This window comes from Actinoallomurus sp. CA-150999, from assembly GCF_050942425.1.
Classification (GTDB): domain Bacteria; phylum Actinomycetota; class Actinomycetes; order Streptosporangiales; family Streptosporangiaceae; genus Actinoallomurus.
Window position 1 is genome coordinate 9,202,114 of the sequence record NZ_CP192063.1, and the last position, 57,671, is coordinate 9,259,784.

At 67.3% G+C, this 57,671-nt stretch carries 26 protein-coding genes (2 of these 26 only partly in view); 4 read left to right on the top strand and 22 right to left on the bottom strand.

Annotation, left to right across the window (positions count from 1 at the left end; all coding sequences use genetic code 11):
- Positions 1–20,668: the 5' portion of a phospholipase D-like domain-containing protein gene (locus tag ACQP2O_RS42495; RefSeq protein WP_433174878.1), read on the bottom strand. Its footprint begins 11,786 nt before the window's first position; the window shows 20,668 of its 32,454 coding nt (coding positions 1–20,668); its start codon is at positions 20,666–20,668; the stop codon falls past the left edge of the window.
- Positions 20,669–25,561: 4,893 nt separating this feature from the next.
- Between ACQP2O_RS42495 and ACQP2O_RS42500 the strand changes: the two genes are divergently transcribed.
- Entirely contained in the window at positions 25,562–25,966 is a 405-nt protein-coding gene (locus ACQP2O_RS42500) for a hypothetical protein (protein WP_433174879.1), read from the top strand.
- A 555-nt stretch (positions 25,967–26,521) separates the two neighbouring features.
- Here the strand turns inward: ACQP2O_RS42500 and ACQP2O_RS42505 are convergent.
- The 6 genes from ACQP2O_RS42505 to ACQP2O_RS42530 form a co-directional block, all read right to left on the bottom strand.
- Positions 26,522–26,818 (bottom strand): LysR family transcriptional regulator, encoded by a 297-nt coding sequence (locus tag ACQP2O_RS42505; protein ID WP_433174880.1) that lies wholly within the window; start codon positions 26,816–26,818, stop codon positions 26,522–26,524.
- Positions 26,819–26,942: 124 nt separating this feature from the next.
- Positions 26,943–27,656, bottom strand: coding sequence for a hemerythrin domain-containing protein (locus ACQP2O_RS42510; RefSeq protein ID WP_433174881.1), 714 nt, complete (start codon positions 27,654–27,656; stop codon positions 26,943–26,945).
- A gap of 113 nt (positions 27,657–27,769) precedes the next feature.
- Positions 27,770–28,537, bottom strand: coding sequence for a hypothetical protein (locus tag ACQP2O_RS42515; RefSeq protein WP_433174882.1), 768 nt, complete (start codon positions 28,535–28,537; stop codon positions 27,770–27,772).
- A 57-nt stretch (positions 28,538–28,594) separates the two neighbouring features.
- Positions 28,595–32,710, bottom strand: a complete 4,116-nt coding sequence (eccCa, locus tag ACQP2O_RS42520; protein ID WP_433174883.1) for a type VII secretion protein EccCa — start codon at positions 32,708–32,710, stop codon at positions 28,595–28,597.
- Between the two features lie 108 nt (positions 32,711–32,818).
- Positions 32,819–33,265, bottom strand: a complete 447-nt coding sequence (locus ACQP2O_RS42525) for a WXG100 family type VII secretion target (RefSeq protein ID WP_433174884.1) — start codon at positions 33,263–33,265, stop codon at positions 32,819–32,821.
- A gap of 63 nt (positions 33,266–33,328) precedes the next feature.
- Complete coding sequence (locus tag ACQP2O_RS42530) at positions 33,329–34,069, bottom strand: WXG100 family type VII secretion target (RefSeq protein ID WP_433174885.1); 741 nt, start codon at positions 34,067–34,069, stop codon at positions 33,329–33,331.
- 88 nt (positions 34,070–34,157) lie between these two features.
- On the opposite strand from ACQP2O_RS42530, the gene ACQP2O_RS42535 reads away from it, so the two are divergent.
- A complete protein-coding gene (locus ACQP2O_RS42535) occupies positions 34,158–34,814 on the top strand; it encodes a hypothetical protein (RefSeq protein ID WP_433174886.1) in 657 nt (218 codons plus the stop codon).
- A 3-nt stretch (positions 34,815–34,817) separates the two neighbouring features.
- Here the strand turns inward: ACQP2O_RS42535 and ACQP2O_RS42540 are convergent, their stop codons facing one another.
- From ACQP2O_RS42540 to ACQP2O_RS42610, 15 genes are all read right to left on the bottom strand, one after another.
- Positions 34,818–37,523, bottom strand: a complete 2,706-nt coding sequence (locus ACQP2O_RS42540) for a right-handed parallel beta-helix repeat-containing protein (protein WP_433174887.1) — start codon at positions 37,521–37,523, stop codon at positions 34,818–34,820.
- Between the two features lie 4 nt (positions 37,524–37,527).
- A complete protein-coding gene (gene eccD, locus ACQP2O_RS42545) occupies positions 37,528–38,880 on the bottom strand; it encodes a type VII secretion integral membrane protein EccD (RefSeq protein WP_433174888.1) in 1,353 nt (450 codons plus the stop codon).
- Positions 38,881–38,916: 36 nt separating this feature from the next.
- On the bottom strand, positions 38,917–39,231 hold the full coding sequence (locus ACQP2O_RS42550; RefSeq protein WP_433174889.1) for a WXG100 family type VII secretion target: 315 nt from the start codon (positions 39,229–39,231) through the stop codon (positions 38,917–38,919).
- Positions 39,232–39,263: 32 nt separating this feature from the next.
- The gene (locus tag ACQP2O_RS42555) at positions 39,264–39,632 is read right to left on the bottom strand and encodes a WXG100 family type VII secretion target (RefSeq protein WP_433174890.1); all 369 of its coding nucleotides are present in this window, start codon (positions 39,630–39,632) and stop codon (positions 39,264–39,266) included.
- Positions 39,633–39,768: 136 nt separating this feature from the next.
- Positions 39,769–41,358, bottom strand: coding sequence for an amino acid adenylation domain-containing protein (locus ACQP2O_RS42560; protein ID WP_433174891.1), 1,590 nt, complete (start codon positions 41,356–41,358; stop codon positions 39,769–39,771).
- 9 nt (positions 41,359–41,367) lie between these two features.
- The gene (locus ACQP2O_RS42565; protein WP_433174892.1) at positions 41,368–41,616 is read right to left on the bottom strand and encodes an acyl carrier protein; all 249 of its coding nucleotides are present in this window, start codon (positions 41,614–41,616) and stop codon (positions 41,368–41,370) included.
- A gap of 9 nt (positions 41,617–41,625) precedes the next feature.
- Entirely contained in the window at positions 41,626–42,573 is a 948-nt protein-coding gene (locus tag ACQP2O_RS42570) for a chlorinating enzyme (RefSeq protein ID WP_433174893.1), read from the bottom strand.
- A gap of 43 nt (positions 42,574–42,616) precedes the next feature.
- The gene (locus tag ACQP2O_RS42575; RefSeq protein WP_433191342.1) at positions 42,617–43,747 is read right to left on the bottom strand and encodes a PLP-dependent aminotransferase family protein; all 1,131 of its coding nucleotides are present in this window, start codon (positions 43,745–43,747) and stop codon (positions 42,617–42,619) included.
- Positions 43,748–43,894: 147 nt separating this feature from the next.
- Complete coding sequence (locus ACQP2O_RS42580; protein ID WP_433174894.1) at positions 43,895–46,681, bottom strand: ATP-binding protein; 2,787 nt, start codon at positions 46,679–46,681, stop codon at positions 43,895–43,897.
- A 173-nt stretch (positions 46,682–46,854) separates the two neighbouring features.
- Positions 46,855–48,342, bottom strand: a complete 1,488-nt coding sequence (locus ACQP2O_RS42585; protein ID WP_433174895.1) for an ATP-binding protein — start codon at positions 48,340–48,342, stop codon at positions 46,855–46,857.
- The gene (locus tag ACQP2O_RS42590; protein ID WP_433174897.1) at positions 48,339–49,040 is read right to left on the bottom strand and encodes a response regulator transcription factor; all 702 of its coding nucleotides are present in this window, start codon (positions 49,038–49,040) and stop codon (positions 48,339–48,341) included. The genes ACQP2O_RS42585 and ACQP2O_RS42590 overlap by 4 nt, the downstream gene beginning before the upstream one ends.
- A 131-nt stretch (positions 49,041–49,171) precedes the next feature.
- Positions 49,172–50,089 carry an ABC transporter ATP-binding protein gene (locus ACQP2O_RS42595; RefSeq protein ID WP_433174898.1) on the bottom strand — a complete coding sequence of 306 codons (918 nt, stop codon included), beginning with the start codon at positions 50,087–50,089 and terminating at the stop codon, positions 49,172–49,174.
- Between the two features lie 317 nt (positions 50,090–50,406).
- Entirely contained in the window at positions 50,407–51,429 is a 1,023-nt protein-coding gene (locus tag ACQP2O_RS42600; protein ID WP_433174899.1) for a methyltransferase, read from the bottom strand.
- A 214-nt stretch (positions 51,430–51,643) separates the two neighbouring features.
- On the bottom strand, positions 51,644–52,393 hold the full coding sequence (locus tag ACQP2O_RS42605; protein ID WP_433174900.1) for a GNAT family N-acetyltransferase: 750 nt from the start codon (positions 52,391–52,393) through the stop codon (positions 51,644–51,646).
- 135 nt (positions 52,394–52,528) lie between these two features.
- Positions 52,529–53,695: a serine hydrolase domain-containing protein gene (locus tag ACQP2O_RS42610; protein WP_433174901.1), complete on the bottom strand. Its 1,167-nt coding sequence runs from the start codon at positions 53,693–53,695 to the stop codon at positions 52,529–52,531.
- 253 nt (positions 53,696–53,948) lie between these two features.
- On the opposite strand from ACQP2O_RS42610, the gene ACQP2O_RS42615 reads away from it, so the two are divergent.
- Both ACQP2O_RS42615 and ACQP2O_RS42620 read left to right on the top strand, forming a co-directional pair.
- A complete protein-coding gene (locus ACQP2O_RS42615) occupies positions 53,949–55,841 on the top strand; it encodes a sialidase family protein (RefSeq protein ID WP_433174903.1) in 1,893 nt (630 codons plus the stop codon).
- Positions 55,842–56,123: 282 nt separating this feature from the next.
- Positions 56,124–57,671: the 5' portion of an FAD-binding oxidoreductase gene (locus tag ACQP2O_RS42620; RefSeq protein ID WP_433174904.1), read on the top strand. Its footprint extends 69 nt past the window's final position; 1,548 of the gene's 1,617 nt are visible here — the first part of the coding sequence; its start codon is at positions 56,124–56,126; its stop codon lies off the right edge, out of view.

The window sequence follows — 57,671 nt, forward strand, 5'->3', positions numbered from 1 at the left end:
GTGCGCTCGGTGGCGCGGCGGTGGCCGGGTCATCGCCCTCCATCGGCGGCCCATTCATCGCCGATTCAGAAACATCGACCATGAACACGGTCACGTCGTGGGACCCGCCATCCCCACTACCTGGGGCCGGCAGGCGTACGGTGGCGTCCCACTGATGTTCAGCGGGCCGGTACAACGTGAGGACGGGACGGCCAGGACTGGGATTACCGAACTCCTCATGCCGCCCGTCGGGGTGAAGCACACGGATCCCGACATCGAACAGTCGCGTGTTCAGATGGAGGATCAAAGGCCAACCTTCAGCGGCCAGCGAACCAGCACGGAGCTGGGCAGCGATCGCCGACCATTCCGCACCGACACCCAGCATCTGCGGATCGATCCCCCCACCACCGGCAACCGCAGCCCAAGTCGAGGACACATCGGCCAGCACCGCACCAGGAAGCGCGTCCCGCAACTCCGCGTTCTCCACCGCACGGGCGAGCAAATCCCGCAGTTGCTCGTCCCGGACGCCCGAACCAGGAACACCCGCGGCCCTGGCCGTATTCAAGAAAGCGCCGAGAAGACCACCGAAACCGACCGACCCCACCGGCACCCGCCGCAGCCCATACATGGCCAGCACCGGCCCCACCGGGTCGGGAACCACGACAGCCTGCGTGCCATCCCAATGATCCTCAGTCGGACGAACCAACGCGATCTCGGGCTGCCCACCATCATCATTCCCAACCGAATAAACCCCGCCAAGGCCATAAACATTGATACGCAAACCGAACACCAGCGCAACCAGCCCCGGAGCGATGTCACCACCAATGTTGTTCCAGCTCTCAGGATCTGCGATCTGCCCGGCAACCACCCCCCACTCCTCATCAGTAACCGGGTGAACAGCCGCAGCAACCTGGGCCTCGTGATCTTCGTGCTCCCCGGTAACCCCGTCGCGCCCATCACGGACCCCACCCACGATCTGCTCGGCGAAGAACCGCTGCACCGTGACTTCCACCGCAGCACGCAAATCCGGCCTGTTCAGCAACTGATCGGCAAGATACTCCCGCAGCTGCACCGGATCCGAAATACCCACCAACAGACCCGGGCCAGCCGTATAAATCAACGCCGAATAAAAACAATTCCCATCACCAGGAACACTAACCTGCCGCAACCCCGAAGCACCCAACCGCACGAACAACGCCCGACGAGCCGGGATCGCGCGTTTCGCGAGACCGATGAGCTGTTGCCGCTTGTGGCGCGCCACAGCTCCCGGATCGCGCTTGATGCCAGTATTACGGTTACCAACCGTCTTATTGTTGTGCTCCTCGCAATATTCCGGCCTGCTGCCGCTTCCGCGACGGGTCACGACCTCCTTGCCGCAGACCCTGAACAGCTCCTTCTCCTCCGCCGCCTCGACCGGGTTCAGCCCAGCGACATCCACACCATCACGCAAAGCCACCGGCCACTTACAGCCTGGCTTCCGGGCCGCGGTTACCGCGGCGCGCATGAGCGTTCTCCGCTCCTCCGCGGCCGCCGCCGACGCCGGCTTGCCGCCCGGAGTCTTCTTGTCATGCTTCTCGCAATAGGTCGACTTTCCAGACGTGACCCTCTTTCCGCAAACCGCGAACTGCTCCTTCTTCGTCGCCGCCTTCGCCGCCGCCTTCGGGTCCAGCCCAGCGACATCCACACCATCAAGCACGGCCGTGGGCCACTGACAGCCCGCCGCCATTTTTTGTGCGGCGTGCATAAGGGCTATCCGCTGGGCGCGCGCGGCATTGCCCGGATCGACCTGGCGGTCCACTGCCTTCTTCGCATGTTCCTGGCAAAAGTTCCGCCTATAGCCCCTTCCATCGGCGGACTCGACTGCCTTGCCGCAAACTGTGAACCGCCCCTTCTCTCCCTCCCTCGCCATCGCCTTCGCGTCCAGCCCAGCGACATCCACACCCTCACGCACGCCCGTGGGCCACTGACAGCCCGACGTCGCAGCAGGCGGCTGAGCCATCCCGCCATGATCCTGATGGGTGGTGGCGGAACCCTCACCCATAGCAGCGGGGCGGCCCCACGTCCCCAGTTGCCCGTACAGGTCCCGAAGCTGCGGATCACTCTCATAAGCCGAAGTCAACGAAGCCTCATCCAACGGCAGCCCCCCAACCAGCCGATCAATATAGATCTGGGCTTCCCGCTCACGGATCGAGTCCCGTAGCCCATTCACCGCCGAATCAGAAACATCGGCCATGAACGTATTCACGTCATAGGACCCACGACCACCACCAGCGGAACCCACCGCATCGCCGTCCTCCGGATCGGCGTAGGTGTGGGAGCCGGCCTCTTCCGTCCGCGGCGGCGCGGAAGCGGCAGCCCCGGACGCGGTGGGAGCGTCCGCGTGCGATGCCGCCGATGATCCCGGCACCGCGACCGCGCCCTGCCCGGCCGACTCGTCCGGCACCGCCACCGCCAGATCCGGCAGATTCTCGATCGGCCGGGGCCGCGGAGCGGTCGCATGCCTGATCCCATCCGCACCGCGCCCGGCCTGCGACCGCGTCGAGGGGCCGGCGTCGGCCTCGTGCCCGGACCGCGCCACCCCATCCAGCGGGCCGCTGGTGGCCAGCGCGGCAGGCGGCGACTGTTCCTTCGCATCGCCGGGCCCGGCACCGGGCCCCCTCGCAGGCCCATGGCCGAACAGGCTCTCCACGATATTGTCGGCGATGTCACGCAGCGGCTCCGAATTCACCATCTCGGACGGCTGCCGACCGTACTCCTCCACCACACTCCGCACATCGAACGGCGCGCCATGCCGGTTATGCCGATCCAGCGAAAGATCCACTTCCTGCAGCAAATCCTGCAGACGACGATCGTCCAACCCCACCGCCGCCAGAATCTGCGCATCGGCCCAGTCGTCACCCGACCCGTACCGATACGGTTCACCGCCCACCTCAGCCGGCCGAATCAGGCCCTCATCGCCTCGTGCCTCGGCTCCTTCGGCCGGACCGCGCCAATCGGTTATCTGCTGTTCGAGGATCTGGATGGCCTTGGCGGACAGGTTGTCCAGGCGTTCGAGGTAGGCGTCGCTCGCGTCGCGTGCCTTGGCGCGCTTGATCAATTGCGCTGTAAGGGGCGATTGCGTCGGGTGCGATTGCGTCGCGGCTTGGAGCGATTGGGCCGCGGTTTCTACCTGACTCGCCGACGGCGTCGAATGAGATGGCGTGCCGAGTGCTTGCGCGCCAGGCCGGCCGGCGCCGATCGTCTGGTAATGCGCGCGGCCATCATAGTGGACATAAAGGGTGCCACCCGTCGCATGCTCATTCGTATGCTGAACGATGGCGCTGTCGGGAACTTCCCTGACAGTGACGATATCGACGTTGAGCGCGCGTGCCGCGGCCAACGGCACGAAATCGTAGAACACGGTCTGCCACGACGACTCCGGCGTACGCGCGACATGTGCGATCAGTGCCCGGGTGCCGAGTTCACGGGCCTTGGCCGGGGTCGAAGCGACCTTCAGCAGCCCCCTACCACCACTCTGATCCAGGAGACGCTTCCATGTGCCGATGGCCTGATCATCGGTGCCGCTCAGGCGCTCACGCAGCATGTCCACAAGGAGACTGCGGTGTTGCACGCGCGCAGCACTCTCCTCCACTCGCCGGTCCGCAGACGTCGGAGCGGGTACGTGACCGGGGAACAGTTCTCCGACCACAGCGATCGGCAGTTCACCGATGGTTGCGGCGTCTGGCGGCGGCAGAAGCGAGGCGAGGTCACGGCGGAATCCTCGCCACCGTGCATCCTGCACCTGCTGTTCGACATATTGGTTCTGTTCGGGCGTGAGGGCAGGCAGGGAGTCCACGCCGAGCAGGTCCATGAGTTGCTCATCGCTCATGTCCTCGACGACGTTGTCGGCGACCATACGGACCGGGTCGTCCAGCAAAAACGGATCCAGGACGTCGTCGCCCTGCTCGATATAGGTTGCGACCTGCTCGCTCAGCGCTCCGAGGTCATTGCCGATATCGGTGTTGCCCAAGCGCTGCAGCGCCGCGCCTTCGGCGACGGCCGTGTAGAAGCACCAGCCGTTCCCGTGCACGGAATGCACGGGGTAGGTCACACCATCGCTAGTGACCGTCGCGACCTGGGCACCCAGAGATGGCGCCGAAGCGGTCGGCTGTTCCGGCCAACCTCGGATCTCGGTATGGGAATCGACCTCCGCCGGTCGTTCGGGGTTCTTCCCGGACTGCGCTTGCGCAGTCGCATCCGACGGGGCGGGGGCCTGGCCCGCCAAGGCCGGTTGCTTCCCCCTGTTGGAGCCGGTCAGTTCCTGTTGCCGGGCGGTTACGGCATCGAGTTCGCGTTGGATGCTGACTTGAAGACGGTCGACGGCTTCGGACCTCGCGCTGGCGCGGCCATGTTTGATGTCCTGCCACCGCTGGATCGCCTTCAGAATGCCCTGAAGCTGCCGTTGGTTCTTGTCGAGGTCGTGTGGATCGAAGCGCGCGCCTTGCCGCCAGCGCTGGACCGCCTCATCGATCATTCCCAAGGCTGCCGAGCGTGGATGCGATAGCCCAAGGGCTGATTCCGCTTCCCAGTCCTCGATTACATCTCGGTAAATATCCGTGGCGTGCGGCTCGGAGTATTGCCACAACTTATCCCAGTAGTTGGTTACGACGTCTTGGACGGAGTCACCTTCGACAAGGTAACCGAACTCCGCGAGTTTATGCGGATACAGGTTATCCGATCCGACATAATAGACGGCGTCATCCGCAATATAGACCTTGGCATGATTCGCTGGCTCCGGATTCGTCTTCTTCGATGTCTCGATCCAGGAACCCGGCTTGTATCGTCGTGCGATCGACTCCTTGGGCGGGTCCGGCCAGGCGTATCCGCGCTTGCTTCCATCGACGTCTGTGAAGACAAAGGGCGCGACCTTCAGTCTCTCCAGGGCACTCTTGGCAAGGTCGTGGCCACGTCCGCTCTCGTCGAGGTCGGCCGCCTTCTGGACGAATCGCTTGATCATGGCGTAGGTGCCGGCCGCGCCGAACCCCCAACTGTAGGCCCCGCTCACCGCACCGGCGTCGGCCGATGACACGACGATGTCGACGGTGAGTTCCGGCTTATCGATCAGCGCTTCTGCGATCCATCGAGCGACGTCATGGTCCTTTTCCGCGGTGAACCCGGTGAAGGACAGATCCTGCTGGCTTATCTTCAGGCTGCGGCGCGCACCCTTGATGACCGCTTCTTTGGCGACGTCGCTGGCGTCGTCGCCGAGGAACCCCGCCCTGCCAAGCGACAGAGCCCGGCCCTGGTGCCACCGCTCCGCACCGCCCCGCAGTTGCATCGACTCGGGGCGGGGCAGATCATCACCCAGTTCGACAACGGCGATCTTGTTCCGGGCTGCGCCAGAAGGCAGGGTCTTCACTCCGTAGTCCGCGGTGATCTGCCGGACTGTCAGATTCTTGCCGCCGGTCGCCCACAAATAATCCGCGAAGGCATGTGCATGCCTAACACCATCACCGATCATCTCGATCGATACGTCATGCACCGGAGGATATCCACCGTAAGTCTCCGCCCAAAGATTGTGGCCGCCCACCAGGGCCACTGCACCATCGGCAGCAACGATCTTCGAATGATTCCAAAAACCCTTGAGCACGTTGGACATCTGCCCCACAAGAACGGTGACCCGCCCCATCGCAGCATTCTTCTCTTTAAGGAACGACCTCAGGTCCTTAATGAATTCGGAGAAAGTGTCGCGCATCGGAACATTGCCGAACAGGAAGCGCACGAGAACAGGCTCAGCGCCTTCCTGCGATGCCACTTCGAGGAGAGCTTCCTTCGTCGCTTCACGGATTCGCCCGGTCGGCGGCAAGAGACTGACAACGTCTACCAGGCGGGTGCCCTGCCGGATGATGTCGCGCACCGTTCCAGCGAGTTCGTCAACGGCCCGATCGCCGAACCCCGAAGCCTTTTCCTTCGTCATCGGAACGCCCCACATGGCAGGCGTTTGAACAAGCCGGATCAGATTGCCGGTACTCAGCGCGTGCACACGCTGATCGACACCCCTCTCCGTGAGCTCCTCCTCGAGCAGGTCGGGCATCTCCGTCATCGAGAGATCAGAATCGCGCGCCGTCACGACACCGGATTCAGCCTGGTTCCCCGTCCGGCCCGCCCCGCTGATGAGCCTGCTCACCAGACCGCGGCCCCGCACTTCCTCCAGCGCACCGTCCGGACTCTCGGACGTAGTCCCGCTACCCCACGTGTGACGGAAATAGCCGAGACCGACGGCCAGATCACGAAGATCGGCATTTGTCGACTCCGTCTCCGGCATGCGCAGGTGCTCTCGCCACAACTGCACCCGCAGATCAGCGACGAGCGAGTCCGAGCCGCCGGGGTGCACTATCGCCGCCGTTACTTCGGACTCATCACCGACCATCGAACGATCCCAGAAGTTGGCCGAACCGATGGAGGCGAACTGGTCATCGACCAAAACGACCTTCGAGTGCACCTTGACATCTTTCAAGGTGAACAAGGCGAAGTTCTCACGCTGCTCGGGTGTCAGCTTGTCCAAAACCGACGCGGTAATCTCGGCGGACACATCCGGCGTAGCATCGGCCGACGACTTCGCGCCCCGGCCGGGGAACCCCTGCGTTACAAAGATTACCTTGACACCCCTGGCCAGCGCCCTTGCAATCGCCGGGAACAGGACCGAATGCTTATTATAAATATTTCCGGCGAGGGACGGGTTCAGAGTCTGGTCCTCGACGTAAATGTACTTCTCAGCGGCATCGATCGCCGCAACCAGACCGGTCGAGACCTCAGCCACTCCCACAGACGGCAGAGTATGCCAATCGAGCTGTAGGGAATCACCGAGCGCGGTAACCCGCCGAGGAGCGTAGCTCCGCCATATCCGCACACCGGCATCGACACGCGACCGCTCCGAGGGGCGAGCCAGGTTCGGTGAGTAGGCTGGCATCAACTGGTCAGGCTTTGAGACGACTCCAGGATTGAATGGCTTTTCCTCGCCGCTCGACCAATAACTCCGTGCCGGCAGCGTCGCGGTCTCGTCCCAACGAGTCCAGAAATTCTGCAGCGCGTCCTCTGCGGCACCGCCTTGCAGTTGAACGCCCATATCATGCCAGTAGTTGTGTTGCGTTCCTCCCTCATGCCGTTCATCGGCGAGCCGATTCGGCGCGTAATCGATACCCCCGACGAACGCATGCAACTCACCTGTGGCCGCACTGTAGGCGACCGTCGTCTTCTCATGCCGCGAGTCGAACCCGCCGCCCCAATCGATAAGGACACGATCGGCAAGCGGGAACCCATCCTCGTTCCGTGCACCTCGTAGCGCTTGCACCGAAGCAAGATTGGTCTTCGCGTAATTCCCAATCATGGTCGCGTACGGCAGGCGCCAAAGGTCCTGCGCCAACAGCGGCTTGCCGAACGGCCCCAGAGCGTGCCGCGGAATCGCCACGACCACCCGCACGTCGACCCCGGCTGCGGCCAACGCCACCAGCCGCTCACCCAAATTCAACTCTCCTGGCCCGGTACGCAACCGGGTAGCGAGATGGAGGTACCACGAGCTGATGTACAGACGATCGCCCGGACCATGCAACGTATCGAGAACCTTGGCGATCGCCCCGAAATACGCAGCGCCGTCCACGTGGGCCGTGACCACCGTATCCGCCCGGTGCTCGGCACCCAGCTGCAGATGCGCGGGGAAGAACTTGTTCTCCAGATCGCTGACTGCGGCCTTCGCCTCTTCAAGATCACGACCGGTGAGAGGATCACGGACGGCCACCGCAGACGACTCTGGCCTGCGCGCGCCGCCAGGTTCAACGGCCCCCTGAAGACGTACCAGATCGGCCTCGACCACGGCCTGCAGCCGGTCAACGGCCTCGTCCCGGCCGCTGGGTCCGCTCTTAAACGTCCTCCACTCATCGATGGCGTAAAGCACGGCACGCAAAGCCCCGACATTCCCGCGATCGCTCCGCAAGTTCCCCACCGCAGCGTCGATATCACGCAGCGCCGAAGAACGAGATTTACCGGGAACCGAGGACAGCTGCAGCCAATTCCTGATCGGGTCGGCGGTGTCCTGAGGCATCCCACCATGTGACGCAGCGGTTGGCTGGGCCGCTGTATTCGCAGCGCCGCCTGCGCTCCTGCCCGGGGTGGTGGTGCTCGCCGCATCCAAGGGGCGCGGACCGGCGGATCCGGTGTGGTCGCCCACCGCTTCGGACGTTTCTGCCCCGGAATCTGCCGTGGTCGCCGGCCCGTAGGGACTCAGTGGGTGATCGCGTAGTACGGCGGTGGTGTCGACGACCGACTCGATACGCTGCAGATAACGCTTCGGCATCGGCTGCGACAGATCATTCAGCGTCACCGCCATGATCCCGTCGCTCTTCACCGCCCGAGAATCCGGCGACTTACGGAAGATGAAAGCAGCATCCGGGTACTCATCCTCCAGCCCCTGGTGCTGCAACGCCTCGTGCACCAGGTGACTGAGCAGATCCTCGGTGCCCCAATGCCGGGCATCCGGACGATCCAGCCCCACACCCGCATCCGCGATCCACCCCGGATAAATATCCACCGCACGGTCGTAATCCGGCTGGACCTCCAGCTTCAACTCCATATGAACCAGATCACCCGACTCCGGGAGCGTGTACCGGTTCACATGCAGGTCAAGCCCGCCCTGGATCTTCGATTCCAGCGACTCCACCTGCTCCGGCGTCAACCCGCCCATCGGCCTCACCGGAAGCGTGACAACCTGACGACGAACCCATCCACCGTTCGGCGCCTGAATCCGCTGAACATCAGTCCAGATCGGATTCTCCGCCCCAGCACCCCACTCATCGGAAGGAACCAAAGAGAAACGGACACCCGGATCGAAACGCCGGGTGTGGACCTTCACCACCGGCGCGTCGAAACGCCGCTCCCGCCACCCCTCATACTCCGCCAACTCCGCATCACTCAACCGCGTCGCCGGATCCACCACCTTCGGATCAGGCAGACCCACCGGACGCGGCGGCGGCGCACTGGGGGCACGGACCGCGACATCCACCGGGGAACCGGCCTGCTGACCGCCACCCGCGACCGGATTGTAAGGCACGCCAATCGAGCCCGGCGCACCGAAAACCCGCGCCAAGATCTGATACAGCGCCGGAACATAAGTCGCGATCATAGAAGGATCGTTGTAACGCTGAAATCCGGTAAACGGATCCGTTCCGCCATTAGCCCCGAAAAAGAGCGTAACCAGCTGAGCAAAATACTCCCGAACATCCTGGGAAGAGTAGTTGCGAACTCCCGGCCTCTGCGGATTACTCAGCGGACCATCCGGCCACCATATCTGATGACCAGACCGGATGAGATCCCAGTTCCGATAATACTCCTCGCCAATGAACCGCCGATCGTCATCGGTCAATCCATGATTGTAAAGCGCATGCCCGAACTCATGGATCCACACAGAATATCCGCGCGGATAGGAGTCATGGAACCCTACGGACGGATCCCAAACGAACGTCTCCAAACCAAGCAGATTTTCCTCCGGAACGACAACCATATTGCCGCTCGTAAAGGCCCGCACATAATCCCAGCGCCGATTGTCGCCAGGCGCGATCGGCTGCCCCGCCCGATCCTGCCATCCAGGCAGCGACGTCAACCGCACCGACCGCGGCAAAACCGTCACCCGCACACCGGCCAGCAACATCCGCTCCGCCACCGCCGGAGAATGAAGCATCCGGGTAAACATCTGCTGCTGCCGATCCGGCGTAATCCCCGGGTTCTCCACCGCCGGCGGCACCTGAGACATCATCATCGCGGCCAAATCCGCGAACTCCGAAGCCGGCAAAGCGTTCTTCAGCAAAGCGACAGCAACCGGATCCCGAGACAGAAGATCCTGCTCCTCCGGCAGCATCGACCCGAGCTCATCCACCCGATCATCCGGCGCCAGCCAAACCAGCCTCTGCGCCACCTCCCGCATAGACCCCACACCGCCACCCGGAACCGCCTGCACCGCAGGCTGCATCGCGGGCTGCATCCCGGGCTGCGACGCGGGCTGCATCATGGGCTGCGACGCCCCGGCCGCAGGATGATGCACAAACCAGCCACCACCCGACTCCGCCGGCCGCCGCGTCAGCACCTCACCACCAAGGTAAGAAGCCACAGCATCGGCAAACGACCGCTGACCACCAGGCCCCGGATCACCCGCACCCGCCGCCTCCAGCACCGGCCGACCACCCTGCCGATACGTGGGCTCCTGAGCAATCCACGCCGCCAACGGCTGCGGACCCCACGCATACCCATTCGACATGAGAAGCGTGAACGACGCCGGCTGGAACCTCCCAGAGATACTCATCAGCGGACGCCCCCGCTCAGCAGCCTCACCAGACTGCCCAGCCCCACCCGAACCAGACCCCCCCAACCGCTGCCGCAACCGATCCCACCGACTACCCGGAGGCGCCGACGGACCAGGGAAAAGCGGCACCTCATCCGGCCCAAGCGAATACGCCGGATCAACCGAAGGCCGCGGACCGGCGGATCCGGTGTGGTCGCCCGCCGCTCCGGAGGCTCGCAAGGGCGGCGCACCGGGCTCTGGAAGGATCCCGGCTTCCGCCAGCGGGAGTAGGCTGACCGGCCGAGCGCCGGCCGGGAGAGGGTTGACGGGCACATCGATCCGGCCTGGTGCGCCGAAGACCCGCACCAAGATCTCATGCATCCGCGGAGCATAAGTCTCGATCATGGCAGAATCGTTGAAGCGCTGATATCCGGTAAACGGATCCGTTCCAGCATTAGCCTCGAAGTGAAGCGTGACCAGCTGAGCCCAGTACTCGCGCACATGCTGGGACGAATAATTGGTGACTTCCGGCCTCGACGGATCATTAAGCGGACCATCCGGAAACCAGACCTGATAACCGGAGCGGATGGACTGCCAGCGCTGATTGAAATCTTCAGAAATGCTCCGCCAGTCACCCTCGGTCAATCCGTAATCGCCAACCGCATGCGCGATCTCGTGAATCGCCACAGAATATCCGCGCGGATGGGAATCATGGAATCCTGTTGATGGATCCCAGACGACAGCCCTCTTACCAAGCAGATTTTCTTCCGGAACGACAACGATATTGCCGCTCGTAATGGCCCGTACATAATCCCAACGTCGATTGTCGCCAGGCGCGATCGGCTGCCCCGCCCGATCCTGCCATCCAGGCAGCGACGTCAACCTCATCGACCGCGGCAAAGCCGTTACCCGGACGCCCGCCAGCAACATCCGTTCCGCCACATCCGGAGAATGAAGCATCCGAGTGAAAATCTCCTGCTGCCGATCCGAGGTGACCCCCGGGTCCTCCGCCGCCGGCGGCACCTGAGACATCATCATCGCGGCCATATATGCGAACTCCGACGGCGGCAAGCCGTTCCTGAGCATGGCGACGGCATCGGGATCCCTCGACAAGCGATCCCGATCCTGCGGCAGCATCGACGCGAGTTCATCCACCCGATCATCAGGCGCCATCGAAAGCACCTGCTGCGCCAGATTTCGCGCGGACGCAGGCTCCTGTCCGGTCGGCTGCCCCTCCACCTGGACGGTGACCGACGCCGCCCCGGACGGTGGCTGATGCACATCCCAGCCACCGTCCGGACGCGGCGCCAGCACCGCACCACCAAGGTGACCGGCGAGTACATCGGCATACGACGGCAGACCACCGACCCGCGGCACCCCGACACCGTCCACCGCCAACACCAGCGGGTCGCCCCGGTCATATGAGGGATTGCGAACAGCCCAATCCGCAAGCTGGACCGGCCCCCACGCCTGCCCATCCCTGACAACCGTGAACGACGCCGGCTGGAACTGCCCGGATACCACCAGCCCTTCCTGCTCCTCCGGCTCCTCGATCGTGCCGCCGGCCCCAGCAAGCCCGACGCCCCCACTGCCACCGGAGACGGTGCCCTCACCGGCCGGCCGCGCCACCCTGTCCACAGGCTGATGCACCACCCAGCCGCCGCCAGGGTCCGTCGACCACGACAGCACCGCAGCACCAAGCTGATCAGCGAGAGCATCGGCGTACGACGGCAGACCACCAGGCCGCGCCGCCCCGACACCGGCCGCCGCCAGCTCCACCCGATCCCCACGCCGATACGAGGTGTTCTGGGTGATCCAGCTCGCGAGCTGAGCTGGGCCCCGCGCCTGCCCATCTGGCATAACAACCGTGAACGATGCCCGCTGGAACGCCCCGTCCACGCGTACCGAAGGGGCTTCCGGATGCAGCAGCTCGTTGACCGCATTCTCCAACTGGACCACCGACGCCCAGCGGCCGCTCGCCGACGGCTTACCGGCCTTCCACACCGACACCGCGGCCAGCACCCGCTGCAGACCGTCCCGCCTCGGCTCCGGCCCCAGCCGCGATACCGCAGTATCAATGGCACGCAACTCCGACGACCGCGACTTACCAGGAAGCCGAGAAAACTCCAGCCAGTCACCAATGGGATGCAACACCCGACGCCCGGACGGCGGCGCAGACGGAGCAGGAAAACGCGGTGTCTCATCCGACCCAATGGAATACGCCGGATCAACCAACGGCCGCGGAGCGCCGTCCAGCAACGGAGTGGAGGTGCCGGGATCGGATGTGCCATGGACCACGACAGCACCATCAGAGGCGCTCGGTTCTGCCACCGGGTCCACCGCCCCGGCCGGCTCGGCTCCCAAAGCCGCCTGCGGCTGTCGAACCGGGCCGCCGTCCGCAGGCGTATTGGCGGCCTGCCCGCCAGGCACCTGGAGCAGGCCGTCGCTCGACGTCGGCGTCGCGGGCGGCTCGGTGGGCTTGTCTCCATCCGCACGGGTCGCGGGCTTGTCTGACGCCTTGCCCGAGGCCGCATTCTCGGTCTGCGCGATGGCGGCGTCGGCGTGTGTCACCTGGTCTTTCTGCCGAGCGGGGTGAGTCTGGCCGTCCGCGGGTCCGATACCGTCCTGGCGCTTCGGCGATTCCCCAGTGGCGAGGGCAACCGGCTCAGAGGTGTTCAGTGGGTGATCGCGTAGTACGGCGGTGGTGTCGACGACCGACTCGATACGCTGCAGATAACGCTTCGGCATCGGCTGCGACAGATCATTCAGCGTCACCGCCATGATCCCGTCGCTCTTCACCGCCCGAGAATCCGGCGACTTACGGAAGATGAAAGCAGCATCCGGGTACTCATCCTCCAGCCCCTGGTGCTGCAACGCCTCGTGCACCAGGTGACTGAGCAGATCCTCGGTGCCCCAATGCCGGGCATCCGGACGATCCAGCCCCACACCCGCATCCGCGATCCACCCCGGATAAATATCCACCGCACGGTCGTAATCCGGCTGGACCTCCAGCTTCAACTCCATATGAACCAGATCACCCGACTCCGGGAGCGTGTACCGGTTCACATGCAGGTCAAGCCCGCCCTGGATCTTCGATTCCAGCGACTCCACCTGCTCCGGCGTCAACCCGCCCATCGGCCTCACCGGAAGCGTGACAACCTGACGACGAACCCATCCACCGTTCGGCGCCTGAATCCGCTGAACATCAGTCCAGATCGGATTCTCCGCCCCAGCACCCCACTCATCGGAAGGAACCAAAGAGAAACGGACACCCGGATCGAAACGCCGGGTGTGGACCTTCACCACCGGCGCGTCGAAACGCCGCTCCCGCCACCCCTCATACTCCGCCAACTCCGCATCACTCAACCGCGTCGCCGGATCCACCACCTTCGGATCAGGCAGACCCACCGGACGCGGCGGCGGCGCACTGGGGGCACGGACCGCGACATCCACCGGGGAACCGGCCTGCTGACCGCCACCCGCGACCGGATTGTAAGGCACGCCAATCGAGCCCGGCGCACCGAAAACCCGCGCCAAGATCTGATACAGCGCCGGAACATAAGTCGCGATCATAGAAGGATCGTTGTAACGCTGAAATCCGGTAAACGGATCCGTTCCGCCATTAGCCCCGAAAAAGAGCGTAACCAGCTGAGCAAAATACTCCCGAACATCCTGGGAAGAGTAGTTGCGAACTCCCGGCCTCTGCGGATTACTCAGCGGACCATCCGGCCACCATATCTGATGACCAGACCGGATGAGATCCCAGTTCCGATAATACTCCTCGCCAATGAACCGCCGATCGTCATCGGTCAATCCATGATTGTAAAGCGCATGCCCGAACTCATGGATCCACACAGAATATCCGCGCGGATAGGAGTCATGGAACCCTACGGACGGATCCCAAACGAACGTCTCCAAACCAAGCAGATTTTCCTCCGGAACGACAACCATATTGCCGCTCGTAAAGGCCCGCACATAATCCCAGCGCCGATTGTCGCCAGGCGCGATCGGCTGCCCCGCCCGATCCTGCCATCCAGGCAGCGACGTCAACCGCACCGACCGCGGCAAAACCGTCACCCGCACACCGGCCAGCAACATCCGCTCCGCCACCGCCGGAGAATGAAGCATCCGGGTAAACATCTGCTGCTGCCGATCCGGCGTAATCCCCGGGTTCTCCACCGCCGGCGGCACCTGAGACATCATCATCGCGGCCAAATCCGCGAACTCCGAAGCCGGCAAAGCGTTCTTCAGCAAAGCGACAGCAACCGGATCCCGAGACAGAAGATCCTGCTCCTCCGGCAGCATCGACCCGAGCTCATCCACCCGATCATCCGGCGCCAGCCAAACCAGCCTCTGCGCCACCTCCCGCATAGACCCCACACCGCCACCCGGAACCGCCTGCACCGCAGGCTGCATCGCGGGCTGCATCCCGGGCTGCGACGCGGGCTGCATCATGGGCTGCGACGCCCCGGCCGCAGGATGATGCACAAACCAGCCACCACCCGACTCCGCCGGCCGCCGCGTCAGCACCTCACCACCAAGGTAAGAAGCCACAGCATCGGCAAACGACCGCTGACCACCAGGCCCCGGATCACCCGCACCCGCCGCCTCCAGCACCGGCCGACCACCCTGCCGATACGTGGGCTCCTGAGCAATCCACGCCGCCAACGGCTGCGGACCCCACGCATACCCATTCGACATGAGAAGCGTGAACGACGCCGGCTGGAACCTCCCAGAGATACTCATCAGCGGACGCCCCCGCTCAGCAGCCTCACCAGACTGCCCAGCCCCACCCGAACCAGACCCCCCCAACCGCTGCCGCAACCGATCCCACCGACTACCCGGAGGCGCCGACGGACCAGGGAAAAGCGGCACCTCATCCGGCCCAAGCGAATACGCCGGATCCGACCGACCGACCGGCTGCCCAGCCGACGGCACAGAGGCGGCGGAGTCCGTTGGAGCGTCGTCGGTGCTCTCCGAACCGGTCATCGGCGTGACCTGATGGTCGGTGTCGGGTGGTGCCACCGCCAAGTCGGCCTCGGGCGTTCGACCGTTCCCCGATTTCTGCCCAGGCGGGGTGGCGGTATCGGCCGTTGCTCTCGGGGTCGCTTCGGTTCCCGGCCTGTCGGGGTGCGTCGTGCCGGATGCGCCGGCCGCCGCTTCGGCCTGTTCGACGGCGGCCTCGGCCTGTGTCACCTGGTCTTTCAGCTGGGCCAGGTAGGTCTCGCCGTCGGAGGGTCCGATACCGTCCTGCCACTGATCGACGGCGGCCTGATGCAACGCCTGGGCATCTTCCAACTGCCGTATCGCGGCCTGCAGATTTTCGGATTCGTCGGCGGCGGGCGAGCTGCTGGTCGAGGCAGGTTCTTGTGTTGTCTTTGACGAGGCGGGGGTCTGGGAGGGCGTGGCGGGGCGTTCGCCGAGGCTCTTGGCGCTGACCGTCGATTTCCAGATGGCGACTGGCTGCTCGTCGTCGGTGGAGGTGGCCGCTCCGTCGCTGAGCAGGGCTTGGGAGTTGGGCAGGACGGCGCCGATTTCGGTGATCTGGCCGTCCGGAGCGTAGGTGTGCCAGCCGTCGTAGTCGTAGGGGGCGGTTGTTGGCTGGATTCCGTCGTTCGGGGTGGATTGGCGGGTTCCAGCGGTCAGCTCACCCGAAGGCCCGGCGAAATAGCCGCCCCACGGTGCGGTGACCGGCACGCCGAGGAGCGGCGCGACCACCGGGGCGAACCGGCGGGCGTCTCCGGCCAGCAGCGCGATGGGCACACCCGGCTGGTATCCCGGCTGCTCCTGGACCCAGGCGACGAACTCGGACGGGGTCATCGGTGCCGACTGGCCGCGAACGACGATCACATTGTCGCTGGGCAGGACCCGGCCCACCACCACCAGCCGATCCCCTTCCGGCGACGCCACACCCTGCATACCAGTGCCGCCCGCAGGCGCAGTACCAGTCGCAGTCGGCGCGGGTGATGTGGACTGCGTCGGCTGGTCGGAACCAGCGGGGCCAGAGTTCACCACGCCAGGCACTTCGTTGTTCAACAGCTGCTCGGCCAGATCCTGCGCCGCAGCCCACCCAGCCGCATCCTTCTCGGCTTCAGCGAGGTCTTTCTTGGCTTTGTCGAGTTTCTGCTCGGCGGCCTTGATCGGGTCGGACGAAGCCGGACGCGGACCGCGTTTCGCCAAATGCTCTTTAGCCGCCTCCTTACCAGCCTTGATCGCCTGATCCCGGATCGCACCGGCCGTCTTATGACCTCCGACACCGGCATTGTCACGGATCGCCCTGGCGACCTCGGCACGGATCGCCGCGTAACCACTGTTGGAAGGCGTCCAATGGCGACCAGTACTCGGATTCGTCAGCCGCTGAATGACCGTATCGGCATGACCGATCGAATTAGCGCGCAAGTCACTGGACTCTTTGACCTTCGCAACCTCGTTACTCGCATCCTTGACCGCAGCCTGCGCCGCCTTATCGCCAGGATTCTCAGCGAGATCCTTCGCAGCATCGTCGAGTTTCTGCTCGGCGGCCTTGATCGGGTCGGACGAAGCCGGACGCGGACCACGTTTCGCCAAATGCTCTTTAGCCGCCTCCTTACCAGCCTTGATCGCCTGATCCCGGATCGCACCGGCCGTCTTATGACCTCCGACACCGGCATTGTCACGGATCGCCCTGGCGACCTCGGCACGGATCGCCGCGTAACCACTGTTGGAAGGCGTCCAATGGCGACCAGTACTCGGATTCGTCAGCCGCTGAATGACCGTATCGGCATGACCGATCGAATTAGCGCGCAAGTCACTGGACTCTTTGACCTTCGCAACCTCGTTACTCGCATCCTTGACCGCAGCCTGCGCCGCCTTATCGCCAGGATTCTCAGCGAGATCCTTCGCAGCATCGTCGAGTTTCTGCTCGGCGGCCTTGATCGGGTCGGACGAAGCCGGACGCGGACCACGTTTCGCCAAATGCTCTTTAGCCGCCTCCTTACCAGCCTTGATCGCCTGATCCCGGATCGCACCGGCCGTCTTATGACCTCCGACACCGGCATTGTCACGGATCGCCCTGGCGACCTCGGCACGGATCGCCGCGTAACCACTGTTAGAAGGCGTCCAATGGCGACCAGTACTCGGATTCGTCAGCCGCTGAATGACCGTATCGGCATGACCGATCGAATTAGCGCGCAAGTCACTGGACTCTTTGACCTTCGCAACCTCGTTACTCGCATCCTTGACCGCAGCCTGCGCCGCCTTATCGCCAGGATTCTCAGCGAGGTCTTTCTTGGCTTTGTCGAGTTTCTGCTCGGCGGCCTTGATCGGGTCGGACGAAGCCGGACGCGGACCACGTTTCGCCAAATGCTCTTTAGCCGCCTCCTTACCAGCCTTGATCGCCTGATCCCGGATCGCACCGGCCGTCTTATGACCTCCGACACCGGCATTGTCACGGATCGCCCTGGCGACCTCGGCACGGATCGCCGCGTAACCACTGTTAGAAGGCGTCCAATGGCGACCAGTACTCGGATTCGTCAGCCGCTGAATGACCGTATCGGCATGACCGATCGAATTAGCGCGCAAGTCAATGGACTCTTTGACCTTCGCAACCTCGTTACTCGCATCCTTGACCGCAGCCTGCGCCGCCTTATCGCCAGGATTCTCAGCGAGGTCTTTCTTGGCTTTGTCGAGTTTCTGCTCGGCGGCCTTGATCGGGTCGGACGAAGCCGGACGCGGACCACGTTTCGCCAAATGCTCTTTAGCCGCCTCCTTACCAGCCTTGATCGCCTGATCCCGGATCGCACCGGCCGTCTTATGACCTCCGACACCGGCATTGTCACGGATCGCCCTGGCGACCTCGGCACGGATCGCCGCGTAACCACTGTTAGAAGGCGTCCAATGGCGACCAGTACTCGGATTCGTCAGCCGCTGAATGACCGTATCGGCATGACCGATCGAATTAGCGCGCAAGTCACTGGACTCTTTGACCTTCGCAACCTCGTTACTCGCATCCTTGACCGCAGCCTGCGCCGCCTTATCGCCAGGATTCTCAGCGAGATCCTTCGCAGCATCGTCGAGTTTCTGCTCGGCGGCCTTGATCGGGTCGGACGAAGCCGGACGCGGACCACGTTTCGCCAAATGCTCTTTAGCCGCCTCCTTACCAGCCTTGATCGCCTGATCCCGGATCGCACCGGCCGTCTTATGACCTCCGACACCGGCATTGTCACGGATCGCCCTGGCGACCTCGGCACGGATCGCCGCGTAACCACTGTTAGAAGGCGTCCAATGGCGACCAGTACTCGGATTCGTCAGCCGCTGAATGACCGTATCGGCATGACCGATCGAATTAGCGCGCAAGTCACTGGACTCTTTGACCTTCGCAACCTCGTTACTCGCATCCTTGACCGCAGCCTGCGCCGCCTTATCGCCAGGATTCTCAGCGAGATCCTTCGCAGCATCGTCGAGTTTCTGCTCGGCGGCCTTGATCGGGTCGGACGAAGCCGGACGCGGACCACGTTTCGCCAAATGCTCTTTAGCCGCCTCCTTACCAGCCTTGATCGCCTGATCCCGGATCGCACCGGCCGTCTTATGACCTCCGACACCGGCATTGTCACGGATCGCCCTGGCGACCTCGGCACGGATCGCCGCGTAACCACTGTTAGAAGGCGTCCAATGGCGACCAGTACTCGGATTCGTCAGCCGCTGAATGACCGTATCGGCATGACCGATCGAATTAGCGCGCAAGTCACTGGACTCTTTGACCTTCGCAACCTCGTTACTCGCATCCTTGACCGCAGCCTGCGCCGCCTTATCGCCAGGATTCTCAGCGAGATCCTTCGCAGCATCGTCGAGTTTCTGCTCGGCGGCCTTGATCGGGTCGGACGAAGCCGGACGCGGACCACGTTTCGCCAAATGCTCTTTAGCCGCCTCCTTACCAGCCTTGATCGCCTGATCCCGGATCGCACCGGCCGTCTTATGACCTCCGACACCGGCATTGTCACGGATCGCCCTGGCGACCTCGGCACGGATCGCCGCGTAACCACTGTTAGAAGGCGTCCAATAGCGACCAGTACTCGGATTCGTCAGCCGCTGAATGACCGTATCGGCATGACCGATCGAATTAGCGCGCAAGTCACTGGACTCTTTGACCTTCGCAACCTCGTTACTCGCATCCTTGACGTCTTGTCGCGCCACCTCCACCGGGTTCCGCGTCGATGACGCCGCACCTGCCGGCCGCGGATTCGAACCCGTTCCCGTATCCGTCTGGATCTGTTGCGCAGCTTCCGGCGCAGACTGACCGTCGGCGGCGGGCGAGCTGCTGGTCGAGGCAGGCTCTTGTGTTGTGTTTGACGACGCGGGAATCCGGGACGGTGTGGCGGGGCGTTTGCCCAGGCTCTTGGCGCTGACCGTCGATTTCCAGACGGAGACCGGCTGCCCGTCGTCGGCGGAGATGGCCGCTCCGTCGCTGAGCAGGGCTTGGGAGTTGGGCAGGACGGCGCCGATTTTGGTGATCTGGCCGTCCGGAGCGTAGGTGTGCCAGCCGTCGTAGTCGTAGGGGGCGGTTGTTGGCTGGATTCCGTCGTTCGGGGTGGATTGGCGGGTTCCAGCCGTCAGCTCACCCGAAGGCCCGGCGAAATAGCCGCCCCACGGTGCGGTGACCGGCACGTCGAGGAGCGGCGCGACCACCGGGGCGAACCGGCGGGCGTCTCCGGCCAGCAGCGCGATGGGCACACCCGGCTGGTATCCCGGCTGCTCCTGGACCCAGGCGACGAACTCGGACGGGGTCATCGGTGCCGACTGGCCGCGAACGACGATCACGTTGTCGCTGGGCAGGACCCGGCCCACCACCACCAGCCGATCCCCTTCCAGCGACGCCGCACCCTGCATACCAGTGCCGCCCGCAGGCGCAGTACCGGTCGCATCCAGCGTGGCCGCTCCGTCGCTGAGCAGGGCTTGGGAGTTGGGCAGGACGGCGCCGATTTCGGTGATCTGGCCGTCCGGAGCGTAGGTGTACCAGCCGTCGTAGTCGTAGGGGGCGGTTGTTGGCTGGATTCCGTCGTTCGGGGTGGATTGGCGGGTTCCAGCCGTCAGCTCACCCGAAGGCCCGGCGAAATAGCCGCCCCACGGTGCGGTGACCGGCACGTCGAGGAGCGGCGCGACCACCGGGGCGAACCGGCGGGCGTCTCCGGCCAGCAGCGCGATGGGCACACCCGGCTGGTATCCCGGCTGCTCCTGGACCCAGGCGACGAACTCGGACGGGGTCATCGGTGCCGACTGGCCGCGAACGACGATCACGTTGTCGCTGGGCAGGACCCGGCCCACCACCACCAGCCGATCCCCTTCCAGCGACGCCGCACCCTGCATACCAGTGCCGCCCGCAGGCGCAGCACCGGTCGCATCCAGCACGTTCCGCGTCGATGACGCCGCACCTGCCGGCCGCTGATTCGAACCCGTTCCCGTATCCGTCTGGATCTGTTGCGCAGCTTCCGGCCCAGACTGACCGTCGTCGGCTGCATGATCTTGCTGCGATTGCGTATCGGGCCTGTTGACATCGGTGGCGGGTCCATCGCCCGTTGGGTGCACACTTGTCGAACCTGACGCCGACGATTGATCGGCTTCGGGAGGGATCTCGTGCGGATTCGGAGCGCCCGAACCGATCTCCTGTGGCTTCGGGGTCTCGGTGCTCGACGAATGCTCAGCATGACTTTCGCCCCCATGCGAAGACGAAGAAGCCCCCTCACCATTACCCTCGCCAGTCCTTACACTGCCGCCATGAGAAGGCTCAGGCTCAACCCCGGAATTCGACTGCTCCGGCTTAGGCTTCGGACTCCCAGAACCCGACGAATCCTCAGCATGACTTTCGCCCCCATGCGAAGACGAAGAAGCCCCCTCACCATTACCCTCGCCAGTCCTTACACTGCCGCCATGAGAAGGCTCAGGCTCAACCCCGGAATTCGACTGCTCCGGCTTAGGCTTCGGACTCCCAGAACCCGACGAATCCTCAGCATGACTTTCACCCCCATGCGAAGACGAAGAAGCCCCCTCACCATTACCCTCGCCAGTCCTTACACTGCCGCCATGAGAAGGCTCAGGCTCAACCCCGGAAATCGACTGCTCCGGCTTAGGCTTCGGACTCCCAGAACCCGACGAATCCTCAGCATGACTTTCACCCCCATGCGAAGACGAAGAAGCCCCCTCACCATTACCCTCGCCAGTCCTTACACTGCCGCCATGAGAAGGCTCAGGCTCAACCCCGGAAATCGACTGCTCCGGCTTAGGCTTCGGACTCCCAGAACCCGACGAATCCTCAGCATGACTTTCACCCCCATGCGAAGACGAAGAAGCCCCCTCACCATTACCCTCGCCAGTCCTTACACTGCCGCCATGAGAAGGCTCAGGCTCAACCCCGGAAATCGACTGCTCCGGCTTAGGCTTCGGACTCCCAGAACCCGACGAATCCTCAGCATGACTTTCACCCCCATGCGAAGACGAAGAAGCCCCCTCACCATTACCCTCGCCAGTCCTTACACTGCCGCCATGAGAAGGCTCAGGCTCAACCCCGGAAATCGACTGCTCCGGCTTAGGCTTCGGACTCCCAGAACCCGACGAATCCTCAGCATGACTTTCACCCCCATGCGAAGACGAAGAAGCCCCCTCACCATTACCCTCGCCAGTCCTTACACTGCCGCCATGAGAAGGCTCAGGCTCAACCCCGGAATTCGACTGCTCCGGCTTAGGCTTCGGTGACTCCGAAATCGTATAGGTACCGTTATTGTTTCGGACGACCGTGCCGCTGCCGGTCCCGGACGGCCCATGGCCGGTGCCCGACTTGCCGGTGCCCGACTTCGACGTCGTCAGATCATTAATCGTAAAGGGCCGATCATAGCCAGGCCCCGTCTTCCCATCCTTCAGCGGAGCCGAAGGAGGCGGAGAACCCGGCTTCTCAGAATCCCGAGGACGCCCTACATCCGTCTCATTCTTCCGCTGCGACTCAATCTGATTAACACGCGTCTCACCAGAACCCACCGGAGAACCCTTATCCCCCGGCTCCCGCGGACCAAGAGAATTACCCTCACCACTAAACGACGAAGACGGCGAAGACGACGAAGCCTTAGGCTTCCCCCCACCCAAAGGACCCGGCGTAGGCGCATCATCAACCGTAAACGGCCGATCATAGCCAGGCCCCGTCTTCCCATCCTTCAGCGGAGCCGAAGGAGGCGGAGAACCCGGCTTCTCAGAATCCCGAGGACGCCCTACATCCGTCTCATTCTTCCGCTGCGACTCAATCTGATTAACACGCGTCTCACCAGAACCCACCGGAGAACCCTTATCCCCCGGCTCCCGCGGACCAAGAGAATTACCCTCACCACTAAACGACGAAGACGGCGAAGACGACGAAGCCTTAGGCTTCCCCCCACCCAAAGGACCCGGCGTAGGCGCATCATCAACCGTAAACGGCCGATCATAGCCAGGCCCCGTCTTCCCATCCTTCAGCGGAGCCGAAGGAGGCGGAGAACCCGGCTTCTCAGAATCCCGAGGACGCCCTACATCCGTCTCATTCTTCCGCTGCGACTCAATCTGATTAACACGCGTCTCACCAGAACCCACCGGAGAACCCTTATCCCCCGGCTCCCGCGGACCAAGAGAATTACCCTCACCACTAAACGACGAAGACGGCGAAGACGACGAAGCCTTAGGCTTCCCCCCACCCAAAGGACCCGGCGTAGGCGCATCATCAACCGTAAACGGCCGATCATAGCCAGGCCCCGTCTTCCCATCCTTCAGCGGAGCCGAAGGAGGCGGAGAACCCGGCTTCTCAGAATCCCGAGGACGCCCTACATCCGTCTCATTCTTCCGCTGCGACTCAATCTGATTAACACGCGTCTCACCAGAACCCACCGGAGAACCCTTATCCCCCGGCTCCCGCGGACCAAGAGAATTACCCTCACCACTAAACGACGAAGACGGCGAAGACGACGAAGCCTTAGGCTTCCCCCCACCCAAAGGACCCGGCGTAGGCGCATCATCAACCGTAAACGGCCGATCATAGCCAGGCCCCGTCTTCCCATCCTTCAGCGGAGCCGAAGGAGGCGGAGAACCCGGCTTCTCAGAATCCCGAGGACGCCCTACATCCGTCTCATTCTTCCGCTGCGACTCAATCTGATTAACACGCGTCTCACCAGAACCCACCGGAGAACCCTTATCCCCCGGCTCCCGCGGACCAAGAGAATTACCCTCACCACTAAACGACGAAGACGGCGAAGACGACGAAGCCTTAGGCTTCCCCCCACCCGGACCCGGCGTAGACGGATCATCAACCGTAGCCGGCCGAGAATAACCAGGCCCAGTCTTCCCAACCTTCGGCGGAGCCGGAGGCGCAGAAGCCAAATCCTCCGTCACAGCCTTCCGAGGATCCCCATCAGGCGTCTTATTATTCCGCTGATTCTCAATCTGCTTAACACGCGTCTCACCAAAACCCGCCCCAGTACCCTTACCCTCCGGCTCCCCCTCACCAAGAGAATGGCCCTCACCCTGTTTCGGCTTCGGCGCCGGCGTGCCGGAACCCTCCGGAGGCCGCGACGGTCCCGACGACGTCCGCTCCCCCCCAGGGGGCACCGCGGGCTCGTGCTGTCCCGACGCCGGCGGCACGCCATCGCCACCGGTCTCGGACTTGACCTCAGAGCCGTCCCCGGGCCGGCTCTTCGGCCCGGCCTCCGGATTTGTCTCGACGGGCGGCCGCTGTGCCAGCGACGCGTCGGCCTTACCGCCACTGGTCGGCGCGGTCGGCCGGTCACCACCCACCGGGGTGACGGATCTGCCGTTGCCGACGTTCGATGCGGGGCCGGACGGCGCGTCGGTCTTCGGCGCACCCTTGGGCGGCACCGGCTGACCCTGCCCCGGACCCTCCTTGACCGGTTCCGGACGCGGTGACCCCCCCGGATGCTGCCCGCCACCGGAATTAACCGACGCCGGCTCAGCATGCGGCCCCCCAGGACCAGACCCCGGCATCGCATTCGGATCGTGATCACCCGGAACCACCTGCGGCGGCCCCTCGGCACCATGCGAACCACCCTGACCATGCGGCCCCGCCTCCACCGGAGCCGGAGCCGGAGCCGGACCGCCCGGCGCCTCAGCCACCGGACCCGAAGAAGTCGCCTCATGCTTCGGCGAACCCGGCAACGGCGGACCATCACCGTTGCCATTCCTCGGAACAGTCGGCTGCTCCCCCGGCGCCTTCACCGGCCCGCCTGTTCCGTCCCCGTGCGCATTCGCGGGCTGTTTCACTCCAGGCGGGGGAACAGCATCACTTCCCGCGGGTGGATGCGAACCCACTGGATCGTTCGGCCGCAGACCATTACCGGGGGGCGGGGGCGCGTTCTCCGGACTACCAGGATGCTCACCACTTGGCGTACCCGGACGCGGCGAAGCAGGCGGAGTCGCGGGCGGCGTCACCTCACTCTTCGGAGGCCCATCCGCACCATTACCCGGCCGCAGACCATTACCGGGCGGCGGGGGCGCGTTCTCCGGACTACCAGGATGCTCACCACTTGGCGTACCCGGACGCGGCGAAGCAGGCGGAGTCGCAGGCGGCGAAACCTCACCCTTCCCAGGCCCACCTGCACCATTACCCGGCCGCAGACCATTACCGGGCGGCGGCGGCGCGTTCTCCGGACTACCAGGATGCTCACCACTTGGCGTACCCGGACGCGGCGAAGCAGGCGGAGTCGCAGGCGGCGAAACCTCACCCTTCCCAGGCCCACCTGCACCATTACCCGGCCGCACACCATCACCGGAAGCCGGCGGCGGGGCGCCCTGCGTACCCTCGTGAGGGGAGCTGCTCGTACCGCCGGGGGGCCGTACCCCATCACCGGTCGCCACCGGCCCCGACGATGTGGTCGTCTTCGTCTCGGGATGCGGCGACGGCGTGGGGGGCGGAGCCTCGCCGTGCGTGCCGCCCTGACCGTTGCCCTCCGCCTTCGGCGTCGGGGTCGGCCCGGCCTGTGTCGCCGGGCCGTTCTTCGGGCCCTCCCCGTTCCGGGGCCCGTTGCCAGGCCCGCCGAACGTCAGGGACTGACCATTGGGCGTGACCGGCCCGGGACCGTTATTCTCCGGATTCTCCTCGGTGGGCTTGAACCCCGGTCCACTGCTGGTACCGGGTGTCCCTTTCGGAGGGGGCGGGGCAACGCCGGGTTCCCCGTTACCATTAAAACCGCCTTTGCCGCCCTTACCAGGATTGTAACCGCCCACCCCCGCCAGACCACCACCCATTGCGGCGGCCAGCCCCATATTAAGGCCTTCTTGCGACCAATCCGGCTCCCACTCGGCACCCGCGATCGCGTACGAAAGCCTCTGAATCCCCAGATCGAACCCCAACGCGGTGGCCGCACCCAGCCCTGCCCCCAACGCGAAATTCGCCAGCGACGCCCCCACCGTCCCCAGCTTCCCAATCACCTGCTCGATCACATTGACCAGACTCGTCAAAATCCGGGTGAGCATCGGCAGCAACGCCGCTATTGCCCGGCCCACGATCGGGAGCGCAAGCGAAACGAAAGACGCAATAATGTTTGTGAGAATAACCGCATCGTCCTGCTTGGCCATCTTCTGCGCGGCGTCCTTGATCTGATCGCCGTACGCGTTGATGGCCTCGCCGGTCTTCCACGCTCGATCCGCCTCGTCGTACAGACGCTGCTCCAGATGGTCTGACCACGCCGAGAATGCCTTGTCGCCGGCCTGACCCTGCCACCCGAAAGAGACGATATTAAGACGCAGCGCACCCGCTTTGTCGTACAGCTCATCGCCGAGATTGATCCAGGCATTACCCAGATCATAAATGGCATTAAGATCTAGAGTGCCGAGTTCCGCATGCCAGTCGACGATACCCATGGTCAGGCCACTCCCCGAAACAAGTCACCGGACATCACGACTGCACCGCCTCTAGCGGATTCACCGCCCACCGACGGCGGGATGAGACGCGGGCCCACCCTGCGGAAATCTTCAACGGCCGAGGTGACCGTCTTAGGCCGTGGGGCCGCTCCGACAGCGCCCCAGAGGACTAGGGCCGGAGCCGACGCCGTCGGAGGTTTCTCACAACGCAGCGGGACATATGGCCACACCGTTCGAGTGTGGCGGGCTCGACGATCTACAGGTATTCGCAAACAGCGCCTAATCGACGTACGTAAAAATCGCCTAGCGCTACCACCTCTGGACCGTCGCCGCTCCGGTGGCGAACCGCTCCAGCCCGTCCTCTGAACTACCCGTTCATGCGCGCGAGCCCGCCAGAGTTTTGGCCTCGTCCGGTGCGGCCCAGCGACGCGAGTCGGCAAGCGCGTCCACCTTGGCGAGAATGGCCCGCGCCTCGGCCACGACCCGCCTGCCCGCGGGGGTCACGGTGACCCGTCGGCTGGTGCGTTCAAAGAGCCGGACACCCAGCTCGCGCTCCAGCTCCTGGATATGTCGACCGAACGCCTGCGCACTGATGTAGTGCCGCTGGGCGGCACGACCGAAGTGCAACTCCTCCGAAAGCGTGATCGCATAACGAAGCAACCGGATGTTCATGCTTTCCCCTCCGCGAATGCGAGTGACGCCCTGATGGGGGCGGCGGCGCCGAATACCGAGAACAACACATATGACGGTCCGTTGCGCCGGAGGGTTCGGACTTTCGGTCAGGGCATTTGTGTCATTATCTTGTCCCACGCAGTACGCGCAGGTCAGCGATGGCTTGGCTGCGCATGGCGGGCAGCAGCGACTTCACCGGCGGCGGCATGTTCATGAGTATCGACTCCACCTCGGCCGGCGTGCCCACCTCATCGAGGAATCCGATCATCAAATGTGCGGCTACCGGAGGTGTCGTGGCGATGACTCGCTGGGAGTATGCCTCCCACTGCGTGGGTGTGATGTGCTTTCGCAGCGCGGGAAACAGAATCGGTTCTTCGTGGGCCAGGTGGTCACGAACGATGTCGCGCACCGCGACCGCCGCCTCGCGCAGCGCGTCCCGGTCGTCGCCGTTCATGCTCTCGCGGCCTTGGCCGCCGCCCTGTGTTGTCGCCTCCGTGGTCCCGCCGGTCGTACTGGCACCCTCCGCACCGGTGAGGTCGATAGCGGCAAGGCGGTCGAGTGCGAGGTCCAGACGTTCGTGTTCCTCACTCAACTCGTCGAGCGCGCGCTTCGTGTCCGGTGCTGCTGCCGCGATGTGCGGCCATATCCATCTGTCTTCGGTGTCGTGGTGGTGACGCAGGTTCGCCACGAGGAAGTCCCGCAACTGCGCCAGCGCCTGGCGAGGTACCGAGGGTCGGCCGCCGGCGTCGACGAGCAGCCCGGTGGCCAGTCTGTGCGTCTCATGGGCGAGCCGTGTTTCCACGATGGCTTGTGAGTCACGCTCGGCATCTGTGTCCATGGTTCGGAACCTTTACGTCGACGGTGTACGACGCGTGGCCGCGCGGTACGGAAGGAGATCTGGTCGTTTCGGCGTGCGAACGCACGCCTGGTGCGGCACCGCCCGGTCCCCGGTCATCGCCAGGTGTCGCTCGCCCATGTCGGACTGCCGTTCCTGTCCTTGATCACCAGGTTGGCGTCGGACTGCAGCACCATCGTCGCGTGATCGTGGCCCTGGCATCCGGCGCCCCAGATCGGCCGGTTGCCCGAGGAGAGGACGACCAGGTTGCCGTCGGTCTGAAGCATGGCGTGGGCCCCGGGCCGGAAGGTGTTGGTGGCCCACATGGGCTTGCCGTTCTTGTCGCTGAGCACGAGGTTTCCGTCGGTCTGCATGGTCAGCACGATGCGGTTCGTCCGCACGCTCCGGCCCGAGCGCAGAACGTACGGGGCGTGCAGCACGCGGGTCGTCCACGGCGGCCCGCCCGCCGACGGGCGCTGGTTCGACTCGCTCTGGATCCCGACCTGGTCGCGGCGTGGGGCAGAGGGGGCTGAGGAGGCGGAGCGCGCAGGGGGCGCCATGGCGCTCAGTTTGCGGCCCTTGCTCGGGGAGACCGTCGCGAGCGGCGTCGGCGAGGTGGAGAGGGACGGGCTCGGCGCGTGCTGTGGCCGGTCACTGGGCCGCATGGTGTTGGCCGCCGCCGTGGTCCGGTTCTTGTGGCTGTGAGAGGCCAGCGCGCCGACGGCCACCACCACTCCGGACACGACGATGAGCGCGGCCGCGCCCGCGAGAATCCGCGGCACGACGCTCTGCCGTTCGCCCGGTTGCCAGGCACGGCGGCTGAACGCCGCGACGAGACCGGCGCGCTGCCGTCGTTGCATTTCGGTCGTCTTAGGATCGCTCATAGTGGTTCTTCCTCGATCAGTCGGAATCGGGCGAGAGTCGTCGCCCGAAAATGATCACTACACAGCGGAAACAGATCCGAGGTCTCTCTGCGGTAGCGGAGAGACCAGTGGCTCGGTCTCCTCGTCCAGCACGGCGTGGATCAGCTCCGGGCTCTGCCGCCGCCGGACCAGCACGCCACGTCCCGGAATGCGTTCCACCGCGCGCTGATCGCCGATCAGCGGACCCTCGCGGTGATCGCCGGACAGGATGAGCCCGTCGGCGCCGAACTCGCGCAACCGCCCGAGCAGGGGATCGGCCATCAGTGACCGCGCCGAGCCACTGACCCGGCGGGCGAGCACGACGTGGAGGCCGAGTTCCTCCGCCTGTGTGACGAACGCGGCCAGCGGCGCCAACGGCCCGCGCTCCGGGCCGTTGGCCACCAGGTCGTAGTCATCGACGACCACGTACAGCTCCGGCCCCTCCCACCAGTCACGGTCACGCAGCCGACCGGAGGTGATCTCCGGTGGCGGCATGCGCTCCCGCAGCTTGTCCGCCACCTGGCCGACGAAGGTGGCCGCCAGGTCAGGATCACCGGCCTGCGCACCGATGTAGGGCTCGGGCACCACGTCGAGAAGGCTGCGCCGGTAGTCGATGACGATGAAGCGCACCTCCCACGGCGAGTGCCGGCGGGCCATACCCCGCATCCAGGCCCGCAGGAACGAGGTCTTGCCCGCCCCCGAGTCGCCGAAGAGGAGAAAGTGCGGCTGCCCGGCGGTCAGGTCCAGGCCCACGGGCCGCAGGTCGTCCTGGGACAGGCCGATCGGGACTTCGGTCTCGGTCGGGACGCGCTCGCCGCCGTCCCAGGGATCCTGCCCGGCCGACGCCGCCGCGACGGCGTCCAGCTCGGTGACGGTGAGCCGCTCCGGCAGCACCTTGAGCGGCGGCGTGGGCGGCCCGTCCCACGCGTCGTCGATCGCGGCGACGAGTTCCCGTTGCGCGTCGCCCATCCCGTCGAGGTCGTCGGTGCCGTCCATGCGGGGCAGGGCGACGTGGAAGGGGATGCCGGGCGGCATCAGCCCACGGCCGACCGGTGTCTTGCCCAGCCTTCGGGTCTCCTGCCGGTTGACCTCCGATTCGGTGGGGTCGTTCAGGCGGAGTTCGAGCCTGCCCGCGATGCTGTCGCGCAGGCTCATCCGGATCTCGGCCCAGCGGTTCGCGGTGATCATCAGGTGCACGCCGACGCCGAGGCCTCGGGTGGCGATGTCGGTGGCCAGGGCGGTGGCGTCGTCCATCTCCGCGTGCAGTGCGCCCCAGTTGTCGACGACGAGAACGACGTCGGCGCCGCGCACGCCCGGCGGCAGGGCTCCGGTCTCCCGCATTCTCCGGAAGTCGGCCGCGGACTGGACGCCCAGCTCCCGGAACATCCGCTCGCGGACGGCGATCAGCCGGGTCACCTCGGCCAGCACCCGCTGCACGCGCTCGGCGTCACGGCGGCCGGCGACCCCGGCCACGTGCGGGGCGCCTTCCAGGCCGTGCAGCGCGCCACCGCCGTGGTCGATGCAGTAGAACTGCAACTCCTCGGGCGTGTGCGTGAGCATCGCGCTGATCAGCGCGGTACGCAGGAACGTGCTCTTGCCGCTCTGCGGAGCACCGACGATGGCGAGGTGCGCGTGCGCGCCCGTCAGGTCCAGCACGACGGGCCGCTGCTCCTGCCGGGCGGGCAGGTCGGCGACGGCCACGGGGAACCTCAACTCCCCGTTCATCGACCAGGCCCGGCTCTGCAGGCCGTGCTCCGGCACCGGCGCCACGGGTGCCAGCAGCAGATCGAGCGGGAAGCGCGGCGGCAGCGGCGCGAGCCACACCTGGTGGGTCGGCGCGCTGCTCTCCGCCAAGCGGTCCACGAGCATCTGCAACTCGGTGGTCGTGCCGCCGGACGCGGTAGGACGGGACGGGACCGGCGCCGTCTCCTCCGGGACGATGGGCGTCCGGAGCGTGTACGGGACCGGCGTGATCGATTCCGTCCCGTCGGCGTCCTCGCTTTCGTTCTCGTACAGCCGGGAGACGTGGGCCACCCGGAACCGCTCGTAGACGGACTCGTCGACCTTGAGGTAGGCCGAGCCGGGAATCGGCGGCAGCTTGTACGCGTCGGGCGTGCCGATCACCGTGCGGCTCTCGGTGGCGCTGAAGGTGCGCAGGCAGATGCGGTAGGACAGGTGCGATTCCAGCCCGCGCAGCCGCCCCTCCTCCAGCCGCTGGGTGGCCAGCAGCAGATGCATGCCCAGCGAGCGGCCCAGCCGGCCGATCTGCACGAACAGGTCGGTGAAGTCCGACCGCTGCGACAGCAGCTCCCCGAACTCGTCCACCACGATCATCAGGTACGGCAGCGGCGGCAGCGGCGCACCGTCGACGTCGGTGCCACCGGCCGCCTGCTTCAGCTGGTAGTCGCGGATCGAGTCGACGTTGCCCGCCTGCCGCAGCAGTCGCTGCCGGCGCTGCTGCTCCCCTATCAGCGCGACCCGGACCCGCTCGACCAGGGACAGGTCATCGGCCAGGTTCGTGATCAGCCCCGCGACATGCGGCAACCCGGTCAGGCCCGCGAACGTCGCGCCGCCCTTGAAGTCGACGAGCACGAAGCCCAGATGCTCCGGCGAATGCGTCATCGACAAGCCCGTGACCAGTGTGCGCAGCAGCTCGCTCTTGCCCGAACCGGTCGCGCCCACGATCAGCCCGTGCGGCCCGACCCCGCCCTGTGACGACTCCTTCAGGTCCAGCACGAGCGCCTCGCCGTTCGCCGCCACGCCGACCGGCACCCGCAGCAGCTCCTCGTCATCCGGGGCACGCCAGTGCGCGCTCGGATCGAGCGAGGCGATGTCGCCGATCCCGAGCATGCCCGGCAACGACACGGACTGGGACAGAACCTGGTCCTTCTCACCGGACAGCCGCAGCGGCGCGAGCGCACGGGCGATCTGCGAGCAGAGTGCGGGCTCCGTACGGTCCACCGTGGCGTCCGTCATCACGCTGTGCAGGCCGCCGCGCCCCTCCAGGGACAGGCCGCCGCGGATGTCCAGCCGGACACGGACGTCGACCCGCTCCGGCTCGCGGACCTCTTCGGTGACGAGACAGACGGCCGTGATACCGAGCTCCGGCCCGGCCTCCGCGATCAGCCGCGTGACCAGTGGCGAGCGGGCCCAGGCGGCCTGCGGGTCATAGTCGTTCAAAACGATGACGAGCCGCCGCTTCGGCCCGTCGGCGGCCGTCAGGGAGACCAGCCGGGACCCGCGCTCGGCGCGTGCCGCCGTGGCCCGATCGAGCTCGGCCTCCAGGTGATCCGCCAGGCCCTCGATGCCCTCCGCGACCAGCGGTACGACCTCGACGCCGCGGTCGCGGGTGTCCGGTTCGTAGGTGTGCGGCAGCCACTTGGTCCACTCCCAGCGCGGGTCACCGGCGGTGACGACCATCAGCTGCACGTCGTCCGGCGCGTGCAGGACCGCGAGCTGGCACAGCAGCGCCGCCGTCGCCTCGCGGATCTCGGCCTCGGGGCCGAGGACGCTGATCACGCCGGCGCGCCCGGCGTCGATCCACGCGGGCTGCCGGTCGACCGAACTGTGGGTCTGGACGAGTTCCTCCGCCGCGTGCAGCGACCGGGGGTCGTACTCCACCGACGGATCGGACCGCTTCGTGGTCGTGAGGGTGATGGCGAGCGGGCCGTTCCCGGTGCCCAGGCGGAGATGGAGGAAGTCCGGGTCGTCGGCGCGCCGCTCCCACACACGGCGCCGTCGGACGGCGATCGCCCACAGCCGCTCCGGACTCGGATGCACCCACGCCGCGGCGAACCGCTGAACCTCTGCCACCTGCCGTGCCTGGCGCCGGAAGCCGCCGAGGTACTCCAGGTAGCGCTCGCGGTGGTGCTCCCGCGTCCGGCGTCCCTTCCCGCCCATCTGCACCCGGACCCCGACGGTCAACCCGACCGACGACAGCACGAAGACGGCCCCGAGGACCATCATCCAGCGCCGACCGCTGGAGACGAGGTACGCGGCCATGCTGACGCTGGTCAACACCGGCAGGAGCAACATCAGCATGTTGGACATGCCGTTCGACGGTGGCAGCTGCGGCGGCGCCGCGAGGGAGATCTTCTCCTCGGGCACCGGTGGTGGCGCCATCCGGGCGGGACGGTGGAAAGCGATCCTGCTCATCGGTTCGGCTGCCTCAGATGTGAGATCCGTACTGCGGTGGCCCCGGGCCGGGCGGGGTTCACAGGGGCGGACCGCCCGGCCCGGTCACCACCGTCTGGGTGGTCGTGATCAGCTCGCGAGCGGGGGATAGTCGGCGGTGATCGCCGTCTTGTTGGTATCCATCTGGTCGGGAGGAGTTTCCGTGGGCTGCTTACCGCTGCTGGTGCCGAGCTTGCCGGCGAACTGGTTCCAGACGTCCACCAAGCCGGCCTCGGCCTTGCCGTAGTTGCTGCCCACCACGCCCAGACCGTGGGTGATGGCGTTGATCACGCCTTCTTCCGGCCTCTCCTTGCTGCCCAGCACCGCCCTGCTGACCCGGTCGAACCGGTTGGAGACGTCTTCGTGCTCCTGCTGCGACGGGCCGGCCCAATCGACTTGCAGGCCGGTCAGCGCGGTGATGATGTTGTCGAGGGCGGTCTTGATGTTCTCGCCGTGCTGAGTGATCTGCTTCGCGTAGTCGTTCAGGCCCGACAGCGACAACGCGATCTTCTGTACGTGGTCGTAATCCGCGTCCATCGGGACACGTCACCCCCTCATAGGGATCGGCTTCGGCCGTCGAGCGGCCTTACCGCCTCATGCCTACGCTCCAGCCGGTGGCACCGTCATCGGCTGAGGCGGACCGGGAACCGACATGTAGAAGTGCTTCCCCGGCGGCACCGTCATCGGCGCGTACGGGCCGTGAACGGACTTGTAGAACACCACATTCGAGGTGACCGGCGTCCCCTGCGCGTACGGGCCGGGAAGCAACTTGTAGAGCACCGCATTCGAGGTGACCCGCATCCCCTGCGCGTACGGGTGAACCGACTTGTAGAACACCACCTTGTGCTGGTCCGAGGTGACCGGCTTCAGCGGCGTCCTGTTCCCGTGCTCGGGACCCGGCGCCAGCTTGTAGCGCATTGGCCCGTTCTGCGCGGTGCCCGCGGTCAGCGGTTGCGGCCCGACGAGCGCCTTGTCCACGTTCTGGTAGTTGTGCGTCTCGGCCTGCGCGTAGTTGTTGCAGGTGGTCTGCAACCGCTTGATGATGTCGTCGAGCGCGTCGGTCAGGTCTCTGGATGCCTGCCCGAACCACTTCGTGATGACATCGAAGGTTTCTTCGGCGGGACTGTTCCAGTCGGCGACCAGGTCGGTGGTGTTCCTATCGATCGCCGCAAGCTCGGTGGAGATCGTGCTCTTCTCTCTGGTCACAGTGCCGATGGCGTCATGCAAACTCTGCAGCAATACCTTGAAGTCCCCTGGGGGTGGCTGCGTCATTCTGTGTCGCCTCCATCCGGCCACCGATGTGATCGGCCGCGGTCCGATACCGCCCGACGCGACCAACATAGTCGCAACTTGCAGGTTGTCAAAGTCGTACCATTATCGTCAGAATAGCCTATGGTGGTGGTTCGCCGCCATCCGGATAGGAGGAGCGATGACCGATACCGATCCGATCAAATCGAAGTACGACATCCATCCCTACGACCCGAATGACAAAACCAACACTCAGACTCCGGATCTCGGAAACACCGACTCACCCGAGTTGAAGGTCTGGGATTCTCGGCCGTCGTTCAACACGGACCCTCAGGACATCAAGGAAGGCGACCCCGGCGACCCCGGCGCCGGCACGACTCAGATCGACGTCGATGACATCCTGGTCACCCCTGAGGCCATGGCCGCCCAGGTCGAGAACATGCTCACCACCTCCCGCGAACTGGTCCAGTCGTACGAGGATCTACGGAAAAAGGTGCTGGGAGGAATGGACACCGTGTTCGGCCAGCAAGCCATGGACACCGCCTTCCAGGACAGCCCGGGAACCACTTATCTGGCACCGGGCACGTACAACCCTGCGCCGAACGAAGGCGAACGGTCCCCCAGCGACTGGCAGGGGCCGGCGAAACAATTCGCAGCGTCGATGAACCCGGTGCAGGAGAAGAACCTTCAGAACATCGGAGATGCGTTGGAGGTCCTGGGTGAATACATCGCCCTCGTAAACCATTCGGGTCAGGTATACGCGCACACCGATAAGCAGTCGAAGTTCCCGCCGCCGCCGAGCTGGAGCGTTTACGGGAGCAACATGTCTCACAAGTAATTCTCATACGGCCTCCAGCGGCGGCAGGTCCACCGGCAGAAGCGTCGTCAGATCGCCGGAACCTGCCGCCGTCAGGTCATCGGCGATCCGCAGTGCGTGCCGCTCGGTCATCAGCTGGAAGACCTGCCGGGCGGTGCGGCCGTTCCCGAACTGCTCTCCCCGGGGCAGCTCGTCGAAGAACCGGTGCAGCGCCTCGACGGTGTCCTCACCGCACTCGTACTCGTGCCGGTCGGCGTGGTAGCGCACGATCCGCACGAGCTCCTCGGACGCGTAGTCGTCGAACGTCAGGGTGCGGCTGAACCGCGAGCCCAGCCCGGCGTTCGAGCTCAGGAAACGCCGCATCTCCCCCGGGTAGCCGGCGACGATCACCACGACGTCGTCACGGTGGTCCTCCATCAGCTTCACCAGGGTGGAGATGACCTCCTGCCCGAAGTCGTTGGACTGCCCGTGCGGAACCAGCGCGTAGGCCTCGTCGATGAACAGCACGCCGCCGAGCGCCCGGCGGAACACCGCCTGCGTCTTGGGCGCGGTGTGACCGACGTACTCGCCGACCAGGTCGCCACGGTCGGCCTCCACCAGGTGGCCGCGTTGGAGCAGGCCGAGCGCGTGCAGGAACCCGCCGTACAGCCGCGCGACCGTGGTCTTGCCCGTGCCGGGGTTCCCGGCGAAGACCAGGTGACGGGACAGCGGCGGCGGCGGAAGCCCCGCCTCCTCGCGGACCTTCACCATCCGCATCAGCTTGGTGAGACCGACGATGTCGCGCTTCACCCCGTCCAGGCCCACCAGCCGGTCCAGCTCGGTGCGCAGCTCGGCGAGCCGCTCCTCGGGCGTCTGCTCCTCGTCCTCGTCCGCGTGCGCCTCGGGCCGGCCACCGGTGACGGCGGTGACCGTCGCGGACGGCGTGGCCACGGTGCCCTGCGGCAGGGTCGCGTCGCGGACGCCGTCCGACCGGCAGTCCTCGATGACGGGCTCGGCGCCGTCGCACACGACGAGATCGTGGTCGCCGCCGGAGACGAAACACCGGCGCAGTACCGGTCCGGCCTCCGCCTCCACGTAGATCGCCGGATAGCCGGCGTCGGAGATCCGGCAGTCTTCGAAGAGGCCCGCCGCCTTCTCGGCGACGAACACGCCGTTCCGGGCCGGGCGCTCCACGACCAGTCCGCGGACGCGCGCCCGGGTGCCGGTCCCGGCGTACAGCCCGCTGCCCTCCACCCCGGTCATCGTGCAGCCGTCGATCCGCACGACGCTGCCGGCGTCGAGGTACACCCCGGTCGAGCCGGTGTGGTCGATCCGGCATTCCTCGACGAGCGCTTCGGTGTCCGGCCCGATCTCCAGGCCGACGCCGCCGATCTCGGAGATCTCGCACCCCGCCAGCAGCGGCCGGTGCGTCGTGCGCACGCTTACACCGGTGGCCGCACGGCCGATCCGGCAGCCGCGCAGTGCCGCGTCGCCGCCCTCCAGGCGGATACCGGTCATCGCGGTGTCGCGCACCTCGACGTCCCGTGCGGTCAGCTCCGCCTGCTCGCAGACACGGACGCCGTACTCCGGCGTGTCCCTGATACGGCAGTCGGCCAGCGTGGCCCGTGCCGCGCCGCCCAGGTGCACGGCCGTGTAGGCGGTGTCGCGGATCTCGCAGTCGGTCAGTGTCAGCCGGGCGTCTCCCGTGGCGTAGACGCCGTTGGCCCCGCTGCGGGCGAGCGTCGCCTCGCGCGCCTGGACGGCGGCGTCGCCCGAGACGGCCAGTCCGGTGTCCCCGGCGTCGACGGCCCGTACGCCGTCCAGCTCGAGCGTGCTGGACCCGGCGGCGACGATCGCCGCCCGGCCGGTGTCGTGTACGTGGCAGCCGTCCAGTACGGCCGCGGCCTCCGATTCGGCCAGCAGGCCCGCGTTCGTCGTGGCGAAGATCTCGCACCGGTCGAGGAGCACCGCGTGGGACCGTGACGTCGCCGGCTCCTCGGCCGACGCCGCGTCGCGGCGGGGCTCGTTCTCCCCGGCCGAGCGCCGCCCGGCCGTGCCGCCGAGCCAGACCCCGATGCCGCTGTCGTGCAGCCGGGACTCCGTCAGCACGAGGGCGGACGCGCCTTCGGCGTGGACCGCGGCGGTCCGGGCGTCGCGGATCTCGCACCGGGTGAACCGCCCACGCGCCGAGCCGGAGAGGTGGACGCCACGGCCGCCCACGCCGCGCACGATCGTCCCGGTGCACTCGGCCCGCGCCTCGTCGTCCGCCGTGATCCCGTCGCCGCCCGCGTCCCGTACCACGCAGTCCTCCAGCGTCGTACGGCTGGTGGCGGTGAGGTGGACGGCGGTCCGGTCGGTGCCGCTGATCGAGCAGTTCCGCAGGACGGCGATGGCATCCCCGGTGACCTCGACCCGGCCGCCGGTGATCTCGCAGTCGCGCAGCGCGGGCGTACCGGCGCGGACGAGGACGGCCGCGTCACCCGCGGATTCGAGCGTCAGCGCCTCGACGGTGGCCTGACCGCCGTGGACGGTCAGGGCCGGACCTCGGGCCGCGACGACCCGTACGGTGCCCGCGCCCTTCTCGGCCACGACGGTCACGTCGCCGTCGAGGACGAGGCTCTCCCGGTAGACGCCCGGCTGGACCGAGACGACGGCACCGGGGGCGGCGGCCCGTACGGCCGCACCGATCGTGGCGTGCGCCCCCCAGCTGCCGGGCGCGACGCGCTCGCGGGCGGCCTTCCTCGTCAGCACGGCGTCACATCCTTCCGCCGGCCCGCATCAGGGCGTCGAAGACGCCGAAGACGCCGACGGCGAGCGGGACGCTGATCACGCCGAGGAAGGTGGCGACGCTGCCCGGCCATCGCCACCGTTCGTCGAAGTCGGCCTGCTGCAGGGAACTGCGGAAGCACATCACCAGGCCGCACCAGACCACGATCACGCCCGACCAGAGCGCGGCCAGCGGGCCCGCCCAGCCGGATGGGCCGGCCGAGCCGAGAAGGTCGAGGACGGCGGCGGGCGCCTGGATCGACAGCCCTACCAGCCCGGTCGCCCCACTGAGCAGGACCGCCGCGACCACCGCCCGCAGTCGCGCCGAGTTCGCCCGGCACAGCAGCGCCAGGCCCAGGCACAACGCCAGCCCGAGCGCGTACCAGTCGCGAGAGCCGGCCAGCACGGTCAGGCAGGCCGCGATGACCACGCAGCACAGGGCGTTGAGGAAGATGAGCAGACTCTGGACCCGGCGCACCGCCCGTTCCACGTCCTCCATCTCGGAGGGGCCCGGTGGCACGGCGGCGATCTGTGCCGCGGCCCTGGGCAGCGCCCCCAGGACCAGGAAGAGCGCGACGGCCACCACGGCCGCCGCCTCGAGCAGGTCGGCGCGCAGCAGGGCCAGCGGGACGGCGAGCACGAGACCCACCGCGCAGATCGCCTGCAGCACCATCGTGGTGATCGCCGGAGCCGCCAGGTACGAGGCGAACGCTCCGATCGACGCGCTCACCACGGCCGCGATCACCGACGTCCGTGGGCTCGACAGCGGCAGCGCCGACGCGGCGGAGGCGAAGATGGGACACGCGGCCACGGCCAGCCCCAGGCGCATCACCGTCGGTACCGGCCAGATCTTCAGGCCGGCGACCCAGGCGACCGCGGCGGATGCCACGCCCACCCCGAAGAGCAGGAGGGTCAGCAGGGGCGTGCGGTCGGCGCCGAAACCGAGTGCGCCGGCCGCCGCCAGCACGATGAGCAGCCCGAGGCCGAGCGTCGTGTGCGCCCGCGCCCGGGCGTTCCACGTCCTGCCGTCGTCCTCGACCTCGGCGACCTGTTCCTCGACGTCGGCGACGACCGGTCCGTCGAACTCGCCCTGGACCACGTCCCGCAGGTACAGCGTCTCGCCGTCGAGCACGCCGACGGACTCCAGGGACACACCCGGCTGGAAGGGTCCCCCACCGGCCGGGGCGAGCGACCAGGCGGCCGGCATCGCGTCGGAGTCCGGCTCGCCGCACATATCGGCCAGCATCGGGACGTACGCGGCGATGGGCGCGCGCGCCGGCACCGCCAGGTCCACCCGGCCGCGCTCACCCACCACCGTGATCCGGCACCGTTCATCGGCCACCGGTGGCTCCTCGCTCCCTCGATCTCACGCGCGTGGTCAGTGCTTCCAGGTCTGGACGTTCGACCACTCGGCGTCGGTGTAGTTGCCCCAGTTGACGTTCATCGCGTGGGCGATCTGGCCGAGGACGCCGTCCGGCCCGAACAGGCCCTCGGCCGCGATGTTCCACTCCTGCTGCAGGTCCTGGTAGTAGGTCGCCGCCTGGCTCTTCTGCCACGTGTCCTGCAGCGGCATGAGCTTGGCCTTCAGCGCCTCGAGCTCGCCGGCGATCTCACCCGCGCGCCCGTTGATCCAGCCGCCGGCGGCGCCCAGGCCCTCTCCCACATAGATCTGCGTGCCATCGATGTCGGGCATGGTCCTGCTCCTTTCACGTTCCGCTGTCGCGATCAGGTCAGGTTGGCCACGGCGGTGTGGCCGCCGGGCATGCCCGCCTCGATGTTGGCCAGGTTGGTGAGGTTCTGCTGCTCGGAGTCTCGGTAGTTGACGTAGTTGCCCTGCAGCCCACTGGCGATGCCGGTCAGCGCGTCATGGAGCATGCCGGACAGGACGTCGTACTCCGCCATCAGAGCCACGAACCGGCCGTGCGCGACGCCTCTCCACGACGCCTCCAGGCTCACGACGTAGGACTTGAGCTGGTCCAACTGGCCTCTGATCTGCTCTGCGGTGTTGCCGGCGTCCGAGGCCGCATTGGCCAGATACTCGGGCGTGACCTGATAGGTCACACCGCCCACGGTCACCGCCGGTTCGTTCGCCATGCCGCCGCCTTTCGCAGAAGTCATGTCTCGGCTGTCGAGCCACCTTGACCGTGCAGTCAAAGCGTGTTCAAGCGTCGTCGAATCGGCGTTCCACAGGTATCCGCAAACAGGGCCTAACCGAGTCCGTAAATATCGCCTAGGTGTCCCCGTGGAGGGCGAGCAGCGCCTCTCGGTCGACCTTCCCGGTGGCCGTGAGCGGGAGCGCGTCGCAGAGCCGGATCACGGACGGGACCAGGTATTTCGGCAGCCGGGTGGTCAGGTGATCACGGATCGACGCCGTGGTGCAGCCCTCGCCGGCCGGTACGACGAACGCGAGCAGGGTCTTGTGGCCGCCGGCGCTCCGCCCGACCAGGACGTGGCTCTGCTTGACGTCCGGATGCAGGTCGATGTGGTGCCGGATCTCGCCCGGCTCGATGCGGTATCCGTTGATTTTTACCTGTTCGTCCAGCCGGCCCAGGAAGACGACGTCGCCGTCGGCCCGGAATCGGCCTCGATCGCCGGTGCGGTACAGCCGTTCCCGCCTTCCGTCGATCTCGCAGTCGACGAACCGGTCGCGGGTGGCCTCGGGCATGCCGAGATAGCCCGGGGACAGGCCCGGTCCGGCCAGGCATACCTCGCCGGTCTCGCCGACCGCGCACAGCCGGTCGCCGTCGACCAGATAGAGGCGGGTGTTCTGGATGGGCCGCCCGATCGGCAGCGCGGACTCCTCCGGCGCCAGCCGGCGCACCGGGTGGTACGTGGCGAACGTGGTGCACTCGGTCGGGCCGTAGACGCTGACGACCCGGTCGGCGCCGTACCGCCGCAGGGCGGTCTCCATGTGCGGCAGGGAGTGCGCCTCGCCGCCGGTCAGGATGGTGCCGACGCCGGCCAGGGTGTCGGGGGCCTCGTCGAGGACGACGTTGAACAGCGCCGTGGTGAGGAACACGACGGTGACCCGATGGTCGTCGATCACCTGCCGCAGCTCGGACAATCGCACGTACGTCGAGGGGTACAGGACGCAGGTGCCGCCGAGTAGCAGCGCACCCCAGATCTCGAACGTCGCCGCGTCGAAGGCGACCGGTGCCAGCTGCAGCAACGTGGTGTGTTCGTCCAGACGTGCGTAGCGGGCGCCGTGCACCAGCCGGGCGATGGCGCGGTGGCGGATCGGCACGCCCTTGGGTCTGCCGGTGGAACCGGACGTGAAGTTGATGTACGCGATGTCGTCGGGGCCGACGCCGGTGACGGGGTCGGCGTCATCGTCCGCCGAGGCCGGACCGTCCGGGCGCACCGGCAGCACGGCGCCGTCCGGCAGACCGGATCCGATCGATTCGGGCCGGTCGGTGACCACGATGCGGCACTCGGCGTCGCGCAGGATTCCGCGCTGCCGTTCGCCGAGCGGGCCGGCGTCGACGGGGAGATAGGCCGCCCCGCACTTCAGCACCGCCAGCAGCGTGACGATGAGCTCGGGAGACCGCGCGAGGCACACCCCCACCACGTCACCCCGACGGACCCCGGCGCCGCTCAACCGCCGGGCCAGCGCGTTGGCCCGCCGGTTGAGCTCGCGGTAGCTGAGCGTACGGTCCCGGTGGACGACCGCGGTCGCGTCGGGGTGGAGCCCGACGCGACGCTCGAAGAGCTCGGCGACGCCGCGGTCGTCCGGGTAGGCCGCCCCGGTCCGGTTGATCCGGTCGTGGATCGACAGCGCCTCCGGGGTGGCCCTCAGCCGGTGGATCCGGGTGGTGTGCACGCCCGTTCCCTACACGGTGTCCCGGGTGGCGCTGCGTGACAGGGTGGCGGCGATCTCCCGGACGGTGCTGCCGCTGTAGAGGTCGTCCGGCGGGAGGGCGTCCGCACCGAACTCCTCTTCGGCTCGCTCGATCAGCCGGACCGCGTCCAGCGAGTCGCCACCACCGTCGAAGAAGTCGTCATCTCCGTTCTGCAGGGACAGCCCGAGCTCCCGGCCCACCCCGATGACCCACTGCTGCAGATCCGCCTGACCGGCCATTACGCCCTCCTACCGAGCCTCGAAGCGAAAACCGTTGACCGTGGCGTCGACGAACCGGTTGTGCCCGAACTCGTCCCGCCCGGAGACCAGGACGTTCCCGAACCTGTCCAGGCTCGCGGAGCCGCCGAACTCCTCCAGTTCGGTCGAGTGCGGATAGACCCGTACGGAGGTCGGCAGGTAGCGGCCCGCGAAACCGAGCCGCATCTTGTCCGTACGGCCGCTGTGCGGGTGCGACGCGTGCATGAGCGTGGACCAGAAGATGACGAACTGCCCTTGCCGCATCACCTGGGAGACCGCCTTGGACTCGTCCGGGCTCCAGTCCGGGTCCTTCTGCAACTGCCGGTAGTCGTAGCCGAAGAAGCCGCGCCGGACGCCGTTCTTCTCCACCTGGTTGATGCTGTCGGCGTCGTAGTCCATGCTCTTCGACTCGTCGTAGTTCATCGTCCGGTGCGACCCGGGGATGAACTGCAGGCAGCCGTTGTCGACGTTGGCCTCGGTGAACGCCGCCCAGACGGTGATGGTGCCGCCGAACTCGGCGTCCTCCGGCCACACGATCTGCGGATGCTTCGAACCGGCGACGTTGGAGAAGTTGTCCGCCTGGTGCCAGTCCGTGCCCTCGTCGCCCGGGTACTTCGGGAAGAACTCGCTGCGCCAGCACAGGACGTCCGGTCCGAGGATGCTGGACACCCGGTCGGCGATCTCGGGCCGGGTGATGTGCTCGGCCAGGAAGTCGATGTCCAGGTGGCGGTCGTAACTGGACAGGTTGGTGTTGCCGGATATCGCCTTGTCCTGGGAGTAGATGGAGGTCTTCGAGTTGATGAGCTTCGGCCGGAGGGCGCGCAGGTTCGCCTCCATCTCGTCGGGCTCGTACAGGTCGAAGGGCCCGATGTAGCCGTCGCGATGGAACTGCGCGAGCTCGTCGGCGCTCAGCGAGAAGGTGGCCGTTTTCTCCGACATGTGCATCCTTTCGTTGCGGGACGAGACGAAGGACATCCGGGTCTCAGAGGAGTTCTCGCAGCCGGTTCAGGCCCGGCTCGATGCGGTCGGACCGAACGGCCCCGTATCCGAACACCAGTCCGTGCACCGAGTCGCGTGGCTCGGTGAAGTCGCCGAGGGAGTACAGCCAGACGCCGGCCCGCCGGGCGGCGCGTACGACCGGCCACATGCCGTCCGGTCCGGACGCGCTGACGTGCAGGCCCGCGACGGAGGGCAGCGGGGTGAGCAGGCCGGTGAAGTCGCGGTGCAGGAGCCGGTTCACGGTGTTCCATCGGTCCAGGTACTCCTGCCGCGCCCTCCGCACGTGCTCGGCGAATCCGCCCTCCGCCATGAAGCGCGCCAGCGTCGCCTGCTCGATGGTCGGCGCGTACAGGTCGGTGAGGTACTTCGCCTTCTCCAGCGCCCTCCGCAACCGCGGCGGCGCGACCAGGTAGCCGAGTCGCAAGGCGGGCAGCAGCACCTTCGAGAAGGAGCCGACGTGGATGACGTGCTCGGAGTCCAGGCCGTACAGGGATCCGAGCGGGTCGTCGGTGAACCGGAACTCGCTGTCGTAGTCGTCCTCGAGGATCGCCGCGCCGTGCCGTCCGGCCCAGGCGACCAGTTCGCTCCTGCGCCGTTGCGACATGGGCACGCCCAGCGGGAACTGGTGGGCGGGTGTCACGTAGACGAGACGGCAGTCGGGTGGGATCTCGTCAACGACGATGCCCTCGGCGTCCACGCGTACCCCGACCGGTCGCGCGCTCAGCGCGGTGAACAGCCGGCGCGGCGGCGGATACCCCGGCTCCTCCATCGCGACCCGGTCCCCGGGCCGGAGCAGGACCCGCGCCGCGACGTCCAGCGCCTGTTGTGACCCGGCGGTGACCAGCACCGCATCGGCCGGCACGCGGATCCCCCGCGACGGCCCGAGTCGGCGGGCGATCTCGGCCCGCAACGCCGGGTGCCCCCGCGGATCGTCGTAGGTGAGCGAGTGCGGCGGCAACGCCTGGAGCCGCTCGGTGAGCAGGTCACGCCAGGTGCCGAAGGGAAACAGTTCGACGTCCGGCACACCCGCCCGGAAGTCGTACTCGGGCTTCGCCGTCAGGCGCAGCGGAGGACTCGGTATTCGCGACCAGACATCGAGGGCGCCCAGTGACATCACGACCAACCCGCTAATGCCGTCGTCAGCGTGCTGAGACCACCGTTAGACACGGTCCGATTTTCACTTTTCGCCACTAATGATCGGATCCGCAAAAATAACGACGCCGTATCCGCAAAGATCGCCTAGTCGCGGCCGTGACCGGCGTCAGTAGGTCATGTCGGTGTCGTGTGGGTCGGCGGGCAGGCGCGTCCGCAGGCCGCGCAGTTGGCTGCGGGAGGTGAGGTTGAGTTTCTTGAAGATGTTGCGCACGTGGGCGTCGATGGTGCGCGGGCTGAGGAAGAGCCGACCGGCCGCCTCCTTGGAAGTGGCGCCCTCGGCGATCAGACGGGCGATCTTCAGTTCCTGCGCGGTCAGGCGGTCGAAGGGCGTGGCGGTGGCCTCGGGCGGGCGGTCGCCGCAGGCGGACAGTTCGCGGGCGGCACGTGCGGCGAACCCGGCGGCGCCGATGGTCGTCAGCTCCTGATGGGCGATGCGGAGTTGCACGCGGGCGTCACCGCGCCTGGATTCGCGGCGCAGCCATTCCCCGTAGACCAGGCGGGCACGGGCCAGTTGCACCGCGGCCCGGCTGCGTCCGAGCCGATCGATCGCCTCCTCGTACAGGTCCTCTGCCGATGAGCCCGCGAGGAGCAGGGCACGGGAGCGGGCCTCGATGCCCAGCGCCCACTCGGTGCCGAACGTGCGGGTGCGCTGCACGAGCCGCTCGAGTGCTCGTTCGGCGAGCGCGACGTCTCCCGTACGGGTGGCGGCCTCGATCAGTTCTGGGAGGACGAACGCGCTGAGGCCCGGCTCGTCGTGTTCATCTGCCGCGCGGGCGGTCTGGGCCGCGACCTGGTACCGGCCGGTGGCGTTGTGCAGCACCGCGGTCGCGTAGTCGACCGCCGAGAGCACCCAGCCCTGACCGCGCTCGCGTGCCAGGATCGCGATCGTCTCCGACATCGCGGCCGTCCGTTCCCGATCGCCCCGCCAGGCCGCGAGCGCCATGTCGGCCCAGGACGGGCCGTGGGTGCCATTCGCCTCCGCGAGGTCGTGAGCCACCGCGATCAGCGACGCCGCGTCACCGAACTCGCCCGTGTGGATGCGGTACAGCGCCAGGCAGCGCAGGGCGACGGGCAGCTCGATGAGCGCCCCGGATTCACGTACCGTCCGTACGTAGCGCTCGGCGAGCGTGCTCCAGGCGTGCTCGTCCCACAGGTCGGGCGCGACCCCGCAGGCGGGCCGAAGCCAGCGGCCGTCGGGGACCTGCGCGGAGTCGGCCGGGACCAGGGCGTCCATCGCCTTTCCCAGCAGCGGGGCCGCGACGGTGTAGCCGTCGATCATCTGGGCTGCCAGCGCGTCGAGGAGCAGCTGGACCGGGCGCCAAGGCGCCGCGACGAACGCGGCGCGTGCCGTACGCACGTCCTGGGCGAGCCGCCTGCTTTCGCCGAGGCGACCGGCGCCGATCGCGGCTGTAAGCGCTTGCAGGTAGGTCATCTCGGCCCAGAGCCCGTCGTGCGACTCCAGCCCCCTGGCCGCGTCGAGCAACCGATCGGCGGCCCCGCCGTGGCCACCCATCTCGAGCTGAACGCGTAGCAGTTCGGCGAGCGCGTGTCGCCGCGCGTCCAGCGGGCCGGCCTGGGCGGTGGTCACGAGCCTGATCGCGGCTTCGGTGGCGCCCGCTTGCTGCTTGAACCGGGCCGCCGCCAGGGCACGGCCCGCCCGCCGGCCCGGATCGGGGCTCAAGGCCGCGGCGCGTTCGAGGAACCCGGCGGCCGCGGCCACGCCGCCGCGCGCGTGGGCGCGGTCCGCCGACCGTTCCAGTTCCCCGGCGATGGACTCATCGGGGAGCAGGACCGACTGCGCACGGTGCCAGGCACGGCGGTCCGCGTCCCGACGTGGATCGGTCACCTGCGCGAGCGCCTGATGTACGGCGCGGCGCTCTTCCGGCGCCGCCGCACGATAGACCACGGACCGTGCCAGCGGGTGGGGGAACCGCACGTCGACACCGACGTCCAGCAGCCCCGCCTCCTCAGCCGCCGTGATCGCCTCGATGCCGATGCCCAGCAGTTCGGCGGCGCGCCAGAACAAGGCCGGCTCGCCCAAGGGCTCGGCAGCCGCGACGAGAAGCAGCCGCCGGGTGGGCTCCGGCAGGGCCGCCAGCCGCTCGCGGTAGGCGGCCTCCATCCGCTCCGGCACCCGCAACGCCTCCGGCAGGCCGAAGCCACCGGCGAGTTCCGGCATCCCGATGCCGCGCACCAGTTCGATCAATGCCAGCGGATTGCCGCGCGACTCCGCCAGGATCTGATCACGGATCCGCTCATCCAGCGGCGCGTGGATGCGCGAGGAGAGCAACGCCAGCGCGTCCTCGGTTCCAAGACCGGTCACGGTCCGCACCGGCAACCCCGCGAAACGCCCGGACGCCACCGCCCCGCGAAGCGCGAACAGCAACGCCACCGGGCTGTCGCCGACGCGGCGGGCGACGAACGCCAGCACCTGCGCCGAGGCATCATCGATCCAGTCCGTGTCATCGACCACGCACACGACCGGCCGTTCACGTGCCGCACCGGTCAGCAGGCCCAGCACCGCCAGGCCGACCCGGAATCGATCGGGCGCCGCCCCCTCGCGGACCGCGAACGCCACCTCCAGCGCCGCGCGCTGCGGGCCCGGCAGGCTGTCCAACCCGTCCAGCAGCGGAACGCACAACTCATGCAACGCCGTGAACGGAAGCTCGGTCTCGAACTCCTGGCCCGCCGCATCCAGGCGACGCGCCTGCGGTATCACCTCAAGCGCCTGCTCCAACAGCGCGGTCTTCCCGATACCGGCCTCACCGCAGACGACCATCGCTCCGCCCCGCCCGGCACCCACCTCCCGCAGAAGATCCTCGACAGCCGACAGCTCCACCTCCCGCGACCGGAAACGCTGCCACTGAGACCGGCCCCGAGCGCTTGCCGTCATGGGAGAGGTCCTGACCGCGGACGGGCAGGCATCAAGCTCGGATTGTGAAGCTTGTCGGCCTTGAGCGCGGGAATAACGGTTATCACCTATTACCGTGAATTGGGGGCAACTGTTTCAGCACACCACGACCGCGGCGAGACATCATCAGCCGAATAGGTTGTGGTTCAGGGCTCTCAGGGGTGCGCGCGGGGCAGCCGGATGCGGAACGTCGCCCCCGCACCGAGCGCGGTATCGACCTCCACACGACCGCCATGCGCCGTCACCAGGGAGTCGACGATGGCCAGGCCCAGGCCCGCCCCGCCTCCCTCGGCCCGGGTGCGGGCGCCGTCGGCGCGGTAGAAGCGCTCGAAGACCTGATCGGCCTGGGCTCTGGTCATCCCGGGCCCCTCATCGTGGAGTTCGAGGACGGCGTGCCCGTTCACGGTGCCGACGCCGATGCGGACCGGGGTGCCCGGCGGGGTGTGGGCGACGGCGTTGCCGACGAGGTTGGTGGTGACCTGCCGGAGTCTGGCCTCGTCACCGAGGACGGGGGCGTCGCCGGGCGGTCCGCCGCCGGGTCCGGTGAGGGTGACGGGGCGATGCGGGTCGAGGGCCCGCAGGTCGTGGAGGGCGTCGGCGGCCAGCGTGCGCAGATCCATGGGGGTGAGATACAGGGGAAGGTCCGTGGTGGCGCCGTGCTCGTCGAGGCGGGCGAGGAGCAGCAGGTCCTCCACCAGATCGACCAGCCGGGCGGCCTCGCGTTCGATCCTGCCCATCGACGCGTCGACGTCTTCCCGTTCGGGCATGCCGCCCATCCGGTAGAGCTCGGTGAACCCCTTGATGCCGAAGAGGGGTGTACGCAACTCGTGGCTGGCGTCGGCGATGAAGCGACGCATGCGCTGCTCGGCGTCCGCGCGGGCGGCGGCGCCCGCCTCGATCTGCGCGAGCATGCCGTTGAGGGCCGCGGCCAGGCGGCCGAGTTCGGTGCCGGGGGCGGCCAGGCCCGGGACCCGGCGGGTGAGATCGCCGTCCGCGATGGCGGCCGCGACGGTCTCGACCCGGCGCAGCGGCCGCAGCCCCGCCCGTACCGCGAACCACCCGGCGAGCGCGAGCAGGGCCAGCACGGCGGAGTCGATCAGCACCACCCGGCCGGTGAGCCGTCTCATGATGGCGTCGACTTCGCCGAGCGAGCCGGCGACCACCACGCTGCCGCCGCGCTCACCTCCGGACCCGATACGCGGCAGGGCGAGGGCCCGCCAGGAGCCATCGCCGCCCGCCGCCGCCACCCGGAAGGGCCGGCCGCGCCGACCGGCAACGCCCGCCGTGTCCAGCCGGGGCAACTCGGGCGAACCTTCCGCCGCGGGGCGGAGCACGCGTTCGACCCGTCCGTCGGGGGCCAGGTAGGCGAGGTAGATGTCCCCGGTGAGCTGCTGCTCGACGGTGCCGCGTACGCGCGGGGCGTCCTCGCCGGCCAGCCCGGACAGGTCGGGAAAGCGCGCGGTCACCGTGGCGGCCGTTCGGATCCGCTCGTCGAGCTGCCGTACGAGGTCGTCCTGGAGCAGCCTGAGGACGAGCACGTTGCTGCCCAGCAGTGCGACGACGAGCAGCAGCACGGCGATCGCCAGCAGCCGTCCGCGGAGCGAGAGCCGCCGGAGCCGGTACCCGATGCCCGCGCCCCTCACGGCCGTGGCCTGCGCAGTACGTAGCCGGTACCCCGCACCGTATGGATCAGCTTCGGCTCGTCCGGGTCCACCTTGCGGCGCAGATAGCTGACGTACGAGGCGACGATGCTGTCGTCGCCCCCGAAGTCGTACTGCCAGACCAGCTCCAGCAACTGCGCCTTGGACAGCACCTGACCCGCGTTCTCCATCAGCACCCGCAGCAGGCTGAACTCGGTCGGGGAGAGCTGGACGGGCTGCCCGCCCCGCGTCACCTGGTGGCTCTCGGGATCGAGTTCGAGGTCACCGACGACGAGCCGGCCGTCCGGGTGCCTGCCGCCGGCCCGACGCAGAATCGCCTTGATGCGCAGGACCAGTTCCTCCAGGTTGAAGGGCTTGGTGACGTAGTCGTCACCGCCCGCCGCGAGCCCGCTGATCTTGTCCTCGGCCGCGTCGCGCGCGGTGAGGAAGAGCACCGGGGGATGCCCGGTCGCGGACAGCGGTCCCTGCTCACGCAGGCGCCGTACGACCTCGAAACCGTCGAAGTCGGGCAGCATGACATCGAGAACGATCAGACCGGGCCGCTGCCGCCGTACCTCGGCCAGCGCCTGCGCCCCCGACTCCACCGGTGTCACGGTGAAGCCGGCCAGCCGCAGGCTGGCGGAGAGGAGCTCGCGCAACGTCGGATCGTCCTCCACCACCAACAGGTGTTCCGCCGCCATCGCCCGTTCCCGTCTCGTCGCCCGGTGTTCTTCTTACGCGTCGCGCCGGCGAAGGACGACGAACGCGCGGCCACCGGCACGATGAACCCGGCTCACGGGCACCGTCTTCGCCGTTGCCGCCTTCTTCGTCCTCATCGGACCGGTTCCTTCTCCGCGTGGTAGTCGACGCTGTCCTGCGTCAGCGCCATGAACGCCTGCTCGAGGGATGCCTGTCGCGGCGTGAGCTCGTGCAACTCGATCCCGTCGACCGCGGCGAGCGCACCTATCCGGGCCGCGTCCAGTCCGGTCACCGCCAGCGCGCTCCCGTCCTCCGGGCGTACGGCTGCGCCCGCCGTGGTCAGCCGGCGGCCGAGCCGCTCCACCTCCGGGCTGCGCACCAGCACCTCGTGGCCGCCGTGCGCGTCGATGAACGCCTGCATGCCGCTGTCGGCGATCAGCCTGCCGCGCCCGATGACGATGAGGTGGTCGGCGGTGAGCGCCATCTCGCTCATCAGATGGCTGGACATCAACACGGCGCGCCCCTCGGCGGCCATCCGCCGCATCAGGCCGCGGATCCAGACGATGCCTTCGGGGTCGAGCCCGTTGAGCGGTTCGTCGAAGACGAGAGTCGGGGGATCGCCGAGCAGGGCTGCGGCGATTCCGAGCCGCTGCCGCATGCCGAGGGAGTACGTCCCGGCCGGCCGCCGCGCCACCCGTTCCAGGCCCACCTCCTCGAGCACCGTCTCCACCCGCCCGCGCGGCAGCCCGTTCCCGGCCGCCAGCGCCAGCAGATGGTGATAGGCGGTCCGGCTCGGCAGCACCGCGCCCGCGTCCAGCAGCGCGCCCACCGCCCGCAACGGGGCGGGTTGCGCGGCATAGGGGTGCCCGCCGACCGTGGCCGTCCCGGCCGTGGCGGCGTCGAGCCCGAGGATGATCCGCAGGGTCGTCGACTTCCCGGCGCCGTTGGGGCCGAGAAAGCCGGTCACCTCGCCCGGGCGGACGGCGAAGGTCAGGTCGTCGACGGCGAGGACCTCGCCGTAGCGCTTGGTGAGCCCACGCACTTCGATCATCACGTCTCCCAGAAGACTAGTGGTCGAACGGCGCACCGATCGTGGTGCGCGCAGCCCTCAGGGTGAACCGTCGATCTGGGAGCGGGATGGGTGTCTGTGAGTTGTATGTGAAGGCGGAGCGCCGCGCCCTCACGAACGCCCTGGCCGGGGGCCGACGCCCGCGGCCGGGGACAGCGGATTCCCAGGAACTCACATGGATTTCATGCGGTCGGGCGCTCCGGCCCGCGCGCCGCCGTCGACGCGTAGGACCGTGCCGGTCACGTAGGAGAAGCGGTCGCTGAGGAGCCGGGCCGAAGCCGTGCGTGCGGAGCGGCGTGTCAGCGCAGCGTCGCCTCGACGAAGGCGAACGGCGTCGGGCTCGGCACGATGCGGTCCAGGGTGAATCCGGCCGAGTCCAGAAGTGCCCGGTACTCCTCGGCGGTGCGCTCGCGCCCGCTCCCCATCGCCAGCATCGTGAGGTCGACCACCTTCCCCGGGTGCGGTTCGTCGCCGGGCGGGATCACGGACTCGACCAGGACGACCCTGGCGCCGGGCTCGGCCGCCTCCGCGACGTTGCGCAGGATGCGCCGGCAGGACTCGTCGTCCCAGTCGTGGAGGATGTAGGACAGGATGTAAACGTCCGCGGCCGGCACCGACTCGAAGAAGTCACCGCCGACAGTCTGGACGCGGTCGGCCAAGCCGTTGTCCGCCAAGGTCTTCTGCGCCGCCACCACGACCTCCGGACGGTCGAAGACGATCCCTTGCCGGTCCGCGTCACCGGCCAGCAGCTTCGTGAGCATCGAGCCGTCCGCGCCGCCGAGGTCGGCCACCACGGCCCCTTCCGGCAGCCGGTACCCCTCGAACATTCCGGCCCGCAGGCTGCTGGTGACGTTGGCGAAGGTACGGTTCTGCACCTCGAGCTTCTCGGCGTCGGTGGAGATCCAGTCGAAGAACGGCTGTCCGTAGTATCGCGTCGCCGCCGTCTCCCCGGTCGACGCCGTGTGCAGGAGGTCTCCGAACGGCGCGTAGTGGGTCTCCATCCAGTAGAGCGCGGCGTACCGTATCGAGCCGGGGCGGTCGTCGGCCAGGGTCGCGCCAAGCTCCGTGATCTCGACCTGGTCGCCGTTGGTGCGGAAGACGCCGAGCGTGGCGAGGAAACGAATGATCCGCCCGAGCGCATCGGCGTCGGCGTTCGTCTCGGCGGCGAGTTGATCGATCGTCTGCGGGCCGTTGCCCAGAATGGTGGCGAGGTCGAGCTTGGCCGCCACGTACAGAGCCTGCGAGACCTGGAATCCCGCCAGCAATTGCATCATCTGGACCGGCGCGGGAATCTGCGGCGGCGCGCCGTCAGCGGTGTTCATGAGATGGCCTCCGATTATTGGCGGGGTAAGGACGAAGCCGCCCCAGGACAGCACGGTCGAGGTGGACCATCATCAGCCGAAATCGTTGTGATCCAGCGCGTGCGGCGGGGCCACCAGCGCTGCACGGCCTCGGCGGTCGTCCAAGGGCTCACGTTGAAGCAGAGCTTCGCCCGGGGTGCCAACGGCGTCCACCCGCGCGCACAAAGGCCCGCTGTCACAATTCTTTGTGGTTGATGATGAAATCGCAGGGAGTCGCCAGCTGCGGCGCCAAATCGGGATAGTGCTCTTCGAACGCCCCCCTCTGGACGACCTTGTAGCCCGTCCGGCTGTTCCAGTCGGCCATGAACGTCTTGGAAGACTGTTCCCAGTCGCGGGGGACGAGGAGCTCGATCTGCAACGTGGTGATTCCCTGGCTGCGCAGCAGCTGGGCGACGAACCACCGCAGTTCCCGGGCGATGCCCAGGTTGCGGTACTCCGGATCGACGGCGAGCATGCCCGTCTCCCCGGTCCGGGAGTCGAGGTGCCGTACGCGGATGGCACCGACCACGGCACCGTCGACTCGTGCGACGACCATCTGCCCCGCCCGGGTGAGTTCGGTGATCTCCTCGGCGCTGGTGCGCGTCGCGCCGGGCCGCCACTGCCCCTTCTCGGCGCCGGCGTACACCCGATTGATCAGGTCAGCGAGGTGCCGCATGGTGTCGGTGTCCTCGTTCGCTTCTTCAGGGAGCACCTGGATATCGAGAGACGGCGAGGAGGCCGCCGACCGTCCCTTCTCCTTGACGGGCGACGCGGACCGCTCGTCGACCTCGAGGCCTGGCTCGCGGCGGGTCGGACAGTCGTTCGCGCACTGCCAGTTCGCCTCGAACCAATTCCACCAGCAGCCTTTTGTGTGCTGCCGGGCCTCCAGCCGCGGATCCGTGGGCAGGATCGTGCCGCCGCGCGGCGGCATGCGATGTCCGGCCATGACGACTCATCCCCCGGTGACGTCAAAGTGGTGTGGAACCGATCTAGGACAGCACGACCGCAGCCGACGATCATCAGCCGAAAAGGTTGTGATCCGGTTTCCGGAGGATCACGGGGGCGTCGGCGTCGGGAGGGCTCACCCGCAGAGGGCGCCGTCGACCGCAGCCAGCAGGTGCTTGACCTGACCGTCGGTCTCCGGCAGCTGGGTGACGGCGATCGTCGCGGCGCGGCCGTCGTCGGTGGCGGCGTTGCTGGTGTGGTAGCCGTCGATGTCACCGCCGTGGCCCCAGGCCAGGCCGCCGCAACTCAGCGGGGTGCTGAGCAGGCCGAGGCCGTACCGGGCGCCAGGCCACAGGCCGGGAGCCTCGACGGTCTTGCGCATCTCCGTCAGCTGCGCGGGCTTCAGCAGCCGGCCGCCCAGCAGCGCGGTGAAGAATCGGTCGAGGTCGCTCGGGGTGGCGACCATCTGGCCGGCGGCCCAGCCCCAGGACGGGTCCATCTCGGTGACGTCGGTGAGCGGCTGGTCCGGCTTGTCCCGCGTGTAGCCGTGGGGGTGCCGATCGTGGATGGTCTGGTCGCCGACGTTCGGGAAGTAGGTGTGGCGCAGCCCGGCACGGTCGATCACCCGCTGGGTGATCTCCTCGACCAGCGGCCGATGCGTGATCTTCTCGATCAGCAACCCGAGGACGATGTAGTTCGTGTTGCTGTACTCCCATTTCGCGCCCGGCTTGAAATCGGCCTTCTGCGCCAGGGCCATGTCGAGCAGCTCGCGCGGCTCGGAGTAGGTGTGCTGGAAGGGCAGGAACCCATTGGCCAGGAAGTTCGTGTAGTTCGGCAGCCCGCTGGTGTGCTGCAGGAGTTGCCGTACGGTGATGTGCCGGCCGTCGATGCCGTCGCCGCGGATGAGCTTCGGCAGGTACGTCTCGATCGGCCGGTCGAGACCGACCTTGCCCTCGCCGACGAGTTGCAGCACGACCACGGACGTGAAGGTCTTGGTATTGCTGCCGATGCGCACCTGCCCGTCCACCGGCACCTTGCTCCGGGTCTTCAGGTCACCGACCCCGGCCGTGTAGTCACGGATGCGCCCGCTCCGGTCGCGTACGGCCGCCAGAGCGGCGGGGAACCGATCGTCGCGGACCAGTCCGTCCAGTCGCTGCTGTGTCTGGTCGGCGGACGGACGGACCTGCGACGCGAGCGCGTCGGCGACGGAGTCAGGGCCGGACACCACCACGCTGCCCGATACGGCGAGACCGCCCATGGCTGCGACGGCGGCGATACGGCGCCGGAAACGATGATCTCTCATGCCGGCAACGCTAGATACGGGACAGATCACGATCGATAGTGCAGCCAGGCCGGTTCGCGGTACAGCAGGCTCTACCGAACGTCCACCGTCATCCCTTCAGGCGTCTGTGCTCGTACCTAATCACGCATTACTTCGTTGACCGCTGCTGGCCATTTGGGAACTTTGGGATTGTCCGTCCCTACTTGCAGATCTACGTTCCGCCCGGGCGCGGGTCTCGCGCCACTCAGGCGACGGAGCCTGATCGGAGGTAGGGATGCGGAAACGTGGTGCCCTGAGCCTGGTCGCCGTCGGCGGCCTGCTCATCGGCGGGCTGACCTTGCTCACGCCGGGCGCGAATGCCGAGCCGTTCGGCTACGCCAAGCTCAGTGCGGTGCAGAAACGACATGTCTCGGGAGCGCTGGCCGAGGCGCTCGGCCCCCAGCGGCTGAGTAGGAACGCGGTCACCGCCCCGAAGGCGACGGCCGAGTCCGGCTGTTACGGGAACCGTGGCGGCAACGTCAAGGTGAACCAGAACTGTTCGAACGTCTCCGACCCCGACCTGGCCGGGCGAGGGCAGGCGCAGAACGAGACCTGGGTCGCGGTCAATCCGAACAACCCCAAGCAGGTCATCTCGACCTACAACGACTATCGGCGCGGCGACGGCACCTGCGGCGTCACCTACTCCCGCGACGGCGGGCGGACCTGGGCGGACACCACCGCGCCGAACGGGTTCGTCCGTGGCACGTCCTTCGCCGGCAAACCACGCGAGTACTTCCAGTCCGGCGGGGACACCTCGGTGGCCTGGGACACGCGCGGGAACGCCTACCTGTCGTGCCAGGAGTTCAAGCGCGGCAACGCCGTCTCACCGGACGCGGACCAGTCCAGCGGCTTCTACGTCTACCGCTCGACCGGATCCGGCGGGGCGTCGTTCAACTTCGCCGGCCGCCCGGTGGCCGAGCACGATGACACCGCCGGCGCGGGGAACTTCCTGCTCGACAAGCAGCTCATCACCGTCGACAACCACGTCCGCAGCCCGTACCGGGATCGCGTCTACGTCACCTGGACGACCTATCCCGAGGACGGCACCGCCTACATCTACGAGGCCTACTCCAGCGACTACGGCGAGCACTTCAGCGCGCCCGTCCTGGTCAGTTCCGACTCGGCGCTGTGCCCGCAGGGCTATGGCATTCCCACACCGCACGGGCGCTGCAATGACAACCAGTTCTCCCAGCCGGTGACCGCCGCGGACGGTTCTCTGTACGTCGCTTGGGCGAACTACAACACCGCGAACCCTGGCAAGGACAATCGCTTCCAGGTCCTGCTCGCGCGCTCGGTCGATGGAGGCAAGACCTTCTCCGCCCCCGTCAAGACCACCGACTACTACGAGCTGCCCGACTGCGACACCTACCAGGGCGACGGCAAGGACCCCGGCCGTGACTGCGTACCGGAAAAGGGAGCCGGGACCAACTCGGTGTTCCGCGCCACCAACTATCCCAACGTCACGGTCGACCCGGCCGACCCCAAGCGCGTGGTCGTCACCACCGGCTCGTACATCAACCGCGATTCCAACGAGGCCGGCGGCTGCACACCCGCCGGACTCACCCCTGCCGCGGAGGGTCTGGGCAGCCTGTACGACGGCGTCAAGACCGGCGGATGCAACAACGGCATCGTGATCTCCAGCTCCACCAACGGTGGCGCCTCGTTCACCGGCACCGCCACCGACGTGCGGAAGATGCCCGTCATCGGCGACAACACGGCACAAGGCCGTAGCGACCAGTACTGGCAGGGCACGGTCTTCAGCCCCCGCGGCACGCTCGTGACCGCCTACTACGACCGGCAGTACGGCTCGGACGAGTCCACCGGCTTCTCCGACATCACCGTGACCACGTCCACGGATCTGACCCACTTCGCCAGCAAGCGGGTGACCTCCTCCAGCATGCCGCCGCCGAGCGAGTTCAACGGCCAGTTCTACGGCGACTACATCATGGTCGACGCCACCGCCACGACCGCCTACCCGGTCTGGTCCGACACCCGCAACGCCGCCCTGTTCCTGTGCCCCGGCACCGGCACCACCGGCACCCCGCCACGGTTGTGCAACGCCTCGGCGGCCAACGCCTCCATCGCCAACGACGAGGACATCTACGCCGCCGCGGTCCCGATCCACTGACCACGCAGCCGGGCGGGGCCACGCGCCCCGCCCGGCTCTGTGGTCGCCGGACGCCGGTCCTGAGCGGGACCCCTTACCAAATCGCCGCGGTGGAGAGAAGCGGTCCAGCCGCCGGATCCGTTGGGGAGTGGCTCCACCCGCATGAAGGTGATAGCGCCCTGTCCGGCCGGACGGCGGGTCCTTAGCTTCAAAGATCCGTACACAGATCGCGGTCGGGCGACGCAGCGGGTTCAGGGCGAGGCAGTGGCTCGATCGCACGTGATCGTCTCAAGGAGGACGACCATGGTCGAGTCCACCCGGCGCACCCTTCTGCGGGCAGGCGCGGCGGCTGCCGTGTCGGGTCCGGCGGCCGCGCTCGCGGCTTCCTGGCATGCGACGGCACAGGCCGCTCCGCAACTCGGAGGCGTCCCCGCGTTCGGTTCGGTCACCGTGGGCCCGGACGACCCGCGTTACCGCTCGCTGGCACTCAGGGGCTACAACCACCGCTTTCACGGCGAACCCGAGCAGATCCGAGTGGTCGGCTCGACAGAGGACGTCGTACGCGCGGTCGACGAAGCGGTGCGTACGGGGCGGCGGATCGCCGTGCGCAGCGGCGGCCACTGCTTCGAGGACTTCGTGGACGGCCCGGACGTGCGCGTGCTCATCGACATGGTCGCGATGACGCGGGTCGACTACGACCGGCGCCGCAACGCCTTCATGGTCGAGGCGGGAGCGACGCTGGGGGAGGTGTACCGGGAGCTGTTCCTCGGCTGGGGCGTGACCATCCCCGGCGGCACCTGTCCCAGCGTCGGGGCGGGCGGGCACGTCTGCGGCGGCGGATACGGCGCGCTGTGCCGTATGTACGGCCTGACCGTCGACCACCTGTTCGCGGTCGAGGTGGTCGTGGTGGACCGGTCGGGCAAGGCCAGAAGCGTGGTCGCCACCCGGGAACCGTCAGATCCCAACCGGGACCTGTGGTGGGCGCACACCGGAGGCGGGGGCGGCAACTTCGGGATCGTCACCCGCTACTGGTTCCGCTCCCCCGACGCCCAGGGCACCGACCCCGGCCGGCTTCTGCCCCGGCCGCCTTCCACCGTCCTGAGCTACTCCCTGGACTGGCCATGGGCGGAACTCGACCGGGACTCGTTCGTCAGGCTGATGCGCAACTACGGGGAATGGGGCGAGCGCAACTCGGCACCCGGTTCCCCCGCGGCCGCCCTCTACGGCGAGTTCGCCCTCGCCGGCAAGTCCAGCGAGACCATCGGCATCTCCGGTCAAGTAGCCGCCGACAGCGGCGCGGAGCGGCTACTCGGCGACCTGGTGCGCACGCTCGGCCGCGGCGTCGGCGCACGGCCGGTGCGGCAGTCGTCCACCCTGCCCTGGCTCGCCTCGGCCACGCAGGCGATCAACGACCCCACGCCCTTCGACCGCCGCCTCAAGCTGAAGTCGGGGTATCGGCGCCGCCGCCTCACCGACCAGCAGATCGCCACCGCCTACCGGTACCTCACCGGGGCCGACCACAACGATCCGAACGGTCACCTGTTCATCAACACCTACGGCGGGCGCGTCAACGCCGTCTCCCCCGGCACGACCGCGATGCCGCACCGCGACTCGATCTTCCTGGTCGGTTTCCTCGCCGGCTGGCAGAACGCGGCGGAGGACTCCCGGCACCTGACCTGGATCCGAGAGCTCTACCGCGACTTCTACGCCGCCGGCGGCGGCGTTCCGGCCGGCGAGGACGACGACGGCGCGTTCATCAACTACGCGGACGCGGACCTGGCCGATCCTCGGTACAACACGTCGGCCGCTCCATGGCACTCCCTCTACTACAAGGACGATTACGTACGGCTC

Coding starts and splice junctions, on each gene's coding strand:
- ACQP2O_RS42505 (WP_433174880.1), bottom strand. CDS start 26,818: ATGAACATCCGGTTGCTTCGTTATGCGATCACGCTTTCGGAGGAGTTG.
- ACQP2O_RS42510 (WP_433174881.1), bottom strand. CDS start 27,656: ATGGACACAGATGCCGAGCGTGACTCACAAGCCATCGTGGAAACACGG.
- ACQP2O_RS42515 (WP_433174882.1), bottom strand. CDS start 28,537: ATGAGCGATCCTAAGACGACCGAAATGCAACGACGGCAGCGCGCCGGT.
- eccCa (WP_433174883.1), bottom strand. CDS start 32,710: ATGAGCAGGATCGCTTTCCACCGTCCCGCCCGGATGGCGCCACCACCG.
- ACQP2O_RS42525 (WP_433174884.1), bottom strand. CDS start 33,265: ATGGACGCGGATTACGACCACGTACAGAAGATCGCGTTGTCGCTGTCG.
- ACQP2O_RS42530 (WP_433174885.1), bottom strand. CDS start 34,069: ATGTTGGTCGCGTCGGGCGGTATCGGACCGCGGCCGATCACATCGGTG.
- ACQP2O_RS42535 (WP_433174886.1), top strand. CDS start 34,158: ATGACCGATACCGATCCGATCAAATCGAAGTACGACATCCATCCCTAC.
- ACQP2O_RS42550 (WP_433174889.1), bottom strand. CDS start 39,231: ATGCCCGACATCGATGGCACGCAGATCTATGTGGGAGAGGGCCTGGGC.
- ACQP2O_RS42555 (WP_433174890.1), bottom strand. CDS start 39,632: ATGGCGAACGAACCGGCGGTGACCGTGGGCGGTGTGACCTATCAGGTC.
- ACQP2O_RS42565 (WP_433174892.1), bottom strand. CDS start 41,616: ATGGCCGGTCAGGCGGATCTGCAGCAGTGGGTCATCGGGGTGGGCCGG.
- ACQP2O_RS42570 (WP_433174893.1), bottom strand. CDS start 42,573: ATGTCGGAGAAAACGGCCACCTTCTCGCTGAGCGCCGACGAGCTCGCG.
- ACQP2O_RS42575 (WP_433191342.1), bottom strand. CDS start 43,747: ATGTCACTGGGCGCCCTCGATGTCTGGTCGCGAATACCGAGTCCTCCG.
- ACQP2O_RS42580 (WP_433174894.1), bottom strand. CDS start 46,681: ATGACGGCAAGCGCTCGGGGCCGGTCTCAGTGGCAGCGTTTCCGGTCG.
- ACQP2O_RS42590 (WP_433174897.1), bottom strand. CDS start 49,040: ATGGCGGCGGAACACCTGTTGGTGGTGGAGGACGATCCGACGTTGCGC.
- ACQP2O_RS42595 (WP_433174898.1), bottom strand. CDS start 50,089: ATGATCGAAGTGCGTGGGCTCACCAAGCGCTACGGCGAGGTCCTCGCC.
- ACQP2O_RS42600 (WP_433174899.1), bottom strand. CDS start 51,429: ATGAACACCGCTGACGGCGCGCCGCCGCAGATTCCCGCGCCGGTCCAG.
- ACQP2O_RS42605 (WP_433174900.1), bottom strand. CDS start 52,393: ATGGCCGGACATCGCATGCCGCCGCGCGGCGGCACGATCCTGCCCACG.
- ACQP2O_RS42610 (WP_433174901.1), bottom strand. CDS start 53,695: ATGAGAGATCATCGTTTCCGGCGCCGTATCGCCGCCGTCGCAGCCATG.
- ACQP2O_RS42615 (WP_433174903.1), top strand. CDS start 53,949: ATGCGGAAACGTGGTGCCCTGAGCCTGGTCGCCGTCGGCGGCCTGCTC.